Below are 55,466 nucleotides of genomic sequence, written 5' to 3'. Positions count from 1 at the left end.
ACATCAAGGTTGTCGACGGTACCAACACCAAGCTCGAACTGGAGGCGTATCTGCAGGCAATTTTCGCGGCATTCGGCCGGCTGCTGGGTAAGGTGCATGAGGAAAGCTACGCCCTCGTGCATGAAGTGCCTGCGGCCGCCTATGGCTTTGGCGGCAAGACGCAGGAATTCCGCTTCATCAGCGGAAGGATGAAAGCGGCGTAGCTGCGATAAGCAGCCGAGCCGAATCAAGAAGGAAAAATGGAGCCGCATTGACGTTGATCCAACTTCGGCTAGGTTCTCACCCGAAGCGGCCACTGAAGAGCCGTGACGTGAGATCGTTGGGAGATGCGGCGATGATCCTGACACTGGCGCTGCTTGCGGGTCTTGTCGCGGCCTGGCTGCTGATCGGCGTGGTGGAGAAGTTCCGCCTCGGCCTGCGTTTGAGCCAGGCGCTGCTCTACGTGCTGTTCAAGCTCGCCTACCGGATCAGCGACGAGCGCATCAAGATTGCGCGCAGGTCGGTGGCCCCGGTTATCTATGTCATCTGGCATCAGTCACGCATCGAGCCGGCGCTGATGCTGTCGCTGCTGCCGGAGGACACGCTGCACATCCTCGACCAGGCTTCGGCCAGATCGCCGTGGCTGGAGCCGTGGCGCGAGCTCGGCCGCACCATCGCCTTCAACGCCGAGCATGTCTTCGTCAGCCGCAGATTGGTGCGGGTGCTGAAGGGCAAGGGCCGGCTCGCCGTTTACCTGCCGGATGCGGTCGAGCCAGACGTCAAGTCGTTTCGGTTGTTTCGCGCCATCACTCGTATCGCCATGCAGGCCGACGCCCGTATCGTGCCGGTCTTCGTTGCCGGCGCACGCAGCCTGCCGGCCTCGCTGACGCCGGCGGACAAGGCGCCGCGCCATTGGTTTCCGCAGCTGTCGATCAGCGCGCTGGAGCCGATGACTATCGCCGAGCTGGTGGCGCGGAACCCAGATCAGGCCTCCAACACCAATGCGCTGTTTGATCGCTTCGCCGAGGCCAGGCTTTTCGGCAGTGATCTCGACCGAGGGCTGTTCCTCGCCATGCGCGATGCGGCCGACCGTGTTGGCGCTTCGCACCCAATAATCGAGGACGTCATTGGCGGTGCCCTGAGCTACCGGAAAGTGTTCATCGGCGCCAGGGTTTTGGGCCGACGGTTCGAGGCAATAACAGCGCCGGGCGAAGCGGTTGGGCTGCTCCTGCCCAACGCCAATGGCGTCGTGCTGTCGTTCGTCGGACTTTTGTCGGCTGCGCGGGTGGCAGCAATGATCAACTATACCGCCGGCCCGGCCAGCGTCACCGCCGCCGTCCGCACGGCGATGATCCGAACCGTGGTCTCCTCACGCGCCTTTGTCGAAAGGGCCAACCTCGCCGACATCGTCGAGGCGGTGGAAAAGGGCGGGGCGAAACTGCTGTGGCTGGAGGATGTCCGCGCAAGCGTGACCGTGCTGGACAAGGCCGCAGCCGGCTTGCTGTGGCGCTGGCCGTTGCAGCGCCAGGATGCAGCCAAGCCGGCGGTGATCCTGTTCACCTCCGGCTCGGAAGGCACGCCCAAGGCCGTGGTGCTGTCGCACCGGAACCTTCTTGCCAATGCGATGCAGGCGGAAGCTCGCATCACCATCTCGCCGGCCGATATCCTGCTCAACGTGCTGCCGGTGTTCCACTCGTTCGGGCTGACCGGCGGCACCATCCTGCCGCTGGTCACCGGAGTAAAGCTGTTCCTCTACCCGTCACCGCTCCACTACAAACTTATTCCGGAGGTCGCGCGCAAGGTCCGGCCGACGGTGATGTTCGGCACGGACACGTTCCTCGCCAACTATGCCCGCACCGCCAAGGACGGCGATTTTTCCAGCCTGCGCTTCGTCGTGGCTGGTGCCGAGGCGGTGAAGCCGGAGACGCGCCGGGTTTACCGCGAGCGCTTCCAGGCCGAGATCATCGAAGGTTTTGGCTTGACCGAGGCCGCACCAGTGGTTGCCGTCAACACCGCCATCCACGGCCGCGACGGAACGGTCGGGCGGCTGCTGCCGGCCATGCGCATGAAACTCGAACCGGTCGAAGGCATCAGCGACGCCGGCCGGCTGTGGCTCGACGGGCCGAACCTGATGATGGGCTACATGACCGGCGACCGGCCGGGCGAGTTGCAGCCGCTCGAAGGCTGGCACGACACCGGCGATATCGTTTCGGTCGATCGCGAAGGCTTCATCACCATTCGCGGCCGCGCCAAGCGCTTCGCCAAGATAGCCGGCGAGATGGTATCGCTTGGCGCGGTCGAGATGCTGGTGCAGTCGCTGTGGCCGGAAGAGCATCACGCCGTGGTGGCAGTGCCGGACAAGCGGCGCGGCGAGCGCCTCGTTCTGGTCACCACGGCCGACAATGCCGATCCCGACGAATTGCGAGAATTCGGCAAAAAAGCCGGGGCGGCCGAACTGATGGTGCCGAACGACATCGTCAAGGTCGAGGAGATCCCGGTACTGGGCTCCGGTAAGACCGACTATGTCTCGACTAGAAAGCTGGCGCTCGAGAGGCTGGGACTGAGCGCAGCCGCCTGAGGCTTGCTGTCGAAAACTCTAAAGCGCGTCGCGTTCGACCGGCCTTGTGCGACGCGCTTTAGATTCTTGTTTTTATGCATGTCGTCATCGCAAAACCGCTGCACACTTTTGCGCGAATGCACTAGAGGACTACCACCGACAACAGCAGAATGACGCCGACGGCCATCATCAGCAGGCCCGGCCAGTTCTGCGACAGGCCGAGAAAACGGAGCCCGCGTCGTCGCGGCTCCAGAGTCGGACCTGGTGTTGCGAGATTGGGCGTCGGACTGTCCGGCGCGGTGGAGACAGCGGCCGGCTCACTAAGCCGCCCGCGCATGATGGCCGCAATCGCCATATACACGAGGCCGGCGACAGTCAGTAACGCGCCGATGAGGATGACAGCCATTTCTCCTCGTTTTCCGATGGTTCTGCGCCCGATGCGGCAGCTTGCGCTACGTTGACGACGTATCACGAGCAGCCGCTCAGGCGGACCTACCAACACAAACGGTCTAGCCGCCCAGCAAGTTCCGAAAACGGGTTTTTGAGGTGCGTTCCACAGCGCCGCGTGCTCTGCGAGCCTTTTTGGAATCATGCACTGCCAGGCGCAACGCGAACTGGCACCAAATCCGTCAGCCAATATCCGAGGACGGCACCTTCTCGCCTTCGCGCTTGGCGCGTCTCGAATAGGCCCGCACGCTGAACGGCAAGAAGACCAGATAGCCGGCAACCGAGGCCGTCAGCGTATACCAGGGATAGGTCATCAAAAGCAGGACGTAGAGGACGACTGCGAGGATGATCGGCAGCACCCTGTCGCCCGGTATCCTGACGCTCTTGCCGGAATAGACGGGCAGTCTGCTGACCAGCAGGAACGCCACCAATATTGTAAAGCCGGTGGCAATGAAGGCTGCCAGGCGGCTGGGTTCAAGCCCAAGCCTGAGGAAGAACAGATAGAGCGGCAGCATTACAAGCACCGCACCCGCCGGCGCCGGCACGCCGACGAAATATTCGGTTTGCCACTGCGGACGGTCGAGCTCTTCGTCGAGCACGTTGAAACGGGCAAGCCTCATCCCACAGGCGATGGTGAACAGCAGCGCGGCGATCCAGCCCGGCGAACCTGCCCTGTCGAGCAGAAAGGCATAGAGCACCAGCGCCGGTGCCACGCCGAAATTGACGATATCGGCCAGCGAATCCATCTGGGCGCCGAATTTGGAAGTCGCCTTCAGCATTCGCGCTAGACGGCCGTCGATACCATCGAGGAAGGCGGCGAGCAGCACCATCACCACCGCTGGCTCGAAGCGGCCCTCGAAGCCGAAGCGAATACCGGACAGGCCGGCGCAGATGGCAAGCACCGTGACCAGATTGGGCAGCACCATGCGCATCGGGATTTCGCGAATGCGCGGGCCACCGCCGCCATGCGCCTCGAATTTCTTGAACGGCGGCGCCACCGGTCAGGAGACCCGCACGAGCGGCGTTGCGGCAACGCCGCCGAATTCCGCCAGCACCGTCTCACCGCCAACCGCGGTCTGGCCGACGGCGACACGCGGCGTCGCGGTCGAGGGCAGGAATACATCGACGCGCGAGCCAAAGCGGATCAGCCCGAAGCGCTGGCCGGTCCCGATGGCGCCGCCGGGCTCGGCCCAGCAGACGATGCGCCGCGCCACCAGGCCGGCAATCTGCACCGCGGCGACCGTTCCATTGGGGCTTTCGATGACCAGCCCGTTGCGCTCGTTCTCGGTGCTTGCCTTGTCGAGCTCGGCGTTGAGGAATTTTCCTGGTCGATGCTCGATCCTGGAAATGCGGCCACGCACCGGCGAGCGGTTAACGTGGCAGGAAAAGACGTTCATGAATACCGAGATGCGGGTCATTTCGCCGCCGCCGAGGCCAAGCTCGCGCGGCGGCACGGCCGGGCCAACCGCCGAGACGATGCCGTCGGCCGGGCTGACAACCAGCCGGTCGTCGATCGGCGTGACGCGCTCGGGATCGCGGAAGAAATAGGCGCACCAGGCCGTCAGGATGAGACCGATCCAGAACAGGGTCGAGGAGAAATAGCCAAGAAAGAGCGTCGCCGTGCCGAACGCAGCGATAAAGGGATAACCCTCGCGGTGGATCGGAACGAACGCATTCTTGATCGTGTCAACGAGGCTCATGGGATGAGGGCAACCTTGGTTCCAAGTCCGGCCTCAATAGCGGAAACACCCCGCGGTCGCAACGCGACAATGAGAGCGCTCGGGGGTGGCGGTCACCGCCGTTTCAGGATGCCGTTAGCAGCATCCGGACTGCCGAAGTGATCAACCGGAAATGTTCATTGCGATTGTCGGAACGCAGCACTCTCGCCCGTCCTTGGCAAGACGGCGCCTCTCATCGGCCTTTCGGCCATGACGATTTGCGCAAACCCGGAGGTTCTCGGCCCATGCAGAAATCAGCAGCTAGGCAAGTGCAAGTGGTGATGAACGGCTTGGCCTTCGGCGAGTCACCGCGCTGGCACGACGGCCGGCTGTGGCTCTGCAACTGGGGCACGGGCCAGATCATCGCCGTTGACGCCCTAGGCAACAGCGAGATCGTGCTCACCGTGCCGGCCACCCTGCCCTATTCCATTGACTGGCTGCCGGACGGGCGCCTGCTTGTCGTGTCCGGCCGCGAAGGGCTGATCCTCAGGCAGGAGGCAGACGGGACATTGGTCACCCATGCCGATCTGAGACAACTATCAAAGAGCCCCTGGAACGAGATGGTGGTCGATGGGCGCGGCAACATATACGTCAATGGCGGTGGGCCTGCTCCGGCCCTCGGCCAGCATTTCGGTCCCGGCACCATCGTGCAAGTTGCACCGGATGGCTCGGTTCAGCAGGTGGCTGAGAACCTCGCGTTCGCCAATGGCATGGCGGTGACGCCCGACAACAAGACGCTGGTCGTTGCCGAGTCCCACGCCAACCGGCTGACCGCCTTCGACATCGCTGCCGATGGTGGCCTTTCCAACCGCAGGATCTGGGCCAATCTCGGCAACGGTTTTCCCGACGGCATCTGCCTCGATGCCGAAGGTGCGGCCTGGTATGCCGACGTTCCGAACCGGCATTGCGTGCGGGTGCGCGAGGGCGGCGCGATGCTCGAAAGCGTCGATGTCGACCGCGGCTGCTTTGCCTGCATGCTCGGCGGCAGCGAGGGAAAAACGCTGTTCATCGTCGCCGCCGAATGGCGCGGGTTCGAACATATGATCAGCGATGCCCGTACCGGCCAAGTGCTCAGCGTCGACGCTACTGCGCCGGGCGCCGGCTGGCCGTAGAGAGCTTACATCCCGGGAATCCGCTGATAGTTGGCAATATCGGCCTTGACGCCAAGTCGCGAAATGGTCTCCTGAGGATTGAAGCCGCTGCGCTCATGCGCAGCCTTGATGATCGGCACGACCTTGTCGACGGCGGCCTGCCCTTCCCATTCGACAATGGTCACGAGGTTGAACTCGCCCGGCCCCGAGAATTGCTCGAGCAGGAAATCCTGGACGAACCCTTGCTGCTGGCGCAGCAATTCATGCGTCATCCGGACCTTGGCAAGAATCTCCTCGCGGGCGTTGGCCGGAACGACAAACTTGTCCACCCGGAATACGCTGCCGCCAGTACCTGCCTGATTTATCCCATTCATATCGATTGTCTCCGTTTTTGAACGACGCATTTTGCTGCGATCCAAAACGGCCTACGATCTCAACTTAAGTTGAGGTCAAGCACGAATTTTCAGCTCACCTCCGAGGTGCGGCGGCGGACGACGACGCCGAACTCGTCGCTTTCGCGGGCAATGCGCAGCCGCTCCTCGGCCTCGCTTGCCTCGCGCTGGCGGTCCCACATCGATGCATAAAGGCCGCGCTTGGCTATCAAGGCGACATGGGTGCCGCGCTCGGCGATCTGGCCATCCTGCAGGACGATGATCTCGTCGGCCGAAATCACTGTGGACAGCCGATGGGCGATGACGAGGGTGGTGCGGCCCTGGCTGACCAGGTCGAGTGCCGCCTGGATCTCCTGCTCGGTGTGGCTGTCCAGTGCCGAGGTCGCCTCGTCGAGCATCAGGATCGGCGGTGCCTTCAAAATGGTGCGGGCAATCGCCACCCGCTGCTTCTCGCCGCCGGACAGTTTTAATCCGCGCTCGCCGACCATTGAGCGATAGCCGTCGGGCAGCCGCTCGATGAACGGTCCGATCTGGGCCAATTCTGCCGCCTTGCGCACATCCTCCTCGCTCGCGCCGACGCGGCCGTAGCGGATGTTGTAGGCGATGGTGTCGTTAAACAGCACCGTGTCCTGCGGCACCATGCCGATGGCAGCGCGCAAGCTCTCCTGCGTCACGTCGCGAATGTCCTGGCCGTCGATCAGAATCTTGCCGCGCTGGATGTCGTAGAAGCGAAACAAGAGCCGCGAAATGGTCGACTTGCCGGCTCCGGAGGGGCCGACGATGGCCACCGTCTTGCCAGCTGGCACCTCGAAGCTGATGCCCTTCAGGATCTTGCGGTTGGGGTCGTAGGAAAAATGTACGTCGCGGAACTCGACCCTGCCGGCATCGACGACCAGCGGCTTGGCGCCCGGCCGATCGACGATCTCACGCTTGACGTCGAGCAGATCGAACATGTTTTCGATGTCGGTCAGGCCCTGGCGAATTTCGCGGTAGATCATGCCGATGAAATTCAGCGGCACCGAAAGCTGCATGAGCATGGCGTTGACGAAGACGAAATCGCCGACGCTCTGTGTGCCCGCCTTCACCTCGAGCGCCGACATCACCATGACGACGGTCATGCCGATGCCGAAGATCACACCTTGGCCGAAGTTCAGCCAGCCAAGCGAGGTCCAGGTCCTGGTCGCCGCCAACTCGTAGCGCGCCGTGGACCGGTCGAACCGCTCGGCCTCCATGGCTTCGTTATTGAAATATTTGACTGTTTCGTAGTTGAGCAGCGAGTCGATCGCCTTCGTGCTGGCTTCATTGTCGCTTTCGTTCATCTCACGGCGGATCGAAATACGCCAATCGCTCGCCCTGACGGTGAACCAGACATAGAGCCAGACCGTGACCGCGATCACCAAGACGTATAGCCAGCCATAGGTGACGGCGAAGATGCCGGCGGTGAGCGCGAATTCGACGATTGTCGGCGCCGTCGCCAGCATGGTGAAGCGGACGATCGTCTCGATGCCCTTGGTGCCGCGCTCGATTACGCGCGACAGTCCGCCGGTGCGCCGTTCGAGGTGGAAGCGCAGCGACAGTTCGTGCATGTGCACGAAGGTGCGGAAGGCGAGCCGGCGCACCGCGTGCTGGCCGACCCGTGCAAACAGGGCATCGCGTAACTGGTTGAAGCCGAGCTGCACCAGCCGTACGGCATTGTAGGCGACGACCAGCATGACCGGCGCCAGCAGCAGGGCCGGCAGCGGCGGCGGCGATTTGCTATCGCCGGCCAGTGCGTCGGTCGCCCATTTGAAGAAATAGGGTCCGGCCACCAGGGTCAGCTTGGCGACAACCAGCAGTACGGTGGCCCATACCACCCGGGCCCTCAGGTCCGCGCGGTCGGCCGGCCACATATAGGGCCAGAGATTGCGCAACGTTCTGAAGGTCGAGCCGGAATCTGCGGAAACGGTTTTCTCGGCCATTCTTGTTTACCTTATGATTTTAGCGGCCGGAGCAGCAGGAATCGACCAGCGCGGCCAGCGATGCCGAAACATCGGCGAGCGCGGCGCGGTCGAGCTCATAGCGGGAGCGCTGGCGGTCAGGCTCGAAGCGGATCAGCCCGGCCTCGACCAGGATCTTCAAATGCTGGGAAACGGTGGACTGCGCCAGGTCGAGATGTTCGACGACCTCGCGACAGCAGCAGGAACGGGTTGCGGAAAGGTGTTTGAGAATTTCGATCCGCGCTGGATGCGAAAGGGCCGCGAGCCGGACAGCGACGGCGCGGCTATCCGGCATGCAGTTGGCCGGCCAGTTGGCCGGCGGGCGTTCATCTGCCGCGCGGCTTCGGTCCGTTACGAGGGGGGATTCGGTCATCGTCCATCGGCGATAAACGATGACTGGCCCTGCCGCAAGCTATCCTGATGGGCAGAACGGCTATTCGGCCTTGACTGGCGCCGTCGTCATCTGGTCGCCCATTGCCTTGAGATCGGCGGGCTCGCCTTCCTTCGATTTCTCCGGCACCTTGAACACCTGCCCCGGCCAGATTCGGTTCGGATTGCTGATCTGGTCCTGGTTGGCGAGATAGATGGTCGAGTAGCGCATGCCCTGGCCATAGACCCGCCGCGAAATCCGCCACAGCGTGTCATGGCGGCGGATGATGACTGCGCCATCGGCATGTTCGAGCTTTGGCGCCACGGTCTCGGGCGTTTCGCCCGGAGGCGTTGCGACAGCCGTTTCGGCCGGGGCCTCGGTTGCAGGAGTGGGGGCAGTTGCGGGCGTTTCGGTGACCGTTGCCGGTGCGCCTTCGGTCGCCGGAGCATTCGGCTCGGCTGGTTTGATCCCGGCGGGCTTCTGCTCGGCCGGCGCCACGGCCGCAACCGCCTCACCAGGCTCGCGCTCGAACGGCACAGCCGCACGGGCAACCACCGTCACGCCGTCGGCATCGAGCGCATCGACGTGGATGGTGTAGGTGCCGACCGGGATGTCGCGTGTCGCTTCGACCAGGAAGTGGCGGTCGGGCGAGGTCTTCGCGTCACCGAGCAGGATATCGTTGGCATACGCACGCACCTTGCGGCCGGGATCGGCGACGCCGGCAACGAAAATCTTGTTGCCGTCGATTTCGACAGCTTCGACGACGATCTTCCGCTCCGCCGCGGAAGTAGCGGGCGCTGCCGGTGTGGCGGGCGCTGCCGGAGCCGGCGCGGCTTCAACAGCGGCCGGCGCGGCAGGAGCAGACGCTGCTGGAACATCAGCCGCCGGGGCGGCTGGCGCCGGCGCTGCGGCAACCGGCAATTCGGTGCCCGTGGCGGGTGGCTGAACGGCCGCCTGTTCGCCGACAGGCGGCGAGGCGTCAGATTTCGCCTGAGGGGCCGGAACAGTGAGCAGTTCGGACGGCTTGCCCGGCTCCTCGACCATTGCCAGCACCTGGCCGGTGGAATTCTGGGGGATCGAAACGACCGCGGTCTGCGCCGAGGCGGTCACGACATTGCCAGCCGTCGAGCGCAGCGTGATCGTGTAGTCGCCGGGCTTCAGCGGATCGTCGAGAATAATGGCAAAGGCGCCGTCGGGACCGGCGACCGTCGAGCCGAGCACAGCCGAACCGTTGAGAATCTCGACCTTGGCGTTGGGCGCCGCATTGCCGGCGACGACGATCGAGCCGTTGCTTTCGACGCGCACGATGTCGAAGGTCGGCACGATTGCACCTGCTGTGGCCGGCGCGGCGGGCGCTGCCGCATCGGTGGACGCGGCAGACGCAGGCGGCAGCCGGTCCTCGGTCGCCGGAGCGGCCGGTTTCGAAGCCGGCGGCGTCAGCGCCGCGACCTCCGCAGGCCGGGTAGAATTGAGATACGGGTCGAGTGCGCCCGATACATAGGCGGTTCCCGCTGCTGCGACAGAGCCGCCAGCCGCGAACAAAAACGCCTTCAATGGATTAATTGCCATGTTTCCCTGCCCCTTAGCCACCTAATTTCGGTCTAGCCTGTTTTGCCAAAGCCGACAAGAAAAAGCCCGCCCCGGGGCTTGACCATGCCTATAGTCCCTATCACCAATCATAACATGAACACGATTCGATCTGTCTGCGTCTATTGCGGCTCGTCCCCGGGCCGAGATGAGACCTATATCAAGGCCGGACACCTGCTTGGCCGCTCGATCGGCAAGTCCGGCCTGCGTCTGATTTATGGCGGCGGCACTAAAGGGATCATGGGTGCCGTCGCTGAAGGGGCATTAAAGGCCGGTGGCAAGGTAACCGGCATAATTCCACGCTTTCTGATCAACCGGGAGGCGACCGAAACCGCGCTTAACCGGCTCGACGAGCTCGTCATCACCGACAACATGCACGAGCGCAAGCACAGGATGTTTGAGAAATCCGACGCCTTTGTGGCGTTGCCCGGCGGCATCGGCACGGTCGAGGAGATCGTCGAGATCATGACTTGGGCGCAGCTCGGCCATCACCGCAAGCCGATCGTCTTCGGCAACGTCGGAGGGTTCTGGGATCCGATGCTGGCGTTGCTCGACCACATGGCAACGGAGGGCTTCATCCACACGGCGCAACGGGTCAAGCCGCTGGTGGTCGAGGATCCGGAAGCAATCGTCGCCGCTATCATGGTGGCGGGATCCTCCGTCGATGCACCGACGGAGGGTGTGCAGTCGGTGATTGATAAGATGTAGAGTGAATGGTGAATGGTGAATGGTGAATGGTGAATGGTGAATGGTGAAGTAGAAGACTTTCCAAACCGGCGCCTGTCCATTCACTATTCACTATTCACTCCTTGCCTACTGCCTTCCTCAAGTCTCCGATGACCGCACGCTTGTCCTGACGCCGCCAGGCGAGATGGATCGAGACGGTGCGTTCAAACCACGGCAGATCGCGAAACACCGTCTGAGGCGGCGCGGCACTCCGCAGGCTGGCCTGCACCGTCGCCAGCCCAAGCCCGGCGCTGACCAGGCCCAACGACGTCAACGGATCGGTCGTCTCATAGGCAATGTCGGGCAGGAAGCCCGCCTTCGCGCAGGCGGCGAGAAATTGGCTGCGGTTGGTGTCGTCAGGCTGGCGCACCACCGTGATCCAGGTGCGTCCGTCCAGTTGCTGCGGCAGTATCTCCGCGATTTCTGCCAATGGATCGCCTTCCGGCATCGCCAGAACCAGCGGCTCGCGCATAATGAGCATGGCGGCGATGTCGGGATCGTCGGCAGGAGGAGGCGTGTAGACGAGGCCCAGATCGAGCGATCGTTCGCGCAGCGCTTCGATCTGGGCGGCGGAACGCTGACCCTTCAGTTGAAGATGAAATTCGGGCCGGTCGCGGCGAAACTGGCGCAGCATCCGAGCGACAAGCCCGGCATGGACCGCACCTTCCACATAACCGATGGCGAGACGGCCGACCGTACCGCTGGCGAGATTGCGGCCGAGCTCCTCCAGCCGTCTTGCATGAGCCAGCAGCGCACGCGCCTCGGCAAGAAAAGCGCGGCCCTCGGCATTGAGATGAACACGCCGCCTCGCCCTCTCGAAAAGTGCGACGCCCAGCTGCTCCTCCAGCTGAATGATCTGACGGCTGAGCGGCGACTGCGAGATGTGCAGCAATTCGGCGGCACGCCCGACGTTGCCGGTTTCGGCCACCGTGATGAAATAGCGAAGCTGGCGCAGGTCGAACATTGTTGCTTCGATGCTCAAGTCCCGTGAGGTCTCAAATTTAGCCTAATCAGTCTTGGACTGTCTGGCCAGCAGAAGCGAATATTTCCGCCATTCCAACGGCCAACATCAGGAGATTCCGATGCAGTTCTTTGCCCTTCTAGCGCGCAACACCGAAAAGTTCACCGACGCCGATTTCGCGCCGCTGCTGCCTGGCGAGGCCGAGCAGCGCCGCACGCTCTATGCCGAAGGCGCCGTGCGTCAGGTGTGGAATCGGGGCGACATTCCCGGCAGCGGCATGATGTTCGAAGCCGGCAGCGATGCCGACGTGCGCCACCATCTTGCAACTTTGCCGCTGGTCAAGGCCGGCATGATGGATATTGCCGCCGTCGTGCCGCTGCAGCCATATCCCGGCTTCGGGCCGAAGCGCTGAGCGCTCGTGAAAGACGCGGCTGCCGGCATTAAGACCGGCCAGCCGCCTTTCTTCGTTACGCGGCGCGAGCTGATGCGGAAACGGTCTTGCGCGCCGAAGAAAACATCGACCAGGAGTACATCGCCAGTGCCGCCCAGATCAGCCCGAAGGCTATGGCCTGAACACTGCCGAAGGGTTCGCCGAAAATCAGCACCGCGATCAAAAAGACGATCGTCGGCGCGATATATTGCATGATGCCGATGGTGGAGAGGCGCAGCAGCCTGGCGCCGAACGCAAACAACAGCAGAGGCACGGCGGTGACCGGACCGCAGCCGATCAGCAAGGCGGTGTCGTTCAGCGAGCTGGAGACGAAATGATCCTGTCCTGTGGCGATCAGGAAGATGATGTAGCCGAGTGCCGGCACCGACAGCAGCAGCACTTCAAGCAGGAAGCCCTGGCTCGGGCCGATTGGCAGCGTCTTGCGGAAGAAGCCATAGGCGGCAAAGGAAAAGGCCAGCACCAGCGACACCCAGGGCAGTTTGCCGGCGTCGATGGTCAGCACCGCGACCGCGATTGCCGCCAGCACCACCGCCGCGATCTGCAGGCGGTCGAGCCGCTCGCCGAGGAGCAGCGCGCCGACAACGACGCTGACCAGCGGGTTGATGTAGTAGCCGAGCGCGGTCTCGATGGTGCGGTCGACCGCGATCGCCCAGACATAGATGCCCCAGTTGACCGAGATCAGCGCCGCCGTCAGCACCGCCATCGAAATGATGCGCGGCGAACGAACTGCCGCTTTGAAATCGGCAGTGCGACCGGCCCAGACCAGGACAGCGGCCGCGATCGGCACCGACCAGACGATGCGGTGGGCGATAACTTCGGCCAGCGGCAGATGCGCGACAGCCTTCATGTAGAAGGGCAGCAGCCCCCAAAGCAGGTAGGCGCCGAGCGCCAGCAGGAAGCCGCGACGAGCTTTGGTATCGGCATCGATTTGAAGTGCTTGGGTAGCCATGGCCCAAGGCTATGCGCCAGCGGCTTGCCCAAAACCATCGCAAATTGCTGATGGATCAATGGAGTCTTGCTGATGGTTCAACACGACCGCTAAACGTCGAACAATTGCCGCTGTCTGCGAGAGTGATTGCAGGCCCGGCACGACACGGTCTCAAGGCGGAGCAGGCTTCTCCTTGAGTTCGAAAAAGACGTTGTCGGGCGAACCTTCATCGTGCCTAAAGCCCGTCAGTTCCGCCGCAAGATCGAGGGGAAGGTCAAAAACAAGATCGACCTCTGTACCTTTGCTATCTTCTTCATCCTGCTTTGAAAAACACTGTTGCTTCAGCGCTTCGAAAGACGCGGGGAGATCACCCGTGACATGCAAGTCCCGCACGGTCTTGTCGCCGCTGTGCCAGACTTTCCAGATGTTCCTTCCGTCGCGCCAGAGCTCGGCGCGCGCGAACATTACATGCTCTTCTATGTGCGCGATCACGATTTCCCGCTCTTGCGAAATCGCGGCCAGATATTGCTGAGGCGGGTTCGGAAAGCTGCAGGGATCGAGGATGATGATCGCCCAGTTCTTTTCGCTGGCATAGGCGTTCACAGGCGCTTCGAAAATCTCCGATGGATCGCCAATCTCGCGCCCGAACAACGCCGCAGCTTCCTTTATCCCGTAACCGCGAAAGCCCAGCCAGCTTATCGAAAAGCCCATTTCTTACTCCGCCGCCGCCAAGCCCGCCATGTCGCGGTTCTTCATCAGCTTATAGACGATCGAATCCATCAGCGCCTGGAAGGAAGCATCGATGATGTTTTCGGAGACGCCGACCGTCCACCAGCGCGCACCGGTGCCGTCATGCGATTCAATCAGCACGCGGGTGATCGCCTCGGTGCCGCCGTTGAGGATGCGCACCTTGAAGTCGGCCAGTTCGAGATCGGCGATCTCGCTCTGGAATTTGCCGAGATCCTTGCGCAGCGCAATGTCGAGCGCGTTGACCGGGCCGTGGCCTTCGGCCACCGACATCTTCTCCTCGCCCTCGACCAGCACTTTCACGATCGCCTCCGAGACCGTCTTCAGCTGGCCGTTGGCGTCGAACCGGCGCTCGACCATGCAGCGGAAAGAAGTGACGCGGAAGAATTCCGGCAGGCCGTGCAGCATCTTGCGCGCCAAAAGCTCAAAGCTGGCGTCGGCACCTTCGTAGGCATAGCCCTCGGCCTCGCGCTCCTTGACCACGGCGATCAGCGCGTCGAGGCGATGGTCGTCCCGGGGCATGTCGATGCCACGCCGTTTCAGCTCAGCCAGGAAATTGGCCTTGCCGCCCTGGTCCGAAACCATGACGCGGCGGCGGTTGCCGACGGTCTCTGGCGGCACATGCTCGTAGGTCGCCGGCTCCTTTGCCAGCGCCGAGGCATGGATGCCGGCCTTGGTAGCAAAAGCGGAGGCGCCGACATAGGGCGCCTGCGCTTCGGGCGCGCGGTTCAGCAACTCGTCGAAGGCGCGGGACAGGCGCGATATACCGGTCAACGCTTCTGCCGAAATGCCTGTAGCAAAGCGGCCCGAAAAGGCCGCCTTTAACGCCAATGTCGGCACGATCGAGATCAGGTTGGCGTTGCCGCAGCGCTCGCCGATGCCATTCAGCGTGCCCTGGATCTGGCGGACGCCGGCCTCCACGGCGGCAAGCGAATTCGCCACCGCCTGGCCGGTGTCATCATGGGCGTGGATGCCGAGATGGTCGCCCGGTATGCCAGCGGCGATCACCTTTTCGACGATGGCGCGCACCTCGGAGGGCTGCGTGCCGCCATTGGTGTCGCACAGCACCACCCAGCGCGCGCCGGCATCGTAGGCCGTCCTGGCGCAGGCCAGCGCATAATCGGGGTTGGCCTTGAAGCCGTCGAAGAAATGCTCGCAGTCGACCATCGCCTCCTTGCCAGCAGTGAGCGCCGCCTCGACCGAGGCCTTGATCGCCTCGAGGTTCTCCTCATTGGTGCAGCCGAGCGCGACGCGGACATGGTAGTCCCAACTCTTGGCGACGAAACAGATGGCCTCCGACTTCGACTGGACCAGCGCGGCAAGCCCAGGATCGTTCGAGATCGACACTCCTGCCCGTTTGGTCATGCCAAAGGCAACGAACTTGGCATCGGCCGTGCGACGCTCGGCAAAGAAGGCGGTGTCGGTTGGATTGGCGCCGGGGTAGCCACCCTCGACGTAGTCGATGCCGAACTCGTCGAGCAGCTTGGCGATGGCGATCTTGTCCTCGACGGAGAAGTCGATACCCGGCGTCTGCTGACCATCGCGCAGCGTGGTGTCGAACAGATAAAGGCGCTCGCGAGCCATGGTCATTTCCCGGCAAACATGTCCGTTGCGCGGATCAGCCTGTCGAGGATGCCCGGCTCCGAATAGGCGTGGCCGGCGCCTTCGATCAGATGGAAATCCGCTTTCGGCCACGCCTTGTGCAGCGCCCAGGCGTAGCACGCCGGGCACGGCATGTCGTAGCGGCCGTGAACGATCGTACCCGGGATATCCTTAAGCTTCCATGCATCGCGCAGCAGCTGTCCCTCTTCCAGCCAGCCGGCATGGACGAAATAGTGGTTCTCGATGCGGGCGAAAGCCAGGGCATAATCATCCTGGCCGAAGGGACCGCTGGTTTCCGGTTCCGGCAGCAGCGTGATCGTCTCGCCCTCCCACAGGCTCCAGGCGCGGGCGGCCTCGACCTGCGCCACAGGATCGCTGCCGACCAGCCGTTTGCGGTAGGCGGCCATCATGTCGCCGCGCTCGGCCTCCGGGATCGGCGCCAGAAACCGCTCCCACTTGTCGGGGAACATCTCCGACACGCCGAACTGGTAGTACCATTCGAGTTCGGCGCGGGTCAGCGTGTAGATGCCGCGCACGACCAGTTCGCTGACCCGCTCGGAGTGGGTCTCGGCATAGGCCAGCGCCAGCGTCGAACCCCACGAACCGCCGAACACCAGCCATTTGTCGAAGCCGCACATTTTTCGCAGGCGCTCGATGTCGGCGACCAGGTGCCAGGTGGTGTTGGCTTCAAGCGAGGCATTAGGCGTCGATTTTCCGCAGCCGCGCTGGTCGAACAGGATGACATCGTACAGCTTCGGATCGAACAGCCGCCGGTGCTTTGGCGAAATGGTGCCGCCCGGCCCGCCATGCAGGAAGACAGCCGGCTTGGCCCCTCTGGTGCCGGAGCGCTCCCAATAGACCTGATGGCCATCGCCAACGTCGAGCATGCCGGACTCGAAAGCCTCGATCTCGGGATAGAGGGTACGGAATTCGCTGCTCATAATTTCAGGCCCTGCTGCGGCCAGTTGGCCGTCTCGTGATCGGGATGCTGGAAGGAGATGATGGATTCCTGTCGCGCGTAGAAATCCGGGTCGTCATGGATCGGCGCGTCGAAGATCGTCTCGACCCAAGGCAGCCTGGCGGCGTAGTTAACCTGGATCTGCGGCGCCAGATCGGAACGGTCGTCGAAGGCGCCGATAGCGATCTCCAGCGCGCCGGGCTGGCGGTAGGTCAGCGGTGTGCCGCAGCGGGCGCAGAAGCCGCGATCGATGTTGACCGACGACTGAAAGTAACTCGGCTCCTCGCGCACCCATTCGACGCCGTCGCTCGGCACTGTCACCAGCGCGCCGAAAAACGACCCGAACTGTTTCTGGCACATGCGGCAATGACAAATGGACGGGCGGCCGAGCGCCCCGTGGATGCGGAAGCGCACGGCGCCGCACTGGCAGCCGCCGGTACGAACGGTTTCGGTCATGATTTTTCCTCCGGCGGCCATTGTTCGGTGTCGTGGTCGGGATGTTGGTAGGAGACGAGATCGGCGAGATAGGAGGCCGGCGAGACGTCGGCCATCGTTTCCTCACCTGGCAATTCGTGGACGTGATCCACGTACGGGAGCTTGGCTTCGACACCCCATTGGATGGTCGGCGCAATCTCCTCGGGGTGGTCGAATGTGGCGATGGCGAGGGCCACCCCGTCGGGCGCTTCGAAGGTCAGCGGCGTGCCGCATTCGGCGCAGAAACCGCGCAAAGCCGCGTTGGACGAGCGGAAGCGTTTGGGCTCACCGCGCGTCCAGTCCAGCCTTGCGCCGCGCACCGAGACCAGCGGCAGGTAGAAATTGCCGCTCGCCTTCTGGCACATGCGGCAATGGCAGACGGAAGCATCGCCGAGCGCTCCTTCGACGCGGAAGCGCACCGCGCCGCACTGGCAGCCGCCTGTATAGACCGGTCTGTTGTCGAGGCTCATCGCGCACTACTCCGGGGCATGGCAAACCGCCTCGACGTTGTTGCCGTCGGGATCGAAAACAAAGGCGCCATAATAGTTCGGATGGTAGTGCGGGCGCAGGCCCGGCCGGCCATTGTCCTTGCCGCCGGCGGCAATCGCCGCGGCGTGAAAGGCATCGACCTCGGCGCGGCTGCGAGCGGTGAAGGCGACATGCTGATGATCCTTCGGCTTGTCCTTGCCGGCATGCAGCCAAAACACCGGCCGGTCGCGGCCGTAGCCGCCGACCTTGGCGCCGCCGGTATATTCCTGCGGCACCATGTAGAGCAGCGCGGCGCCGAGCGGCGCCATTGCCTTGTCGTAAAAAGCCTTCGACGCGTCGAAATCCGAAACGGTGATGCCGAGATGATCGATCATCTTTTTACCTCCCAGGTGGTGATGCGTTCGCCGGTGACGGGGTCCTTGCCGTCCTTCAACTGGATGCCTTGCGTCAGCAACTCGTCGCGGATGCGGTCGGCCTCGGCCCAGTTCTTTGCGGCGATCAGCGCGAGGCGTTTGGCGATCGCCTTGGCAATGGCGTCTTCATCCACCTTGGCTGTTGCGATGTCGAAGCCGAGGAACAGAAGCGATGCCTTCAGTGAAGCGGCAGCATCGTTGTCTTCGGCGGCTGCGTTGCCGCTACCTGCGTTGAAATCAACAGCATCACCAGCCAACTGCGTCAGCAACTGGAATGCGGCGTAGGTGGCAAGGTCATCCGACAGCGCTTCGATCACATCCGCCGGCACCGGCTTTGCCGTCGGCGGCGCCAGATCGGCCGCCCGCTTCCATTTGCGCAGCGTATTCTCCGCCTCTTCCAGCTTGCGCACGGAAAAGTCGATCGGCTCGCGATAGTGCGTCATCAGCATCGCCAGCCTGAGCACCTCGCCCGGCCATTTGCGGCCGCCAAAGGTATCCGTCTCCAGCAATTCGGTGATCGAATAGAAATTGCCCAGGCTCTTGGACATCTTCTGGCCCTCGACCTGCAGGAAACCGTTGTGCATCCAAATCTTGGCCATCGTTTCGGTGCCGTGGGCGCAACGCGATTGCGCGATCTCGTTTTCGTGGTGCGGAAAGATCAGGTCGAGACCACCGCCATGGATATCGAACACCTCGCCGAGATAGGCGGCCGACATCGCCGAGCACTCGATGTGCCAGCCCGGCCGACCCCTGCCCCACGGGCTGTCCCAGCCCGGCTCCTCGGGCGAAGACAATTTCCACAGCACGAAATCCTGCGGGTTCTTCTTGTGCTCATCGACGGCGACGCGGGCGCCGGCCTGCTGCTCATCGAGATTGCGCTTCGACAACTGCCCATAATCCGGCATGGAAGCGGTGTCGAACAAGACTTCTCCAGCCGCGACATAGGCATGGCCGCGTTCGATCAAGCGTTGAATCAAGAAGATCATGTCGACCTTGCCGTCGGGCCTGGGCTCGACGAACTCGGTGGCGCGCGGCTCGACCGTCGGTTCCAGGCAACCGAGCGCCGCAACGTCCTTGTGGAACTGACCGGCGGTCTTTTCGGTGACCCGCCTGATCGCTTCGTTCAGCGACAGCTTGCCCGATGCAATTTCGCCGCCGAAATCGTGCAGCGCGCGAGCGTTGATCTTGTCGTCGACGTCCGTAATGTTGCGGACGTAAGTGACGTGCGCTTGCCCGTAGAGATGGCGCAGCAAGCGGAACAGCACGTCGAAGACGATCACCGGCCGCGCATTGCCGATATGGGCGAAGTCATAGACCGTCGGGCCGCAGACATACATGCGCACGTTGCGCGGATCGATCGGGAAGAAATCCTCCTTGCTCCGCGTTAGCGTGTTGTAGAGGCGCAGGCTCTTCGATGCGTCAGACATACGTGCGTTCCCGGTGTGTTACTTTGGCATGACCTTTTGGGATCGTGCCTGGATGGAGTCGGTTACGCCGAGGCGCGAATCGGCTCCAGCCTGCTGGCCGGGGCGTTTGTCCAATCTGGGAGGAGATGAGGCGAAAACGTCCAGGACCAGCGCGAGGCTAGCCAATAATGCAAATGCCACAAATGGCGAAAGACGTTCTCATGGCCGGCTTTATCGCCTTGCCCGGTGTTGCCGTCAAGTCGCTACCTTCGCCAAAAATATCGTTGGCTCACAGGAATTGAGCCACTGAAACATTTTATTAAACAGGTCGGCACTGTGATGAAACATTCGCCGGCTAGATCAGCAAGCGTCACGATTTGGTCGGATTCGGCCAGCAAACGCAGACACGAAGACGTTACCAGGGAAGAGAACAATGCCTAAGCAAGAATCCAACCGCGCCAAGCAACCGGCGCTCGCCAGCCATTACCGGGCGATCGGCCCGGCAGCAATTGTCGCAGCTCTTCTGCACACCGCGAAGAAGAAGAAGCCGGCGCAAAAAATCGTTTCGCCGCGCGCTGCCTGAGAATGCCGTCGGGAAAGATTGAGGCGCTCACGGCGAACCAGTAATAGTAGCTTTTGCTAAAATAAACTCATCTGACTGTCGTTCGCGCCGGACTTCCGGCGCTTGACCTTGTCGGGCTCAAGCTCGACGACGCCCTTCTCCTGAATCTCCGGCCCGGTATTGGCGACCTTGTTGACGAGGTCGGAAATCGGGATCGCTTCGAAGAAATCGAGCTGGGCGGGTCTCAGCAGATCGGCCACGTCGCGCGGCTCGAGCGTGCGGCAATCCAGCCAGCGCGCGAAATCTTCGGGATGGATCACCACCGGCATGCGGTCGTGGATATGGGCAGTGTCGGCATTGGCGTGGGCGGTCAGAATGGCGCCGGTGTCCATTTCCGAGCCGCCCGGCTCGGCATAGGTCTCAATCAGCCCGGCGAAGGCGACAAGCCCGCCACCCCTTGGCCGCACCCAATAGGGCTGCCCTCTTCTGCCACCGGTTTGGTGCCATTCGTAGAATCCCGAAGCCGGTACCAGGGCGCGCCGATGGCGCATGGCAGCGCGAAACGACGCCTTTTCCGAAGCCCCCTCAGAACGCGCGTTGAACAGCAGCGGGAAGTTACGCGTATCCTTGACCCAGGCCGGGATCAGGCCCCAGCGCACCAGCATCGAGCGGCGGTCGGGCAGGTTCGAGCCCGGCGCCTGTGGCAATCCGGCGAACGCCATCAGCACCGGCTGCGTCGGCGCGATGTTGTAGCGGGCCGGAAACTCCTCAAGTTCCGCTAGGCTGAGAAAGGCGGCGGTCTGGTCCGGAGTGGCCGTCAAAGCGTCCGCACATGAATTCAGCTCTCGAATTGGTGGCATGTGAAAGTGGCCATGGAATCCGCCTTTCGCAACCGCTAAAGCTGTTCGCCGGCGGCCGGTCCACAACGGGCTATGCCAATCGAGCGATCCGAAGCCCATGGAAGCACGCAAGATCATTCCGGCAGTCTCGGTCTGCGTCGTGCGCGAGAACACGGTGCTGCTGGTCAAGCGGGCCAGGCCACCCTCGCAAGGTCTCCATGCCTTTCCCGGCGGCAAGGTCGAAGCCGGCGAGACGCTGGAACAGGCAGCACGGCGCGAATTGCTGGAAGAGACCGGATTGCAGGCGCGCATCTACCGGCCGCTGCGGGAAATCCACATCGACGGCAGCGGCGACGGGCATCCTGTCGACTACTGGCTGACGGTGTTTGGGGCCGAGTATGCTGGCGGCGAGGCGGTGGCCAGCGACGATGCCGAGACCGCGGGTTTCTATACGCTGGCCGAAATGACAGGGATGCCGCTCGCCGATGCAGTGTTTGAAATTGCCGACGATCTACTCGGTCCCGACAAAGACGGCGAGATCTGAGCCAGAGAATCGCCTTGCAGGCGACAAATTGTTTCAGCACAAGGACCCATGAGCCGCACGTCTTCGTTTCTCGCCGCATGCCTCGCCGTCAGTGTGGTTGTCGGTGCGCGCCCGGCGATTGCCGCCGAAGCACCGTTCGAGCCCGGGCTGATGCGGCTGGCGGAAGTGCTCGGCTCGCTGCATTTCCTGCGTAATCTGTGTGGCGAGAAGGGCGATCGGTGGCGAGCCGAGATGGAAAAACTGATCGCATCGGAAAATCCGAACCCGGAGCGGCGCGCCCGCTTCATCGCCAGCTTCAACCGCGGCTACCGGTCGTTCGGCGGTACTTATACGCAATGCACGGCCTCGGCGACGGAAGCCATCAGCCGCTACATGAAGGAAGGCGAGACGCTGTCTCGCGACATCGCCTCGCGCTACGGAAACTGACGGCGGCAGCCGCTTTGCGGAAAAGCCGCATCAAGGGTCGGCGCCGTTGCGGCGGACGCGTTCGACGCTTCTCCGCTTGCCTCGAGTGAGGTCTTGGTGCAAACCTGATGTTGCACTTTTGCAACTATGTTAACGAAACGTTAGCGCGCAGATGTGAAATTAACTCAAACTGAAGGTTTCCGTCCCCTTGGCCTGCCTAATCGGCTAAGTTTGAAACGGATCGGACGCAGGTTTGCTGGACGCGACGGAATTTGTAGACGACGACCAAAAAAATGTCGCATTTACAAATACTTGCTGGGCCTGCGTGTAAAAGGGACAACTCAAGCTTGATCCCTGTCCAACGGATCACCGCTTGAAAGGGTGGACATCGCAATGGAACATGGCGTCAACGACATCGACGCGCTGGTCAGGGAAGAAAAGCGCCTGACCGCCGTGGAAAGCCACAGCGAAGCCTGGGCAGAAGGATTGTCGGCCGGGATCGAGCCGGAAATCATCGCCGAGGCGGCCCTCGAAACGGCATTCGGCGAAATGCTGCGCACCAATGGCGAGACCTCGGCGCTTGCCCTGCTCGATCGCATGCGTGAAAAGGTGATTGCCGGGGCCTTCGAGCCCGAAAGACTGCGTCACTGACCCCCGTTCTTTGACGACGGCGCGCCGCCGGACATCGTGTCCGGGCACATGGATGGGCTGGAACCAGGGAGTAGCAGGCGGTGAATTTTTCGATATCAGGCAAGCCGCGCGGCCTGGTCCTCAGCATTTGGTTCACCGCTTCCTGCGCCATGATTCCTTCTGCACTGTTTCTTGCGAGCAGTCCCTCTCAAGCCCTCAGCGAGATCAAGCGCGAAGACCTTCCCTCACCGGTCACGCCGCCGCCCGACGCTGACATGTCGCCGCCCGGAAGTACCGTGCCGATGCCCGGCCCGCTCGGCACGACGCCACCACCGGCCAGCCAGCCGACGCCATCCGACGAGCCGGAACAAACCGAACCGAAAGGGCCGGCCAACGATGGCGGCATGGCCAATCCGCATGTCGATCCGGACGCGCCCGTGCCCGAAGTCGTCTACGACCTGGCCAAGTTGCCGGAACCGGTCAGGCGCATGCACGATCTGATAGTCGAGGCCTGCAAAAGCGGCGACATCGAAAAACTTCGACCGCTGATCGGCAAGGGCGACATGATGACCCAGTTGTCGCTGGGTGACATCGAGGGCGACCCGATCGCCTTCCTGAAGGGCCTTTCGGGCGATACGGAAGGCCAGGAGATTCTCGCCATCCTGGAAGAAGTGCTCAGTGCCGGTTTTGTCCATGTCGATGCCGGCACGCCGCAGGACCTCTATGTCTGGCCCTATTTCTTCGCCCTGCCGCTGGACAAGCTCGATGCCAGGCAGCGGGTCGAGCTGTTCAAGATCGTCACCGCCAGCGACTATGACGACATGAAGCAGTTTGGTGCCTACATTTTCTACCGCGTCGGCATCACGCCGACCGGACAATGGACGTTCTTCGTCGCCGGCGACTAGCGCGCCAGCGCCTCGGAAAATTCCACCGCCCTGCCCTGGCTTGGCGTGACGATCTCGCCTTCCCACATCACGCGCCGGCCGCGCACGATGGTGCCGACGGGCCAGCCGGTCACCTGCCTGCCGTCATAAGGCGTCCAGCCGGCCTTGGAGCCTTGCTGGGCGTTGGCGATGGTGTCGCGGCGCTTCAGATCGACGATGGTCAGATCGGCATCGTAGCCGGCGGCAATACGGCCTTTCCTGGCGATGCCGAAAATACGCTGCGGGCCGTGGCTGGTCAGGTCGACAAAGCGCTGCAACGTCAGCCGGCCGGCGTTGACATGATCCAACATGATCGGCACCAACGTCTGCACCCCGGTCATGCCGGACGGCGACGCCGGATAAGGCTTTGCCTTCTCGGCCAGCGTGTGCGGCGCATGGTCGGAGCCGAGCACATCAACGATGCCTTGCGCAACGCCGTACCAGACCCCGTCGCGATGGCGCGTGGCGCGCACCGGCGGGTTCATCTGAATCAGGGTGCCCAACTGCGCATAATCATCGGCGCTCAGCGTCAGATGATGCGGCGTCGCCTCGCAGGTCGCGACATCCTTGTGCTGCTCGAGGAAGCCTACCTCCTCGGCGGTCGAGATGTGCAGCACATGGATCCGGGCGCGGACCTGGCGCGCGATGCGCACAAGGCGCTCCGTGCAGCGCAACGCAGCGATCTCGTCGCGCCACACCGGATGTGAGGACGGATCGCCCGCGATGCGCTCGCCAAGCCGCTCGCGCAGCCGGAACTCGTCCTCGGAGTGAAAGGCGGCGCGGCGGCGTGTGTTCCTCAGGATCGAGGCAACGCCTTCGTCGTCCTCGACCAGCAGGTCGCCGGTGGACGAGCCCATGAAAACTTTTATGCCGGCCGCACCAGGCAGCCGCTCGAGATCGCCAGCGTCTTTTGCATTGTCGCGGGTCCCGCCAACCCAGAAGGCAAAGTCGCAATGCATGCGGCCGGTGGCACGCCGCACCTTGTCGGCAAGGGTTGCCTCACTGGTGGTCAGCGGATTGGTGTTCGGCATCTCGAAGACGGCGGTGACGCCGCCGAGCACCGCTGCCCGCGAGCCCGTCTCCAGATCTTCCTTGTGCTCCAGGCCCGGCTCGCGGAAATGCACCTGGCTGTCGACGACGCCCGGCAGGATGTGCAGCCCACGGCAGTCGATCGTCTCACCGGCCGACGCCTGGCGGAGGTCGCCGATGGCAGCGATGCGCCCACCATTGATGCCGACGTCGCGAAAACCCTGGCCGTCGTGATTGACCACGGTGCCGCCTGTCAGGATGAGATCGTAGATGGGGGCCATACGGATCCGGTCTCTTGCGGGGGAAGTGCCAGCGGCTTACGTAATGGCCGATAGTTTTGCAAGATCAGGCTCGTTTTCCCACCATGCCCTTTGCCCCGCTCAGAGATCGCGCACTCGTTTCCGTGTCCGGGCCGGATGCCGAGCACTTTTTACAGAACATCCTGACCACCGACCTCGACGTGCTCGGCAGCAGCGAAGCAAAGCCCGGCGCGCTGCTAACGCCGCAAGGCAAGATCCTTTTCGACTTCCTGATCTCGCGCGCCGGCGAAAATGCTTTCCGACTTGAATGCCGTACCGAGACCGCCGATGATTTCATGCGCCGGCTGACGCTCTATAAATTGCGCGCTAAAGTCGAAATTGCCAAGCTGGATCAGCCGGTTGTGGCCGTCGCATGGGGAAGCGATTCAACCACTTCGCAATTTGAATCAGCACCGTTTGCTGATGCGCGGTTTGTCGATACTGCCGTCAAGCGCTTCTACGATGACACCGCAGATGGCGGCGACCTTGCCGCATGGCAAGCCTTTCGCATCGCCCATGGCATTGCCGAAAGCGGTGCGGACTACCAGCTCGGCGACGCTTTTCCGCATGACGTGTTGCTCGACGAGATCGGCGGTGTCGGCTTCAAGAAAGGCTGCTACGTCGGCCAGGAGGTCGTCTCGCGCATGCAGCATCGAGGCACTGCCAGGCGTCGGGTGTTGATTGTCTCGGCCGAACGCACCCTGCCCACTTCGCGCGCAGAGTTGACCGTGGAGGGGCGACCGGTCGGCACGCTTGGCTCGACCGCGGCCAGGACAGGCCTTGCCATTGCCCGCATCGACCGGGTCAAGGCAGCGCTCGACGCCGGCCTGCCGATCCTGGCGGAGGATGTCGCCGTGTCGCTCGCTATCCCGTCCTGGGCGAAATTCAGCTTTCCGCGGGAAGCCATCGGCGCGGAGGATGCCTGATGGCTGCCGATCGCGCCGGGGCGCCGCCGCGCGCCTGGCAGCGCATGCTGTCCGGCCGACGGCTCGATCTGCTCGATCCCTCGCCGCTCGACATCGAGATCTCCGATATTGCCCATGGCCTTGCCCGCGTCGCACGCTGGAACGGCCAGACCAGAGGCGAGCACGCCTTTTCTGTCGCCCAGCATTCGCTGCTGGTCGAAACGCTTGTCGGCGAGCTGATGCCGGATGCCGACGCCGACGCGCGGTTGGCGGCGCTGCTGCACGACGCGCCGGAATATGTCATCGGCGACATGATCTCGCCGTTCAAATCCGTGATGGGCGGCAGCTACAGGGATTGCGAGATCAGGCTGCAGCGCGCCATCCATCTGCGCTTTTCACTGCCGGCCGAACTCGACGCGGGACTGCGCAAGGAGATCAAGCGAGCGGATCAGATCGCCGCTTATTTCGAAGCAACGCTGCTTGCGGGTTTTTCGACGGCAGAGGCGACGGAGTTCTTCGGCAGGCCGCGCGGCTTCAACGCCGAGCGCTTCGACGTCACGCCGCGCTCGGTGACTTGGGCGCAGAATGCCTTTCTCAAACGCTTTGCGGCGATCGAAAAGTCGCGACGCCAGACTGCCGTTCCAGCCGGCTGAAAACGGTAAATTAACCGGCAGGGACAACAGTGCCATGGTTAACCATGGTCCATAGGCTTGCCTCATGCCCGTTGCCGGTATCAAGGCTGGTTCGTCCGTCCGCCGACGGAGGGCCAAAGGCGTTGGTCAGCCGCAACCTATTGAAGACGAGCTGCGCGAACAGAACGAGCGTTTTTCGGCAGCGGTCGAGAACATGTCGCATGGCCTGTGCATGTTCGATGCCGATGAACGGATGATCATCTGCAACGGGAACTACATCAGCATCTTTCGCCTCGACGCCGAAGTGGTGCGCCCCGGCATCCGGTTTTTCGACATCCTCCAGCACAGCGTGGATATCGGCATCGCCTCGCAAAGCGCTGAGCAACTCTATGCCATCCGCAAGCCCTATATCGACCAGGCAAAGCCTTCCACCTATGAGGAAACGCTTGCAGACGGGCGTATCGTCAACATTTCGCACCGGCCGCTGGCGTCAGGCGGTTGGGTATCGATCTACGAGGACATCACCGAGCAACGGCGCGCCGAGCAGGAGTTGAAGGAGCAGCACCGCCGTTTCGACGCGGCACTTGCCAACATGTCGCAAGGCCTTTTGATGTACGATGCGGATGGCAAGCTGATCGTGCGCAACGAACGTTTCCTGGAACTTTATCATGTCAGGCCGGCCGACTTCCCGCTTGGTATGAGCCACCGTGATGCGTTCAAGCGGCTGCTGGAACTGGGCATTTATACAAAGCTCGACCCCGACAGCGAAATCTCGCAAATCGAAGCCTGCCTGCGGGCGGGGAAAACACACGTAACGCATCGCCATCTCGCTGACGGCAGGACGCTGCTGGTTGCGCGCCGGCCGATGAGCGGCGGCGGCTGGGTCGCGACGTTCGACGACGTCACCGAGCGCAGGCGCGTGGAAGAGCGCATGACCCATCTTGCGCACCACGACACACTGACCAACCTGCCCAATCGCTCGATGCTTCGCGAACGGCTCGACCAAGCCCTGAGTGAGACCAGAGACGGATCGCTGGCGATATTCTCGCTCGACCTCGATCACTTCAAGGCGGTCAACGATAGCTGGGGCCACCCCGCCGGCGACTGGCTGCTGAAATGCGTGGCCGAACGGCTGCAACGGTGCCTGCGCAATGAAACGGACGTTGTCGCCCGCTTCGGCGGCGACGAATTCGTCATCATCCAGTTCAATCTCAAAAGCCCAGGCGACGCGGAAAAGCTGGCCAAACGCATCGTCGAGATCATCGGAAAGCCGTTTCGCGACAAAAGACACGACATGCGTGTCGGCATCAGTCTCGGCATTGCGCTGTTTCCGAATGACGGCAAGGACGCCGACACTTTGCTGAAAAATGCCGATATGGCGCTCTATCGGGCAAAGAGCGAAGGGCGCAACCTGTACCGCTTCTTCGAACCAGCCATGGACGCGATGGTGCGGGCACGCCGGGCGCTCGAAATCGATCTCAGGGCAGCGCTCTCGCGACGGGAATTCGAGCTGGATTTCCAGCCGATCATGAACATCGCCTCCGGCGAAATCGTCGGTGCCGAAGCCTTGATGCGCTGGCGTTCGCCGGTGCGCGGCCTGGTACGGCCGGACGACTTCATTCCGGCCGCCGAGGAGACCGGGCTGATCGTGCCGCTTGGAGAATGGGCGCTGCGAAAAGCCTGCACGACCGCGGCAGGCTGGGCGGCTTGGCGCATCGCAGTCAATGTCTCCGCCGTGCAGATCAAAAGCGGTACCTTTGCCCGCAGCGTTATCTCGGCACTGGCGTTCTCGGGCGTGCCGGCCAACCGGCTTGAACTGGAAATCACCGAAACGGTGCTGATGGACGAGAGCGATCTGGTGCTCAAGACACTCAGGCAGCTACGCGATCTGGGCGTCCGCATCGCGCTGGACGATTTCGGCACCGGCTATTCGTCGCTGGGCTACCTCAGGCGCTTTCCCGTCGACAAGATCAAGATCGATCGCTCTTTCACCCGTGACATCGACAGTCGCGATACCGCGGCGATCGTGCGCACCATCATCGGGCTTGGCGCACAGCTGGGCATCACCGTCACCGCCGAAGGTGTCGAGACCGAAGCGCAGCTTGAATTCCTGCAAAAGGAGGGTTGTGTCGAGGCCCAGGGCTATTTGATCGGGGTGCCGTCAAAGGCGTCGGACATTAATCGGCTGCTGAAGTCGAGCGCGACGATCCGGCAGTCCGGCTAAGTGCGACAGTCTCGCGGAAGCGCGGGCAACCGGCTTAGATCTCCTTGGGATGACGCCCGATCCGCGTGTTAATTCCTTGATAGAAGAAGGCGGCATTCAGCTGTGGCGAACCAGGAGGTTCCCAACGGGTCAGAGATGTCCGCTCAATGCCTCCACCATATCCTTGTTCGTCGCCACGGGAACGATCTCGAATTCGACCAGATCCGCCCATTCGATGACCCACCGCTGCAGGAGCGTGACGTCATCGGCCTCCACCAGCAGGAAGCAGCGGCTCATATCCGCTGCGATCCAGCTGTGGTGCACGAGAAGCGCGTCCGGCTTCAGGCGGCCCTGGTCGCGGAAACGGCGGTAGATCTCCTTGCGGTCGCAGCCGCGAAAATCCTCGGTTACGAAGAACAGCATCTTTTTCCCCTCAGTTCGGATATTATCGCCCCGGCCGGTCGAGCCGCTCCAGGAACCACTGCGTCAGCCGCACCCAGACCTCGTCTTTTTCGCCGGAGTCTTCCCAGCCGTGGTCGAGGTTGGGGTTGTCGTTGACCTCGATGACGAAGACGCCGTCCCTGGTTTCCTTGAGGTCGACGCCGTAGAGGCCGTCGCCAATGCAGCGCGCCGCGCTCACCGCCGTCTCGACGACGTGGGCCGGTGCTTCCTTCAGGGTGAAGGTCTTGATGCCGCCCTGGTCGGGCTTGCCGTTGGCCTTATGATTGACGATCTGCCAATGTTTCTTGGCCATCAGATAATGGACGGCGAACAAGGGCTGGCCGCCGAGGACACCGACGCGCCAGTCATATTCCGTCGGAATGAATTTTTGCGCGATCAGGAGGTCGGAATCCTCCAGCCATTCGGTTGCGAGCGTCTTCAACTCTTCGAAGGTGCCGCATTTCTTGACGCCGCGCGAAAACGAGGAGTCCGGGATCTTCAGCACCAGCGGGAAGCCCAGCGTCTGTGCCGCAACTTCCAGGTCCGAGGTGCCGGCAATCATCACCGTCGGCGGCACCGGTACCTTGTTGTAGGTCATCAGCTCGTTGAGATAGACCTTGTTGGTGCAGCGGATCATCGACAGCGGATCGTCGATGACCGGCATGCCTTCCTGCTGGGCGCGGCGGGCAAAGCGGTAGGTGTGGTTGGAGATCGAAGTGGTCTCGCGGATGAACAGCGCGTCGTAGTTGGCGAGCTTGGCCAGATCCCGCTTGGTGATCGGCTCGATTTCGACGCCCATCTTTTCAGCGATCTTGGCCCAGTGGCGCAGCGACGAAATCTCCGACGGCGGCAGTTCCTCATGCGGATCGACCAGCGTTGCGAAAGTGTAGCGCGCCGGCGTGCGGCCCTTGGTGTCGCGCCACTCGCGGTTGGTGTAGGTCTCCAGGCACTGGAGAAAGTGCGTTTCCTCGTCCTCGGTCATCCTGGCCAGGGGATGGAACCCGATCTTGCGGATCGAGGCCCATTCGGCGCTGTCCCTGATGTGGACCTCGAGTGCCGGGGCACGGAACCAGTCGAACAGAAGTTTTGCGAAGCGGTCCCAGATCCTGGACGGTCCGATGCCGAAGAAGATGCAGGCCTTCTGCGGGAAAGCGCCGCCCAGATCCTTGCGGCACTTGTTGAGTGCGAGTTCGAGTTCCGGCAACGCGTGCTCATAGAGCTTGCGCTCCGACAGGTCGATCATCGTTTCGACCGTCGGGATGACCTTATGGCCGCGCGAACCGGCAAGCAGCGACGCGTAATAGCCGCGGCTCTGGTAGCCGTAATTGTTCGACAGGTTGATGACCTTCGGCCGCTGACCGCGAAACAGTGCCGGATGGGCAAGGTAGTCGCGATTGGTGATGATCTTGTGCGGCGTCGCCACTTGGTCGAGATCGTTCTGCCGGCCGGTAAGGATGACCCAGGTCATTGGCTGTCGCGCTTTCCGAGAGTGATGGCGGCGCGCAATCCGTCGCGGCCGAATTGCGCCATGTTCATGAAGATGCCGTAAGGCACGGGAATGTTGGCAGCATCGAGGATCGTCTCCTGCCGCTCGTCCTCGACCCAAGGGTCGTGGATCAGGATATGATCGCCGTCGTCACCGATGGCCAATACCCAGTGCGGAACCTTCTTGCCGAACATCAGGAAGCCGCTGATCAGGACCAGTACCAGTTTTCCCTCTGCGATCGCGGTGCGAATGTCGTCAAGCCCGAATGAACGGTAATTCACCGGGATGCCGTAAAGTTCCGCGCGGCGGCGAAAGTCGACCTGCGCCAGCTCCATCACCCGGCGCTTGTCCTCGCTGCGCACCGACTGCAGGAACAGCGCGCCGTAGAAGGAGACATAGATCTCAGCAGCAAGCCCGCTCTCATAGCCAGCGACGGCCAGCCCGAACGGTTCGCAGCCGCCCGGCCCCGACATCATGAAAACGGTCGTCGCCTCACGCCACAGCCTGATTTCCATAACCGGATCCGGCACGAATCCGGGGTCGAAGTTAGCCATCGCCATCATCAGGCAGCATGGTCCGCAGGTGAATTCGCAAGTCTGCTGATAAAACGGCACTTCGGTGGCGACCGGAATGTCGCCGCGCAAGGTCTTTTCATAGCGCAGCGCAGTGGCGCCATCCTCGTAGTAGTCCGGTTCACGACCGATCTTACGGTAGCCGCTCTGCTCGTAGATCTGGATGGCGCGCGGGTTGTCCTCGCGGACTTCCAAACGAAGCATCATGCGGCCATGCTCGAAAGCGGCGGCTTCAGCCTGTTCCAGCAGCAGGCGGCCAACGCCACGGCCGCCGAAAAATGGACCGACGGCGATCGAATAAAGCCGGGCGACGCCGCTGCCCTTGCGAAACAGCACGACCGCATAGCCGGCGACGTGGCCATCGTTCTCGCCAACCAGCAGTTCGGCGGTGTCGCGTTCGATCAGTTGGCGAAAAGAGCGGCGAGAAATGCGGTCGCTCGAGAAAACAGCTTTTTCGATGGCGGCGAGGTCATCGACGTCGGACGCGCGGGCCTTGCGAATCTCGGCAGGCATGCGGGCTCAGAAAACCTCGATTGGGTTGTGGAAACTGCCCTAGTCTAAACATCGGTCACACCAGCCGAAGTGCCAGCATTCAGCAAGCGCTATCGCACCTCGATTAGGGCCGAATTGTGACAGTTTTCAAGGCAGGCAGGTCGCGCAAAGGCTTTGAAACGACCTTCGTGTTTCGGCATCGGCGCGGCTCCGGAAAAACGAGATCCTGCTCAGCTTTTCAAGCCCGCCAGAAGCTGGCCATAGGCGCTCTTGGCCACTGCGGCCAGCTGCTCGCGCGGCAGCGATCCGACGACGGCGCAGCCATAACCCTTGTCCAGCCAGTAGACGGCCTCAGGACCATCTTCTTCCCCATAAGTGCCCTTGGCCTTGGCTGCCGATTCGGCGATGACGAAGAGCGAAATGCGCTCGCCCTTGTCGTCCTCGTAAAGCAGCATCGCGGCCTTGCCCTGGCCGGCAGGCAGCAGCCGGCCACCGACCAGTTGGAAACCTTGCGCCGCCAGATCCGGTGCGACGAGCTTCAAACCCACCTGGTTCGATAACCAGCTCTGCAAATGATCCTTATCGCTTGCCGGCACTTCCACCGCATGCCGCTTTTCGGCGGCATAGATGACATGGGCGGCGATCGCCTCTTCGGCAAGCTGGTCTTCGGCCGTGTTTTCCAGGCCGAGGCGGCCGATGCCGGCAAGGTAGCCGCCAGCGCCGCCAATCACCAGGATGGCGGCAGCGGCGGCCGCAAGCCACCAACGCGAGCGCGATGGCGACATTCTGACCACCGGCGCCTCACCAAGCACCACCTTGGTCAGCCGCACCGGGACGGGCTCGTCCAGCACGCTGTTAAAGGCTGCGCGCAACGCTGCCCGGTCGGCGGCGTAGCGTGCGCTCCTGGCCTTCATCTCGGCATTGGCCTCGAGCCATGCCTCATAGGCCGTCCGCTCATCGCCCGGCAACTCGCCATCGAGAGCCATGTGGATGTCGCGTTCGGAGAAATCGCGTCGGCTCATTTCTCGACGATCCTTATCGACCGGCGGCGCGCGGTATCATCAAGCAGCGCGCGCAGTTCCTCGCGCCCGCGCGCGATGCGCGACATCAAGGTGCCGGCGGGAACCCCAAGGATGTTGGCGGCTTCGGCGTAGGAAAACCCTTCGATGGCGACCATCACAAGTGCCGCGCGCCGGTCAGGGCTGATCGCCTGCAGCGCGTCGACGATCTCGCGCGAGGCGATGCTCTCGACCTGCTCGGCGGGTGCTGCCTGCGCCTCGCTCGCCTCGAGCGGCAGCATCGCTGCCTCGCCGCGCCGGTTCACCTTGCGCATCTGGTCGATGAACAAATGATGCATGATCGTAAACAGCCACCTCCTGGGGCTTTCTCCTGTCTGCCAATTGTCGAGCCGCACAAGTGCCCGCTCGAGACAATCCTGGACGAGATCGTCAGCGGAATCGCGGTCGCGCAACAGCGAGCGTGCATAGCGGCGCAGACGCGGTATTTCACCAAGGATTGCTGCCTTCTTTTCGTCCATGACCGCTGGTTCTGGAGGGCCCCTGTCCGTGATGATTGAACGCGCCTTTGCAGCGCGGCGCAAGCGGCCAGCGCGAAGCGGTCCGCCGCCCCGGTCACCCAAGCAAATGAATAACGCTGCCAGTGGCAGGTTTATTCCCGGCCAAATTGAAATCGTCAGCTATTGCTCGTCTCGAGCTTTGCTTTCGCCGCCCTTGTCAGCAGCCGCTGATAGAACAGGCCGATGCCGATGAGCACCGCGCCGAGGCCGATGAAGGACAGCGCCCGCAACACGCCTTCCAGTTCCGACATGTCGAAGATGAAGACTTTGAGCACGGCGATCGAGATCAGCGCCGCCGACGCTATGCGCAGCACCTGCGACTTCAGCCATACACCTGCGGTGAGCAGCACCACGCCGATGACCAGCCACAGTGCCGAATAAGTATAGGTCTCGAGCTGGCCGAGACCGCTCCACAGCCCGATGAACTCGCCCTTGAACAGGCGCCTGACCGACAGCGTGGCATAGGCGAAGCCGAGCACCGCCGCCACCATCGCCAGCATCTGCGCATACCATTTCGGTCGTTTGTCGCGGGCATAGAGCGCCAGTGCGCCGGCCGCAACCGCCGGCAAGAGGTAGGCGAGGAACAGAAGATTGAACACCGGAATGCTGCCGGTCGATTCATCCGTCAGCAGCGGGTTCAGCGCCAGAAAATGCTGGAGGACGATGAACGCGACCGAGACCACGCCCGCTGCAATCGAGCCGTAGCGCAGCACCGAACTTGGCGAGCGCATGTCGATGGCGACCAGGATGGCACCGGCACCGATGGCGATCAGCGTGTAGATCGCCTGTTCGGCAAGCGTCGCAGCAGCCGTATCGATGACGCCGCCATGCATGGCATGGCGCACCAGCATGGCGACGGTGAGCAGGGCAAACAGCGCGGCGCCGGCCTCCATTGCGAGGCGCGGTCGGCCGTTGGTGGTTCGGGCAAGCTGCCAGGCGGCAAAACCGAAAGCGAGCGCCGGCACGCCATATCCAAGCAGCAGCCAGTTGAACACCGGCGTCTTCGACAGGAACTCGGCACCGACGATGGTCGGGTCGAAGGCAGCGCGACCAAGCACTGCAATCACCGCACCAACGGAAATCCAGCCAAGCACCGGATAGCTACGCCAGCGCGTCGCCAGCGCCGGCACGGCGGCGGCTGCTCCGAGCAGGATGGTTGTCCAGCCGGAACCAAAGGCCATGTGCAGCATCAGCAGGCCGGCAATCGCCGCCCCGCCGAGCGCAAAGGAGACAGCAGCGCCGCCGGTTAGCGGCGGCGCTTCGCCGCGCGCTATCCACTCGCCGCCGGCGACGAAGACTCCGACCAAAACGGCTGCGACCGCCGCATAAGCAAGGTCTCGGTCGAGATTGCCGAAGGTAGACCAGAGCGCCAGCAGGATGACCAGTGGCGCGACAGCGCTCCAGGCCGCCCATGCGGCGGCGCGCAGCCAGCCAGAGGCCGCAAAACGGCGCGCCGCCCAAAAGCCGGCGCCGATGAAGACCAGGCCGAGAGCGATGCCGACCCTGAACATCAAGGCATCGGACGCCACGACCGGCATGCCGTCGACGCCGAGAGCGCCACCCGAAAAATCTGAAGCGATCGTGGTCGGCGGAATGATGCCGAGATAGACCAGTACCGTCGCCAGCCCGGCGGCGTGCAGCAGTGCAAGCGCCCGCGGCCGGTAGAGCGCCACCGCCACCAGGGCTGCGACAAGGGCGGCCCCCGGCAATGCACCGCGGATGGCGACGAAGGCCGGATCGACAAACAGGGCCAGCGCCGAAAGGCCGACGAAGAAGCCCGGCGCGATCGACGGCCAGTCGAAGCCGCTGCCGGCGCCCGCATCGTCGCGGCGGCCAAGCCAGACGAAGGCGAGCACGGCCAGTGTCACTCCGTCGATAAAGAGGATGACGGCAAGGTTCGCCCCCGGCGCGTCGGTCATATAGAAGATGGTCCAGACGCCCGTGGCGACGAAGGCTGCGGCCATCAAAAGCCTCCAGTCGCGGATGCGAGCAATGACGCAGGTGGCGGCGAGCACGATCGCCAGATAGCCGAACAGCGCCCACGGATTGGGCGCCTGCGAGGCGACCAGCAGCGGCGTCACCATGGCACCGAGTAGGCCGACGCCGGCCAGCGCCTGACCGTGGACCAGGCTTGCCGCGATCGTCGCCACCCCGATGGCGCCGAGCAGCGTGAAAGCGAGCGTCGGGCCGATGAAGCCGTAAATGCTGTACGCGGCGTAGACGGTACCGAACAGGATGAAAGCGCCGGCCGCCGTCAGGATCGCCGGGATATAGGCACCGGCAGCACCTTGCACCGGCACCCTGAAGCCGGTGCGCCGGATGAACTCGCCGCCGGCGACCAGCACCAGCCCGAGTGCCGCCGCCATGACAAGCCGCACGCGTGGCCCGAAAATGCCGGCCTCGATGGTGTAGCGGATCAGAAACAAGCCACCCAGCGCCAGCGCGATGCCGCCGACCCAGACCGCCCAGCGGGTACCGAGCGCCGTTTCGACGTCGGACTGGCGAGCTGCCTTCGCCGCTGCCGCCGGTTGCGCCGACTCCGGCGCGGACGGCGCCGTTGTATCGGCATCGGCCTCTGTAGCTGACACGACCGCTGCGGGCCGTGGCGATACGGCCATGTCGGCTGTGACCGCAAGCGGGATTGCGGCATCCGCCGGTTTGCTGTCGTTTGCAGCCGGTCCCTTGGCTTGCGGCGGCAGCGCGGGCGTGCCCGAAAGCACAAGGCTGCGCAAGGCGCCAAGCTCGCGCTCGATCAGGCCGATGCGGCTCTGCTGGCGTGAAATGATGACGAACAGCGCGATGATGGCGACGAGGCCAATCAGGCTTTCAAACATGGCGGTTCCCCCAAACCAAGCCAGTTGTCACTGACATTCAATGTTCAGTGACATTCAAATGCGGCGGCCAAACGGCCGGTCCATTCAACGTGCCGCCAGATTGGCCGGAAAGATCGAGCATGTTTCGGTGCCGAAAGCCAGCAGCTTGCCGCTGGCGTCGTTCAGCGCCGCTTCCGAAACCGTCAGCGTGCGGCCCTTGTGCACCACTTTGCCCTCGCATACCACCTCGCCCGTCCTTGGCGTGATCGGCCGCGTCAAATTCACTTTGAACTCGGCCGTCGCATGGGCCTCGCTCACCTGCGAAATGGTGCCAAGGCCGAGCGGCGAAACGTTTTCGGGATCAGGTTCAACTTCGCTCATCTGGTGGTTTCCCCGGTGGCGGTTTCCCCGGCGCTTGCCTTGCCGGATTCATGGCCGGGTGAATGATGCCTGCGCAGGGCGGCAAGAAACCCGGCGCGGGCGCCAGGAGGCTCGATGCCGCGCGGTTCGTAGACATGGCGGGTCAAAAAGAAGCCGGTCAGCCGGAAGGCGTCCTCGATCGCCGCCGGATCGGCGCGCAGCCCGGAGCCGCGCTGCAGGAAGGCAGGCAGCGCCAGCATCTTGTCGCGCCACGGCGCGCCCGCCGCCCGCGACACGGCCCGGCCGGATTTCGGCGAGACATAGGCAAGGTCCTGCCTGGTGCCGGTCGCCGCACACTGGCTGAGATCGAGGCCGAAACCGAGTTCGTCGAGTACCAGCAGCTCGAAGCGGGCCACCAGCTCGCCGGCGGCATCGGCATCGTCGAGATGAGCGATCATCACCGCAAGCGTCTCGTAAAGGCCGCCATGGGCGTCACGCTCAGGCAGAAGACGCAAATGCGCGGCCATCGTCTGCAGGCCGTAAACGGCAACGGCGCTGTCCATCAGCCGGGCGGCGTTCATCTCGATAGCCTCGACCTGGAAGGTGCCGAGATGCTCGTCGAGCCGCGCCCGCCACAACAGGTCGACGCGATTGCCCGGCTGCAAGACCGGCTGCTGCTTGCGCGAACGGCCGCCGCGCACGAGACCGAGATGGCGGCCATGCGCGCGCGTCATCACCTCGAGAATGGCGCTGGTTTCGCCATGCTTGCGGGTGCCGAGAATGATTCCCTCGTCGTGCCATTCCATGACGAGAGCTTGTCACCGGTTGGATGGCGAAATCAAGATGAGCGACTATCCGCCGCCAAACCAAAACGGCCCGTAGCGATACGCTACGGGCCGTTTTTTGCGAGATCGTCGTTTGATCAGAACGAGCGCTGGAAGCGGAAGATGCCGCCGATTGCGTCGGCATCGTCGGCATCGAAATTGTCGTAATAATCGACTTCGGCGGTGATCGTGTAACCAGGAACGAGGGTGTAGGCGACGTTGGCCGCAACGGCGAAGTCTTGGTCGTCGGTATAGGAGACCTGGGCGTTCAAAGAGGTCTTCTTGTTGACGGCATAGCTGCCGCCGCCCCAGACGGCAAAGTTGCCAGTCCACGGCTTGTAGAAGTTCTTCGCGACGTTGTCGTCGCTGCCGTAGCCCGCCATCACGAACAGGGTCAGGTCACTAATCGGCTTGACGTCGAGGCGAACTTTGCCGGCCCATTCTTCCGACGTGCTGTTATAGGCGCCGACCGCGGCGATCGCACCCCAGTCGCCCTTGTATTTCACGCCGCCGACGACAAACGGAACGTAGCTGTCGATCGACTGGTCAGCGCCGGAGCCCGTTTCGACCGAGGCGACTGCCGTAAAGCCATTACCGCCGTCGAAATAGTAACTGATCAGGTTGGTGTCCTTGGTGCCGTAAGGAATGATAGTGTCCTGGACGACGCTGCCGGCGTAACCGATGAACGAATCATAGACAGTCTCATCCTTACCGACGCGGAAACCTCCAAGCTGGATCCAGGCGAAGTTCAGGGTAACCGCCTTGTTGTCCTGCACGCTGAAATCAACACCGCTCACGGTGTGTTTGGTGTTGCCGAAGTTGAAACGGGTCTCGGTATAGGTCTTCAACGTGCCTAGCTCGGTTTCCTGGCCGGTCCACGTCTTCAAATTGAAGCGGGCATTCTTGTTCCAGGTCTGCTGCTCGTCACCGTCCATAAGGTCATGTGTCGTCGCGCCATCGAAAACGCGGCCGGCGTCGCCGAAGCTGGCGTCATAGCGGACATAGCCGCCGATGCGCAGGCAGGTCTCGCTGCCGGGAATGTAGAAGTAGCCGGCGCCGTAGACGTCGCAGATCTTGACGTATTCGGCGGGTTCCGGCTCGGCGACCACAACAGCGTCGGCGGCGCGCGCACCGGAGACCGCGACGAATGCCGCGGCTGAGCCGAGAAGAAGGCTCTTGATATTCATTTTCTGACCTCTCCAGTCAAAGTTAAAAATGGCTTTGGTTTCATGGGTTGAACGGCTGAACGCCTCACCCACGTCGAAAAAGGCGCGCACCGCACCCCCTCCTCAGGCGGCGAACATACTCGTCAGCATTCCAGTCTCAATGACGATTCCAGAAATAATCAATGTTTGTACAACAGAATAAATTCATGTTGCACAAATATCACTTCATATTTTCTTCACATTTGCCCCGTCACAAACGAGACCATGTCACAATTGTACAAAAATATACTTATGGCATTAGCCGGCAAGCCGATACGAATCCGACATACATTCCTTTTACGTGTTCTTTTTTGGATAGACTTCTAACGTTGGCAGCGAGATCAAGGCGACTTCGCCATCGCTGCGTTCTGTGCGGCAAGAACGACTTCCGCCACCAGATCCCGTTTGAGCATTTCAATGGGAGTACGTCCGGCGAGGCCGGGCGCGGGGCCGATCAGCCACGACCAGGCATGCCGTGGATCGGGCATCGCGGATAACACTTCCTTGATACCCGGCGCTGGCCTGCCGTCGATGAACTGGGCTAGGGGAAATACATGTTTGCGGCCACCGGTGCGCAACGCAACGACCGTGCCGCTCCGCTGCCAGCGATGCAGGGTCGAGCGCGATATGCCGAGATTTTGCTGCAGGAACGTCGACCCGGCGACCCGACCGGCCCAGTCCTCGACCCGCATCGAGTCGAGGTCGCCCGTTCCGGCCAGGCGTTGGATGTCTGCCCCTTGGCCTTCGTGCGCCGTCGACAGATGCGCCGGGCACGGCGTTCCGCAGCTTCGGCTGCCAATATCCGCACGAAACGCGACGCCATGCCGGGTAATCTTTCCTGCATGGTGTCGATCGCACTGATGTCGGTCGGCGCAAGCAAAGCGACGGCGGCGGCAACGGCGCCGGCGACCCTGCCCGCTGCAACGACCGCATCGCTGTTCGTCACCTTGCCTTGCCGCGCCAGCACGCGCTCGATCTCAACAGCGACGGCGTTTGCAAACTCGATCTGACGGATGGGGTCGATGCGATTCCAAGTCCCGGTCATGTCCTGATCTGGCTGTTTGCCTGCCGGTTCCGGTTTGCTCGGAAGCGGGTCTTTCGCACAGCCTATAGGCAGGGTGTATGACGGAGAGACGACAAACGGTAACCATGCTCGATCGCAGTATCGGCAGGAGTTCCAGCCGGTCAGCTGGCCTGTTTTGCATGAAGTATCGGAAATTTCTCAGAAACCGCTCAGAATTTCCCGTCGCGCCGGTACCAATGAGGAACGGGTCGACGACGTGGTCGACGCATGGCCTCCCGGAATGACTCGGCCGTTGTTCAAAATGCAAAGTCGACCAAGCGGGCAGCCCGGCGACCGCTCAGAATCCTGAGGCGGCCAACAGGCCGCTCTGCGGATCGCCCAAACAGGCTCAGTGCGGAAATTCGAGCCCCATTTCACGGTAGCGCTCGGGATCGTCGCCCCAGTTCTCGCGCACCTTGACGAACAGGAAGAGGTGCACCTTCTGCTCGAGTATGCCTGCGATTTCCATGCGCGCGGCCTGGCCGATGGCGCGGATCGTCTCGCCCTTATGGCCGAGCACGATCTTCTTCTGGCTGTCACGCTCGACATAGATTGTCTGGTCGATGCGCACCGAGCCGTCCTTCTTCTCTTCCCATTTCTCGGTCTCGATGTGGGAGGAATAAGGCAGTTCCTGATGCAGCCTGAGATAGAGCTTTTCGCGGGTGATCTCGGCCGCGAGCTGGCGCATCGGCAGGTCGGAGATCTGGTCCTCCGGATAGTACCAGGGGCCGGCCGGCAAGGTCTCGGCGAGATAGTCGAGCAGGTCCTTGCAGCCGGACCCGGTCAGCGCCGAAACCATGAAGGTGCGCTTGAACGGCACCCTTTCGTTGGCTGCCGCCGACAATGCCAGCAACGTCTCGTGCTTGACCCGATCGACCTTGTTGAGGATCAACACCATCGGCTGCCGGACATCCTTCAGCCGCTCGAGGATGGCGTCGGCATCGCCCCGGATGCCGCGCTCGGCATCGATCAAGAGAAGCACGATATCGGCGTCCTTGGCACCGCCCCACGCTGTGGTCACCATCGCGGTGTCCAGCCGGCGCTTCGGCTTGAATATGCCCGGCGTGTCGACGAAGACGATCTGCGCGTTGTTGTGGGTGGCAATGCCGCGCACGATAGCGCGCGTGGTCTGCACCTTGTGCGTCACGATCGACACCTTGGCGCCGACCAATTGGTTGACCAGCGTCGATTTCCCCGCATTGGGCGCGCCGATCAGCGCGACGAAGCCGGAGCGGGTAGCGGGAGCTTCTGTTGCCGGAGCTTCGGTGGCGGTCATGCGGCACTCCCTTGATTGAGCCAGACGCCTTCCCGCTGCAGAAGTGCCGCGGCTGCAGCCTGCTCCGCCTCGCGCTTGGAGCGCCCGTTGCCGGTCGCCGGCGGATAGGCGCCAACCTTGACACTGACGGTGAACAGCGGATCGTGGTCCGGTCCCTCGCGGCTGTCGATTATGTAAACCGGCACTGCGCCTGCCGCCTGATGCGCCCATTCCTGGAGTTCGGTTTTCGCATCGCGACGGGCGGCGTCAATGGCTTGCGAGCGCGGCTGCCAGTATTTGTGGATGAAGGCACGAGCCGCTTCCAACCCTCCGTCGAGATAGAGCACGGCGATCAGCGATTCCAATGCATCGGCGCGCAGATTGACGCGCTTGCGCCCGTCGAGGCCGCGTACGTCCGAACCGGCGCGAATAAGTTCCGGCAGGCCGATCTCCTCGGCAATTTCCGCCAGGGCTTCAGCGTTGACCAGAGCGTTCAATCTCAGCGACAGCTCACCCTCGGCGGCGTCGGGAAATGCCGCCAGCAGCATATCGGCAACGACAAGGCCGAGAACGCGGTCGCCCAGGAATTCGAAACGTTCGTAGTCGATGCCGGCGTGACTGCCGCGAGCGCTGGCATGGGTCAGCGCCCGCTGCAGGCGCTGATGGTCGCCAAAACTGTGGCCGGTGCGCTCCCTGAGCGCCTCGGCGAGCGCATCGGCGGTCAGCCGTTTCGTCGCCGCCATGGCCCTAATTGACGAAATGGAACAGGCGCGAGGCGCGCATCAGCGACGGCCATTTCCAGATTTCGAGCGGGCTGGCGCTGCCGCCGATCGAGAAGAAAATGAGGTTGGCGCGGCCGACCAAATTCTCGTCCGGCACGAAGCCGACGGTGAAGCGGCTGTCCGACGAGTTGTCGCGATTGTCGCCCATCATGAAATAGTGACCGGGCGGCACCTTGAACTCTTTGGTATTGTCGCCGATCGAAGCCTGCGTCAGGTCGAGCGTGTCGTAGCTGACGCCGTTCGGCAGCGTCTCGCGATAGACATCGACCGGCCCGTTCTCCTCGGTGATGTCGCGGTTGTCGATCTGCCCGACCTTGACGCGCGGCACGCCCACGTCATTGATGAAGAGCTGGCCATCCTTGACCTGGATCTTGTCGCCCGGCAGGCCGACGACGCGCTTGATATAATCGACAGAAGGATCCGGCGGAAACTTGAACACCACCACGTCGCCGCGCTTCGGCTCTGAGCCCCAGATGCGGCCCGAAAAGATGTTCGGCCCGAACGGCAGTGAATAGCGGGAGAAGCCGTAGGACCACTTGGTGACGAAGAGATAGTCGCCTTCGAGCAAAGTCGGCCGCATCGACCCGGACGGGATCGAGAACGGTTGGAACAGGAGCGTGCGGATGACCAGCGCAAGCAGCAGGGCCTGGACGATGACGCTGACGGTTTCGCCAAGTCCGCCGGATTTCTTCTGGGTTTTTTCAGCCACGCTCATGTCGTCCTCGATTGTGCGTTGGATGGTATAGAGTCTCGGCGCGCGCTGGGCAACGTCATGCCGGTGGTCAGATGCAATCAATGTGGCGCTTCTTCGACCGGCAACGCTTCAATGATCACAAAGGCTTGAGCGAGCGGAAAATCATCGGTGATGGTGAGGTGGATCACCGCGCGGTGCCCTTCAGGTAGAATTTCGTCCAGCCGCGCTGCCGCCCCATTGGTCAGCGCCATGGTCGGCTTGCCGCTGGCCAGGTTGACGACCCCCATGTCGCGCCAGAACACACCCTGCGCCAGACCGGTACCCAGTGCCTTGGCGCAGGCTTCCTTGGCAGCGAAACGCTTGGCGTAGGAGGCCGCACGCGCCGCGCGGTTTTCGGACCGCGCCTGTTCGATCTCGGTGTAGATGCGCTGGATGAAGCGTTGGCCATGGCGTTCCAGCGACTTCTCGATGCGTCTGATGTCGATGAGGTCGCTGCCAATACCGATAATCATTCGGCAGGAACTTCCGGCCCGGTTTTTCCAGCCTTTGCCGCTCTTTCGGCCAGCCGCTTGCGGCGCTGCTCGTGGAAAGTGACCATGCCCCAGCGGGTGATGCCGTAAAACAGCAGGCCGAAAACCAGGCCGAGCGGTATTGCGCCGATCGTCATCGGCTTCAGCACCGGTCCCCACAATTGCGCAAAGGAAAGATTATGCAGCATGTCGCCGAGATGCGCGGGCGGGCCATGCGCCGGCAGGTGTTCATGCAGGATCAGCTTGCCGACCTCCCAGGAGGCGGCCCATAGCAGCGGAAAGGTCAGGGGGTTGCCGAAGACCGTGCCGAGTGCTGCCGCGACCAGATTGCCGGCGATCAGCCAGCACAGGATGGCAGCAATGATGAAGTGAAAGCCAAGCGGGAAAAACGACGCGAATACGCCCGCCGCAACACCGGCGGCCACGGCATGCGGCGTGGCCCGAAGCCGCAGGATGCGTTTGGAGAAATACCGCAGCGAGCGCGAGAACGAGCGGCGCGGCCACAAATAAGTACGCACCCGCTCGAAAAAACCATCAGGCTTGCGCCGTCGAAAAAGCACTCTGTTCCTGTTCCTAGTTCCGTCGATGGCTTCACGCCGGCCTTTCCAGCCAGGCGCGACAGCCTATGCTGCGCTCTGCGGTCGCCGAAAAGCAACTACGACTTTGATATAGCGATGCGCTGGCCGAAGAACAACGAGGCCGAGGGCATCCGCTCGGTGGCCGGTCGCGCCAGCCTTGGGTATCGCCGTTCTGAACAGGGCATGATCGCGGCGAATTTAAGGAGCGTCACTTAGGATCGATATTCGCTGACCTCGACGAGGTTGCCGTCCGGATCGCGGAAATAGACCGACATCATCGCGCCCCGAGCGCCGACACGCTCGACCGGGCCGACCTCTATCACCACACCATTGGCGGCGAGGTTGGCACATATCTCGGCGAGCGGCCGGGCAGCAATCAAGCAGAAATCTCCGGAGCCCGGCGTCGGCGCCTTGGCCTTCGGCTCGAAGGTACGCCCGACCTGATGCACATTGATCTTCTGCGTTCCAAACAGCAGCGCCGTTGGTCGGTCCGGCTCGTCGAGGCGCTTGAAGCCAAGCACGCGCTGATAGAAGGCGCAGGTATCGTCCACCGAACGAACTGTCAGCACGAAATGATCGATGCCGGCAATCACGGCAGCGCCTCTTGACTTGTTTTTATGCATGTCGTTGTCCCAAAACCGCCGCACACTTTTGGGCGACATGCATTAGATATTGCGGCTGCCCGGCTTGATCGCCGGTATGGCGGCGAGCTCGGGCGGCAGCCTGTCGGCCGGATAGGCCGGAACTTCATATTCGGCGAGCGCGATCAGCGGCACGCCGACATCGGTCTTGCCGGCCGAGCGGTCGATGATGCACGCAGCGGCAACGACATCGGCGCCAAGTGCGCGCAGACAGTCGATGGTCTCGCGGATCGACAGGCCGGTGGTGACGATGTCCTCGACAATGACAACGCGCGATCCCTTGGCGATCTCGAAGCGGCGCAGCCTGAACTCGCCCCCTTCCCGCTCGACCCAGATCGCCGGCGCACCAAGATGGCGCGAGGTCTCATAGGCCGGGATCAGCCCGCCGATCGCCGGGCCGACGACGTAGTCGATCCTGCCGGGCACGCCAGTGCGGATCTTTTCGGCGAGCGCCTTGCACAAGCGCTCAGTCTTGTCGGCATGCATGAAAACGCGCGCCTTCTGCAGGAAGACCGGGCTGCGCAGGCCCGATGTCAGGATGAAATGCCCTTCGAGAACGGCGCCGGCCTCGCGGAAAATGCCCAGCACTTCATCGGTGTTCATCGTTCACTCCATGTCCATGGTGAATGGTGAATGGTGAATGGTGAATGGTAGTGAGAGCACCCTCTTCACTATTCACTATTCACTATTCACTATTCACTATTCACTATTCACTATTCACTATTCACTATTCACCCATTCACGCGCCTTGCGTCACTGACGCTCGAATTGTCCTTTAGCTGCGACAGCAGCCGGTTCAAGTGCTTGAGGTCCCACACTTCGAGATCGATCAGCATTTCGGTGAAATCGGGCGCGGTGCGCACCATCGACAAAGTGTGGATGTTGGCGTCGTTGGATGCGACGACCTGTGCAATATCAGCCAGCGAACCCGGCGCGTTGATGGCGGTGACCGAGACGCGCGCCGGGAACCGCTCCTTGGTGCGCTCGTCAATGTCCCAGCGCACGTCGATCCAGCGCTCGGGCTGGTCGTCAAAGGCCTGCAGCGCCGGCGACTGGATCGGATAGATGGTGATACCGGTTCCTGGCTGCACGATGCCGACGATGCGATCGCCAGGCACCGCCCCTTCCGGCGCGAAGCGCACCGGCAGATCGCCGCGCACACCGCGGATCGGCACCGCGTCGTCGCGCGGCTGGTTCTTGTCCTTGCGTGCGGCGCGGCCCGGAATCTGGAACAGCATGCCGGCGGCGTTGCGGATCTTCGACCAGCCTTCCTCGCGCTGCTTGGGCGCGACCAGCGTGACACGCTCGTCCTTGTAGTCGGGAAACACCGCCTTCATGACATCGGTGGAGGCAACTTCGCCTCGGCCGACCGCGGCCAGCACATCCTCGATGTCCTTGCGCGCCAGCCGGTGCAGCACCGGCTTCAGGCTTTCCTTGGTGAAGGTCTTGCCGGACCGTTCGAAGGCGCGCTCCAGAATGCGGATACCGAGACCCGAATATTGCTTGCGAATGGCGTTCTTGGTGGCGCGGCGGATGGCCGAGCGTGCCTTGCCGGTGACGACGACCGATTCCCACGCCGCCGGCGGGACCTGCGCCTTCGAGCGGATGATCTCGACCTCGTCGCCGTTCTTCAGCTCCGTCATCAGCGGCATGATGCGGCCATTGACCTTGGCGCCGACGCAAGTGTCGCCGACGTCGGTGTGGACGGCATAGGCAAAGTCGATCGGCGTGGCGCCGCGCGGCAGCGCGATCAGCATGCCCTTCGGCGTGAAGCAGAATACCTGGTCCTGAAACAGTTCCAGCTTGGTGTTTTCGAGGAAGTCCTCGGGATTGTCGCCTTCGGCAAGCTGCTCGATGGTGCGCCGCAGCCAGGCATAGGCATTGGTTTCCTTCGAGATCGCATGGGCGGCACCATTCATCTTGCCACCGGTATCCTTATAGATCGAATGAGCGGCGACGCCGTATTCGGCGATCTTGTTCATTTGATAGGTGCGGATCTGCAATTCGACGCGCTGGCGCGACGGGCCGACGATGGTGGTGTGGATCGAGCGGTAGTCGTTCTGCTTCGGCGTGGAGATGTAGTCCTTGAAGCGGCCGGGCACCATCGACCAGGTGGTGTGGATGGCGCCGAGCGCCCGGTAGCAGTCCTCGACGGTATCGACGACGACGCGAAAGCCGAAGATGTCGGACAGCTGCTCGAAGGACAACGCCTTGGCTTCCATCTTGCGGAACACCGACCACGGCTTCTTCTGCCGGCTCTTGACCTCGGCCTTGATCGAATATTTGTCGAACAGCGCGGAGAGCGCCTTCTCGATCTCCGACAGCACGCCCTTGTTGCGCTCGAAGATTTCGGCCAGCCGTGCGGTGACGGCGCGGTAGGCTTCCGGATTGATGAAGCGGAAGGCAATCTCCTCCAGCTCCTCGCGCATGCCTTGCATGCCCATGCGGCCGGCCAGCGGCGCGTAGATGTCCATCGTCTCTTCGGCGATGCGCAGGCGCTTGGCTTCCGGCACGTGGTCGAGCGTGCGCATATTGTGCAGGCGGTCGGCGAGCTTGACCAGAAGCACGCGCACGTCTTCCGAGATCGCCAGCAACAGCTTGCGCAGGTTCTCCGCCTGCTCGGCCTTCTTCGAGACGAGGTCGAGCTTCTTCAGCTTGGTCAGGCCCTCGACCAGCTTGCCCATTTCCGGGCCGAACAATTCGTCGATCTCGGCCCTGGTCGCCGTGGTGTCCTCGATCGTGTCGTGCAGCAAGGCAACGGCGATCGTCGCCTCGTCCATGTGCATTTCGGTGAGGATGGCGGCGACTTCGAGCGGATGCGAGAAATACGGGTCGCCGGAGGCGCGTTTCTGGTGGCCATGCTTCTGCATGGCGTAGACATAGGCCTTGTTGAGCAGCGCCTCGTTGACGTCAGGCTTGTAGCGCTGGACGCGCTCGACAAGCTCATACTGACGCATCATGGGCGGGATCTCGCAATGCTGAAATGAATCATGCGCCGCACTGGCGTACGGCGCATGTCATAGATAGCCACGAAACTGCCGACGCGAAAGTGTCGGCAGTTGTCGCTAAGATCAATAATCGTCGCTTTTTTCCGGCGGCACCAGGCCTTCGATGCCGGCCAACAGGTCTTCTTCGGTCATGCGATCGAAGGTGACGTTGTCCTCGGCGTCGTCGGCATCGGTGGCTGCAACGGCGCTGCCGGTCTGGTCGGCAATCGCCTCGCCATCGGCTTCCGGCTCATCGACCTCGACATGCTTCTGCAGCGAATGGATGAGATCTTCCTTGAGGTCGTCCGGCGACAGCGTCTCTTCGGCGATTTCGCGGAGCGCAACGACCGGGTTCTTGTCGTTGTCGCGCGGTACGGTGATCTGCGCGCCCTGGCTGATCTGACGGGCGCGGTGGCCGGCCAAGAGCACCAGCTCGAAGCGGTTGTCGACCTTGTCGATGCAATCTTCAACGGTTACGCGGGCCATGAGTTGCCCCTTTCATGCCTGGATTTGATGGAAAACAGGCGCGGTCCATAACCCGAACGCCGCCAAAATACAAGCTTTTATGGCGGTGCGCAGCTCTGACGCGGGCCGCCTGCGACGACACAGCGCCGATCACAATTGCTTGCGGTGCGGCATGGTGCCTTGGATTGCCGTAAAACTGGCGTTATCTCGAACGATGAAGGCCAACAGGTCTATTATCAGACCGGCCGATAGTCGCCACGCATTTAGACGACCGCTTATTTCGAAAAAGGACATTTTCCATGTTCGATCCTCGTGAAAAAATCGCTCTCTTTATCGACGGTGCCAATCTCTACGCCACCTCGCGCGCGCTGGGCTTTGACATCGATTACCGCAAACTTCTGGCGAGCTTCCAGAAACGCGGCTATCTGCTGCGCGCTTATTACTACACCGCGCTGGTCGAGGATCAGGAATACTCCTCGATACGACCGCTGATCGACTGGCTCGACTATAACGGCTTCAAGGTGGTGACCAAACCGGCCAAGGAATTCACCGACTCGACCGGCCGGCGCAAGATCAAGGGCAATATGGATATCGAGCTGACCGTCGATGCGCTCGAGCTTGCCGATGTCGTCGACCATTATGTCATCTTTTCGGGCGACGGCGATTTCCGCACGCTGGTCGAGGCGCTGCAGCGGCGCGGGCGCAAGGTGTCGATCGTCTCGACCATGGCTTCGCAGCCGCCGATGATCTCCGACGATCTGCGCCGCCAGGCCGACCATTTCATCGACTTGATGACGCTTAAGAATGAAGTCGGCCGCGATCCGTCGGAGCGGCCGGTGCGCCGGCCCGAACCGGCCGAAGTCGACGAGGAAGACTATTGACGGTCGTTGCCTTGACCGCGCCCCTGGTCGTCTCTCCCGAACCCGATCGCGATTGCCCGCTCTGCCCGCGGTTGCACGACTTCATCGCCGAGTGGCGGCGGCGCGAGCCGTCCTGGTTCAACGCGCCGGTGCCGACCTTTTTGCCGCCGGAAGGCGAGGATGCGGTGCGGTTGCTGATCGTCGGGCTGGCGCCGGGCCTGCGCGGCGCGAACCGGACGGGACGCCCCTTCACCGGCGATTTTGCCGGCGACCTGCTCTACAACACGCTGATCGCGCACGGCTTTGCGCGCGGCGAATTCAAAGCGCGACCAGATGACGGGCTGGAGCTTGTCGGTACGGCGATCACCAATGCGGTGCGCTGCGTGCCGCCGGAGAACAAGCCGGTTGGCGCCGAGATAGCGACTTGCCGGACGTTCCTGGTGCCGACGATCGCACGGTTTTCAAATCTGCGCGCGGTGCTGGCGCTTGGCTCGATCGCGCACCAGTCGACCGTGCGGGCGCTCGGCCAACGCGTTGCCGCCTATCCGTTCCGGCATGGTGGGCAGCAGCAGGCCAATGGCATCACGCTGTTTTCCAGCTATCATTGCTCGCGCTACAACACCAATACCGGCGTGTTGACGGAAGCGATGTTCGTCAACGTCTTCAGTCAGATAGAAGCTTTTCTGAAGACATAGAGTCGGACGACGCCCGCCAGGGCACGAGCCCTAGATTCGGGCGATCGCGAACAACCAGGCCAGGAGATCCAGCAACCACAGAAACAGTGCAAGCTGCAGCGCGACGCGCAGGCGTTGGATGATCCGCCAATTGCTGGCCATGTCGGATTTTGATGCGCAGCGCAAGCGCTCGGTGCATCCCGTCCAGGGTTGCGGGACGGTGCTGATCGACGAAGTCCTGGAGCAGCTTCTCTGGATCGAAACGGAACGTATAGTTATAATACGGCCAAACCATAATCGCGACCAGCAGCCCGATAAGAAAAAGCAATATCAGCGCCAGCCAGTCCCAGGGCCCCACGCCATCCAGGAGCGCCCTGCCTCCGAGGAGAGAACTCGCGAACGCGGTTGCGAAGATCAGATTGCCGGCGCGCGTATTGAGACTTTCAACCACGCCCTGCTGGTGCTGGAGGCCACGCACCGCCTCCGCATAGACAAATGCCAGGCGGGGGTCGCCGCCGTCCATCGCAGCAGGCGGGGCGTTGCTGTCATTGGTTGATGAAGGTCGCTCCGGCATCAAATGTACTTAGCACGGCGCCGCCTGCGATATGAATAGCCACAAGGGGAACGCATCGTCGCTCTGTCTTCGTGCCATCGAGGGTGTTTTGGTGGACAGGAATAGCATCAATCCGACGCTGTCGCTTCAGGCGCTGCGGCAAACAATGCGGCCAGCGTCGCAGGTCCGCCCTGGAGAACATTCAAGTCGACGTCCCCGCTGATGCCGTCGACGCGGCCCCGGTTGTGGTACTGCCAGTAGATCCAGTCGTCATGGCCCGGCCGCAGCGCCAGCGAACGCAGCCAGCGCGGGCGGCCGGCTAGCTGCCCGGCATAGGCTTGTGCCGCCTCGTCGGTCACATAGAGGATCGCCGTCTTGCCGAACGCCGCCTCGACCGGGCCGAGGAAGGCGGAAAGCTCGGAGTTCAGCTGTTCGGGGGTTGGCCGCTGCGGGCAATTGCCGCCGAACTCGATGTCTACCACCGGCGGCAGCAAAGGCTGATCGTGCGGCACCACCGAGATGAAGTTGCGTGCCTGATCCGCACCCGGTCTGCAGAAGGTGAAGAAATGATAGGCACCGACGGCAAGACCGGCGGCGCGGGCCGCGCGCAAATTGGCGGCGAAGGCATCGTCGACATGATCGCCGCCTTCCGTCGCCTTGATCACGGCGAACGCGACATCGTCGGCGGCAACACGCCGCCAGTCGATCTGCCGCTGATGATGGGAGACGTCGATGCCCCTGACCGGATATTTGTCGCGGTCCGGAGAAAACGTCTGGAAGTAGGTATAGCCGCCGGCCAGAACGAGGCCCGCCACGAGCAGACCGGCCGCGCCCCATAAGACGATCCGGTTTTTCAAACGAGACCTACCCCTTTTTGTCCGCCCTGCCCGCCGCTATGGCTCCGGGCGTTCGTCGCTCGAAAAGCCAAATCGCTGGCTTTTCGTCCGCTTCGCGGACCGCGCCTCACCCTCGCTCCTTCAGCAGCCGGCCCTTCTCGCGCGACCAGTCGCGCTGCTTTTCGGTCTCGCGCTTGTCGTGCAGCTTCTTGCCGCGGCCAACGGCGAGCAACAGCTTGGCACGGCCTTGGTCGTTGAAGTAGATCTTCAGCGGCACCAGCGTCATGCCTTCGCGGTCGACGCTTTGCGCCAGCTTGGCCATCTCACGCTTGTTGAGCAGCAGTTTGCGGCGGCGGCGCGGCTCATGGTTGAAGCGGTTGGCCTGCAGATACTCCGGCAAATAGGAGTTGATCAGCCAGATCTCGCCGCCCTCGACCGAGGCGTAGCTGTCCTGGATATTGGCCTGGCCCTGGCGCAGCGATTTCACTTCCGTACCGGTCAGCACCAGGCCGGCCTCGATCGTGTCGAGCACCTCATAGGAAAACCGCGCCTTGCGGTTTTCCGCAACGGTCTTGTTGTTTGGATCGGCTTTTCTGACTTGATTCATGATGCGGAGAGGTGGCGCCTCATCCTTAGTTTATCAAGCCGGCGTGCTTCATCGCCGCGTCGATCTTCTCGGCGGTCGACGGCTCGACCGTCATTAGCGGCGAGCGCAGCACGTTCTCGACCTTGCCCAGCTTCGACAGCGCATATTTCGCGCCGGAAACGCCGGGCTCCATGAAAATCGCCTTGTGCAGCGGCAACAGACGGTCCTGCAGGTCGAGCGCCTTGGCGCTGTCGCCGGAAAGCGTTGCCTCCTGGAATTCAGCGCAAAGCCTGGGTGCGACATTTGCCGTCACCGAAATACAGCCGACGCCGCCATGCGCGTTGAAGCCGAGCGCCGAGGCGTCTTCGCCGGAGAGCTGGATGAAATCCTTGCCACAGGTGGCGCGCTGCTCCGAAACCCGCTCGACCTTTCCGGTGGCATCCTTGACGCCGACGATGTTCTTGAAGTCATGCACCAACTGGCCCATCGTCTCGGGGCTCATGTCGACCACCGAGCGCGGCGGAATGTTGTAGATGATGATCGGCAGGCTGGTTGCCTTGGCGACGGCGGCGAAATGCGCATAGAGGCCGCGCTGTGTCGGTCTGTTGTAATAGGGCGTGACAACAAGGGCCGCGTCGGCGCCCGCCTTCTCGGCATACTGGACCAGGCCGACCGCCTCTTCGGTGTTGTTGGAGCCGGCGCCGGCGACGACCGGAACCCGGCCCTTGGCGACCTCGATGCAAACCTTGACGACTTGGCGGTGCTCGTCATGCGACAGCGTCGGCGACTCGCCGGTGGTGCCGACCGGGACCACGCCCGTCGTGCCTTCGGCGATCTGCCAGGTGATGAACGCGCGAAAGGCTTTCTCGTCGAAACGGCCGCTCTTTTCGAACGGTGTGACGAGCGCGGTCAGCGAGCCTCTTAGCATGTCGTCCAACTCCTTGGGACTAGCGCATGACCCCGAAAATCGCAGTCGATTTCGGAAAGGGTTATGCGCCAAATTTAAATTGCTACAACGTCCTTTGCGCGTCTGAGAAGACCCGCGGCGCTGTAGGTGTTTGTCGTGCGCGCCTTCTAGCCGAAAGCGAAGCGGCGCACCATAGTCTCGACATTGTTGCGCGGCAAGCATTGCGCCAGCAATTGCAATTCGAACGACCTCGATAAGGTTTTCTTTACGGGCCCTTCATCACAGACGAATAGGCTGCAGTTCATCTGTGCCAGTGGTAGCTCGAAGAATAGGAAATGACCAAATCCATGCCGACCAGGCGGCCTCGTCTTTTCGCGCTTCTCGGCGCGATCGTTGTGCTGGTCCCCGGCGCGGCGATCGGCGGCAGCGTCGATGGGCAGGTCACGTCGGCGATCCCGATGACGGAGCCGCAGAACGATGCACTGCAGCAGTCCCCTTCGCCATCCGCCAGCGTCGCGGCGCTGAAGAGCGGTCTCGATGCGCTGGCGGCAAACGACATTCAGCGCGCGCGCCAGGTGCGTGAAGCGCTGCCGGCCAAATCGCTCGATCGGCACATCCTTGCCTGGGCGATTGCGCTCTATGGCGGCGACCAGGTGCCGAGCGGCGACATCGCCGACGCCGCGAAGATGCTGCCGAACTGGCCGGGCACGATCGCCTTGCGCAAGAACAGCGAGCGCGCGCTCTATCGCGAGAACCCCGCGCCACAGGTCGTGGTGCGGGCGTTCGACGGCAGCCAGCCGCTGACCTTCGAGGGCGTGGTGATCCTTGCCCGCTCCTATGTAGCGCTAGGCAATACCAAGGCGGCGCGCTCGGTGCTGTCGCCATTCTGGCGCACCGAAAAGCTCGAAGCCGGGGACGAGGCGGCGGTCATCCGCGAGTTCGGCGCGCTGATCCCGGCCGCCGACCATCGCTTCCGCATGGAGCGCATGTTTTATGCCGACCGGGTCGCTTCGGCGCTACGCGTCGCCGGTCTCGCCGGCGCCCAGCAATTGGCCGACGCCTGGGCGGCGGTCAGCAAGGGCGACAAGAACGCGGCCAAGCTGCTGAAGGCGGTGCCGGCAGCGCAGCGGGCGGTCGGCTATCTCTTTGTCGAAGCCGAATATCTGCGCAAGCAACAGAAATTTTCCGACGCGGCCGCGCTGGTGATGAAGGCGCCGGGCGATCGTGACGCTCTGGTCGATGCGGACGCCTGGTGGGTCGAACGCCGGGTGCTGTCGCGCGAGCTGGTCGACCAGGGCGACATGAAGACCGCCTACAGAATAGTCGCCGCGCATGCCGCCGAAAGTCCCGCCAATGCCGCCGAGGCGGAATTCCATGCAGGCTGGTACGCGTTGCGCGGCCTCAACGACCCGAGCACCGCCGCCAAGCATTTTGCGCAAATCGCGGAGCTCGCCCAAGGGCCGATGTCGCTGTCGCGCGCCTATTACTGGCTCGGCCGTGCCGCCGAAGTCGGCGGGCCCGGCAATGCCAAGGATTTTTTCAGCCGTGCCGCCAGCTACGGCACGACCTTTTACGGCCAGCTCGCCGGCGAGCGTGTCGGCCGGCAGACCCTCAATATCGTCTACCCCCAGCCAAGTGCCGCCGACCGCCGGAATTTTGCCACCCGCGAGGCGGTCAGCGCCATCGAGCGGCTGCAGCAGGCAGGCTATGACCGCTATGCCGAAACCCTCTACCGCGACCTTGCCGGGCAGCTGAACAGCCCCGGCGAACTGGCGCTGCTTGCGGTGTTGGCGGAAAGACAAGGCAACCATTTCATGGCGCTGAAGGTCGGCAAGATCGCCGGCGCCCGCGGCATCGACGTCGGCGCGCTGTCGCATCCGCTCGGCGTCATTCCCGACACCGCCAACATTTCCGGCTCGGGCAAGGCGCTGGCCTATGCGATTGCCCGCCAGGAAAGCGAGTTCAACATCGGCGCCGTCTCCAGCGCCGGCGCACGCGGACTGCTGCAGCTGATGCCAGGCACGGCCAAGCAATTGGCGAAGAAGGCCGGCATGACTTTCTCGCAGGCGCGGCTGACCACTGATGCCGGCTACAATGCAACGCTGGGCGCCGCCTTTCTCGGCGAGCAGCTCGGCCGCTTCGACGGCTCCTACGTGCTGACCTTCGCCGGCTATAATGCCGGCCCCGCCCGCGCCGCCCAGTGGGTGACGAAATACGGCGATCCGCGCGGCAAGGACATCGATGCAGTCGTCGACTGGATCGAGCGGATTCCCTATACGGAAACAAGAAGTTACGTTCAGCGCGTGATGGAGAATTACGAGGTCTACAAGATGCGTATCTCCGGCAAGTACGATATTGTCGGAGATCTGGTGAACGGCCGGGGTTAGCCTTTCCTTCTCTCCTTGTGGGAGAAGGTGGCCGAGCGAAGCTCGGTCGGATGAGGGGTGCTCCAGCTTGGTTCCGACAGCGCTCCGTCCAACACCCCCCAACCGTCTCGGCGCTAACGCGCCGATCCACCTTCTCCCACAAGGAGAGAAGGAAGAGCCCCCAATTTGACCGCCCCTGCCCTCGCCTGTAGCAGTCGCAACGATCTGACAGCAGCACGGAATCGAGTGTACATGCCAAACGACGAAGGCTTCTCCGATTTCTTCTACGCCGCGCCGGACGGGCTGTCCCTGCACGCCCGCATCTACGGCGAAGCGAATTCCGGCCGCTGGCCAGTCGTTTGCCTGCCCGGCTTGACCCGCAATTGCCGTGACTTTCACGATTTGGCGCTTTATCTGTGGACGCAGGCGAAGCGTAGGGTTGTCGCTTTCGACTATCGCGGGCGCGGGCAGTCCGCCTACGATGCCGATATCGGCCATTACAATGTCGGCATCGAAGCTGGCGATATTCTCGCCGGGCTGGCTGCGCTGAGCATCGAGGAGGCTGCCTTCATCGGCACGTCGCGCGGCGGACTGATCATCCATGTGCTCGGGGCGATGCGGCCGGCCGTGCTGAAGGCCATCGTCTTCAACGACATCGGCCCGGTGATCGAGGCGCAAGGTCTCGCCCATATCCGCTCCTATCTCGACCTCGCGCCCAGGCCGAAGACGTACGCAGAGGTGGTCCGCGGCGTGCGCAGCACCCATGGCGCGGATTTTGCGGCGCTGACCGATGCGGATTGGGAGCGGATGGCATCAGCCCTCTACCGCGAGACCGAGGAGGGATTTCTGCCCGATTTCGATCCGAAACTGGTCGAGACGCTGGCGGGGCTCGATCCCAGCCGGCCGCTGCCCGATCTTTGGCCACAGTTCGACGCGCTGGCGGCCATCCCGATGCTCGTCATACGCGGCGCCAATTCGAAGCTGCTGTCCGCCGAAACGCTCGAGCAGATGCGGACGCGCCATACCGATATCGAGACGATCACCGCCTACGGCCAGGGGCATGCACCGTTTTTGGAGTCCGGGATCCTGCCGGGCAGGATCGCTGGTTTTTTCGATCGGGCGGAGCGGCGGGGTGGCAGGAAGTAAAGCTCGACCGAGCGAAGTAATTCACGCGCAGGTTTTGCGTCGGTCAAAGCATTCCGACGGCCGTTGACAGTTCCGTTGGAATTAGCGGTGAAATAATTTATCGATGTCGGCGCTGCCCCTCATCCGCCTGCCGGCACCTTTGTAACTTGTTTCTTGCCGACTCTGCTATGAAGGCAGGATAGTGTGCTGAAGGTTCTGCAAAAAGTTTTGGAGAGAGAACGGGGCTTGCTCTGAGGGGCGAGCGGCCATGGCACGGTGGTGACGTTGCGATCACCGATTCCCGTGGAAGGGGAAGTGCCATGACCAATCGAGACGTTAGACTGAGCAGAGGCGAGTTGAAAGCGTTGCTGTTGTCGGATGAGGACGGCTTTCGCCAGGCATTACAGAGTGTCGTGCAGGAGGTTCTTGAAGCCGAGATGACGGAGGCGATCGGGGCCGAGAAAGGGGAGCGGACGGCGGAGCGGACGAGTTACCGGTCCGGCTATTACGAGCGCAAGCTGGTGACGCGGGTCGGGGTGCTGGAGCTTCGCG

General features: G+C 62.7%; 59 protein-coding genes and 1 pseudogene (1 of these 60 running past the window's edge). 19 read left to right on the top strand and 41 right to left on the bottom strand.

The window, feature by feature from the left end:
* Positions 1–203, top strand: partial view of a tautomerase family protein gene (locus tag NKH41_RS10785; protein ID WP_023677725.1) — the 3' end only. Its footprint begins 205 nt before the window's first position; 203 of the gene's 408 nt are visible here — the last part of the coding sequence; the start codon falls outside the window, past its left edge; its stop codon occupies positions 201–203.
* Between the two features lie 131 nt (positions 204–334).
* Positions 335–2,557, top strand: coding sequence for an AMP-binding protein (locus NKH41_RS10780; RefSeq protein ID WP_352771626.1), 2,223 nt, complete (start codon positions 335–337; stop codon positions 2,555–2,557).
* Positions 2,558–2,678: 121 nt separating this feature from the next.
* On the opposite strand, the gene NKH41_RS10775 is transcribed toward NKH41_RS10780, so the two are convergent.
* The 3 genes from NKH41_RS10775 to NKH41_RS10765 form a co-directional block, all read right to left on the bottom strand.
* Positions 2,679–2,942 (bottom strand): hypothetical protein, encoded by a 264-nt coding sequence (locus tag NKH41_RS10775; RefSeq protein ID WP_352471079.1) that lies wholly within the window; start codon positions 2,940–2,942, stop codon positions 2,679–2,681.
* Positions 2,943–3,165: 223 nt separating this feature from the next.
* Entirely contained in the window at positions 3,166–3,981 is an 816-nt protein-coding gene (locus NKH41_RS10770; protein ID WP_023677728.1) for a CDP-alcohol phosphatidyltransferase family protein, read from the bottom strand.
* A gap of 3 nt (positions 3,982–3,984) precedes the next feature.
* Positions 3,985–4,683 carry a phosphatidylserine decarboxylase gene (locus tag NKH41_RS10765; RefSeq protein ID WP_352471078.1) on the bottom strand — a complete coding sequence of 233 codons (699 nt, stop codon included), beginning with the start codon at positions 4,681–4,683 and terminating at the stop codon, positions 3,985–3,987.
* Positions 4,684–4,946: 263 nt separating this feature from the next.
* On the opposite strand from NKH41_RS10765, the gene NKH41_RS10760 reads away from it, so the two are divergent.
* Positions 4,947–5,813 carry an SMP-30/gluconolactonase/LRE family protein gene (locus NKH41_RS10760; RefSeq protein WP_352540792.1) on the top strand — a complete coding sequence of 289 codons (867 nt, stop codon included), beginning with the start codon at positions 4,947–4,949 and terminating at the stop codon, positions 5,811–5,813.
* A 5-nt stretch (positions 5,814–5,818) separates the two neighbouring features.
* Here NKH41_RS10760 and NKH41_RS10755 read toward each other — a convergent pair whose 3' ends face one another.
* From NKH41_RS10755 to NKH41_RS10740, 4 genes are all read right to left on the bottom strand, one after another.
* A complete protein-coding gene (locus NKH41_RS10755; RefSeq protein ID WP_352471114.1) occupies positions 5,819–6,166 on the bottom strand; it encodes an antibiotic biosynthesis monooxygenase in 348 nt (115 codons plus the stop codon).
* 89 nt (positions 6,167–6,255) lie between these two features.
* Positions 6,256–8,142, bottom strand: a complete 1,887-nt coding sequence (locus NKH41_RS10750) for an ABCB family ABC transporter ATP-binding protein/permease (RefSeq protein ID WP_023677732.1) — start codon at positions 8,140–8,142, stop codon at positions 6,256–6,258.
* Positions 8,143–8,161: 19 nt separating this feature from the next.
* The gene (locus NKH41_RS10745; protein ID WP_352684584.1) at positions 8,162–8,533 is read right to left on the bottom strand and encodes an ArsR/SmtB family transcription factor; all 372 of its coding nucleotides are present in this window, start codon (positions 8,531–8,533) and stop codon (positions 8,162–8,164) included.
* A 60-nt stretch (positions 8,534–8,593) separates the two neighbouring features.
* A complete protein-coding gene (locus NKH41_RS10740) occupies positions 8,594–10,099 on the bottom strand; it encodes a LysM peptidoglycan-binding domain-containing protein (protein WP_352932589.1) in 1,506 nt (501 codons plus the stop codon).
* Between the two features lie 114 nt (positions 10,100–10,213).
* Here NKH41_RS10740 and NKH41_RS10735 point away from each other — a divergent pair, with 114 nt between their 5' ends.
* Positions 10,214–10,825: an LOG family protein gene (locus NKH41_RS10735; RefSeq protein WP_352471073.1), complete on the top strand. Its 612-nt coding sequence runs from the start codon at positions 10,214–10,216 to the stop codon at positions 10,823–10,825.
* Positions 10,826–10,919: 94 nt separating this feature from the next.
* Here the strand turns inward: NKH41_RS10735 and NKH41_RS10730 are convergent, their stop codons facing one another.
* Positions 10,920–11,825, bottom strand: a complete 906-nt coding sequence (locus NKH41_RS10730; protein ID WP_352771624.1) for a LysR substrate-binding domain-containing protein — start codon at positions 11,823–11,825, stop codon at positions 10,920–10,922.
* A gap of 100 nt (positions 11,826–11,925) precedes the next feature.
* Between NKH41_RS10730 and NKH41_RS10725 the strand changes: the two genes are divergently transcribed.
* Positions 11,926–12,216: a muconolactone Delta-isomerase family protein gene (locus tag NKH41_RS10725; protein ID WP_352448978.1), complete on the top strand. Its 291-nt coding sequence runs from the start codon at positions 11,926–11,928 to the stop codon at positions 12,214–12,216.
* Between the two features lie 55 nt (positions 12,217–12,271).
* Here the strand turns inward: NKH41_RS10725 and rarD are convergent, their stop codons facing one another.
* The 8 genes from rarD to cysS form a co-directional block, all read right to left on the bottom strand.
* Positions 12,272–13,204, bottom strand: coding sequence for an EamA family transporter RarD (rarD, locus tag NKH41_RS10720; RefSeq protein WP_352471070.1), 933 nt, complete (start codon positions 13,202–13,204; stop codon positions 12,272–12,274).
* 150 nt (positions 13,205–13,354) lie between these two features.
* Positions 13,355–13,894, bottom strand: coding sequence for a hypothetical protein (locus NKH41_RS10715; RefSeq protein WP_352501831.1), 540 nt, complete (start codon positions 13,892–13,894; stop codon positions 13,355–13,357).
* A 3-nt stretch (positions 13,895–13,897) separates the two neighbouring features.
* Positions 13,898–15,520: a citramalate synthase gene (gene cimA / locus NKH41_RS10710; protein WP_352771622.1), complete on the bottom strand. Its 1,623-nt coding sequence runs from the start codon at positions 15,518–15,520 to the stop codon at positions 13,898–13,900.
* Positions 15,517–16,473 (bottom strand): prolyl aminopeptidase, encoded by a 957-nt coding sequence (gene pip, locus NKH41_RS10705; protein ID WP_352743304.1) that lies wholly within the window; start codon positions 16,471–16,473, stop codon positions 15,517–15,519. Before pip ends, cimA begins: the two co-directional genes overlap by 4 nt.
* Positions 16,470–16,946 (bottom strand): GFA family protein, encoded by a 477-nt coding sequence (locus NKH41_RS10700; protein WP_352448982.1) that lies wholly within the window; start codon positions 16,944–16,946, stop codon positions 16,470–16,472. Before NKH41_RS10700 ends, pip begins: the two co-directional genes overlap by 4 nt.
* On the bottom strand, positions 16,943–17,434 hold the full coding sequence (locus NKH41_RS10695; protein WP_352471066.1) for a GFA family protein: 492 nt from the start codon (positions 17,432–17,434) through the stop codon (positions 16,943–16,945). The genes NKH41_RS10700 and NKH41_RS10695 overlap by 4 nt, the downstream gene beginning before the upstream one ends.
* A gap of 6 nt (positions 17,435–17,440) precedes the next feature.
* On the bottom strand, positions 17,441–17,827 hold the full coding sequence (locus tag NKH41_RS10690; RefSeq protein WP_352471065.1) for a VOC family protein: 387 nt from the start codon (positions 17,825–17,827) through the stop codon (positions 17,441–17,443).
* Positions 17,824–19,293 (bottom strand): cysteine--tRNA ligase, encoded by a 1,470-nt coding sequence (cysS, locus tag NKH41_RS10685; protein ID WP_352771619.1) that lies wholly within the window; start codon positions 19,291–19,293, stop codon positions 17,824–17,826. The genes NKH41_RS10690 and cysS overlap by 4 nt, the downstream gene beginning before the upstream one ends.
* A gap of 412 nt (positions 19,294–19,705) precedes the next feature.
* Here cysS and NKH41_RS10680 point away from each other — a divergent pair, with 412 nt between their 5' ends.
* Positions 19,706–19,855 (top strand): hypothetical protein, encoded by a 150-nt coding sequence (locus NKH41_RS10680; RefSeq protein ID WP_023677745.1) that lies wholly within the window; start codon positions 19,706–19,708, stop codon positions 19,853–19,855.
* A gap of 56 nt (positions 19,856–19,911) precedes the next feature.
* Here the strand turns inward: NKH41_RS10680 and NKH41_RS10675 are convergent, their stop codons facing one another.
* Positions 19,912–20,694, bottom strand: a complete 783-nt coding sequence (locus tag NKH41_RS10675) for an SOS response-associated peptidase (protein ID WP_352771657.1) — start codon at positions 20,692–20,694, stop codon at positions 19,912–19,914.
* A gap of 97 nt (positions 20,695–20,791) precedes the next feature.
* On the opposite strand from NKH41_RS10675, the gene NKH41_RS10670 reads away from it, so the two are divergent.
* From NKH41_RS10670 to NKH41_RS10655, 4 genes are all read left to right on the top strand, one after another.
* On the top strand, positions 20,792–21,217 hold the full coding sequence (locus tag NKH41_RS10670; RefSeq protein ID WP_352771617.1) for an NUDIX hydrolase: 426 nt from the start codon (positions 20,792–20,794) through the stop codon (positions 21,215–21,217).
* A gap of 48 nt (positions 21,218–21,265) precedes the next feature.
* Entirely contained in the window at positions 21,266–21,643 is a 378-nt protein-coding gene (locus tag NKH41_RS10665; protein WP_023677748.1) for a TIGR02301 family protein, read from the top strand.
* A 372-nt stretch (positions 21,644–22,015) separates the two neighbouring features.
* The gene (locus NKH41_RS10660; RefSeq protein WP_023677749.1) at positions 22,016–22,273 is read left to right on the top strand and encodes a hypothetical protein; all 258 of its coding nucleotides are present in this window, start codon (positions 22,016–22,018) and stop codon (positions 22,271–22,273) included.
* An 80-nt stretch (positions 22,274–22,353) separates the two neighbouring features.
* Positions 22,354–23,157: a hypothetical protein gene (locus tag NKH41_RS10655; protein WP_352771616.1), complete on the top strand. Its 804-nt coding sequence runs from the start codon at positions 22,354–22,356 to the stop codon at positions 23,155–23,157.
* Here NKH41_RS10655 and NKH41_RS10650 read toward each other — a convergent pair.
* Entirely contained in the window at positions 23,154–24,485 is a 1,332-nt protein-coding gene (locus tag NKH41_RS10650) for a dihydroorotase (RefSeq protein WP_352540781.1), read from the bottom strand. The genes NKH41_RS10655 and NKH41_RS10650 overlap by 4 nt on opposite strands.
* Before the next feature lie 83 nt (positions 24,486–24,568).
* Here NKH41_RS10650 and ygfZ point away from each other — a divergent pair, with 83 nt between their 5' ends.
* The 3 genes from ygfZ to NKH41_RS10635 all read left to right on the top strand — a co-directional run bounded on the left by ygfZ (position 24,569) and on the right by NKH41_RS10635 (position 28,264).
* Positions 24,569–25,429, top strand: coding sequence for a CAF17-like 4Fe-4S cluster assembly/insertion protein YgfZ (gene ygfZ, locus NKH41_RS10645; RefSeq protein ID WP_352471059.1), 861 nt, complete (start codon positions 24,569–24,571; stop codon positions 25,427–25,429).
* Complete coding sequence (locus NKH41_RS10640; RefSeq protein ID WP_023719870.1) at positions 25,429–26,061, top strand: YfbR-like 5'-deoxynucleotidase; 633 nt, start codon at positions 25,429–25,431, stop codon at positions 26,059–26,061. The genes ygfZ and NKH41_RS10640 overlap by 1 nt, the downstream gene beginning before the upstream one ends.
* A 64-nt stretch (positions 26,062–26,125) precedes the next feature.
* Positions 26,126–28,264, top strand: coding sequence for a putative bifunctional diguanylate cyclase/phosphodiesterase (locus tag NKH41_RS10635; protein WP_352771615.1), 2,139 nt, complete (start codon positions 26,126–26,128; stop codon positions 28,262–28,264).
* A 129-nt stretch (positions 28,265–28,393) separates the two neighbouring features.
* On the opposite strand, the gene NKH41_RS10630 is transcribed toward NKH41_RS10635, so the two are convergent.
* From NKH41_RS10630 to rpoZ, 20 genes and pseudogenes are all read right to left on the bottom strand, one after another.
* Positions 28,394–28,666 carry a DUF3303 domain-containing protein gene (locus NKH41_RS10630; RefSeq protein ID WP_023719871.1) on the bottom strand — a complete coding sequence of 91 codons (273 nt, stop codon included), beginning with the start codon at positions 28,664–28,666 and terminating at the stop codon, positions 28,394–28,396.
* Positions 28,667–28,688: 22 nt separating this feature from the next.
* The gene (locus tag NKH41_RS10625) at positions 28,689–30,152 is read right to left on the bottom strand and encodes a RimK family ATP-grasp domain-containing protein (protein ID WP_352490911.1); all 1,464 of its coding nucleotides are present in this window, start codon (positions 30,150–30,152) and stop codon (positions 28,689–28,691) included.
* On the bottom strand, positions 30,149–31,255 hold the full coding sequence (locus NKH41_RS10620) for a peptidase C39 family protein (RefSeq protein ID WP_352471055.1): 1,107 nt from the start codon (positions 31,253–31,255) through the stop codon (positions 30,149–30,151). Before NKH41_RS10620 ends, NKH41_RS10625 begins: the two co-directional genes overlap by 4 nt.
* Before the next feature lie 209 nt (positions 31,256–31,464).
* Positions 31,465–32,256, bottom strand: coding sequence for an anti-sigma factor family protein (locus NKH41_RS10615; RefSeq protein WP_352771614.1), 792 nt, complete (start codon positions 32,254–32,256; stop codon positions 31,465–31,467).
* The gene (locus tag NKH41_RS10610) at positions 32,253–32,771 is read right to left on the bottom strand and encodes a sigma-70 family RNA polymerase sigma factor (protein WP_023719875.1); all 519 of its coding nucleotides are present in this window, start codon (positions 32,769–32,771) and stop codon (positions 32,253–32,255) included. Before NKH41_RS10610 ends, NKH41_RS10615 begins: the two co-directional genes overlap by 4 nt.
* 155 nt (positions 32,772–32,926) lie before the next feature.
* Positions 32,927–35,644 (bottom strand): DUF2339 domain-containing protein, encoded by a 2,718-nt coding sequence (locus tag NKH41_RS10605; protein ID WP_352771612.1) that lies wholly within the window; start codon positions 35,642–35,644, stop codon positions 32,927–32,929.
* An 84-nt stretch (positions 35,645–35,728) separates the two neighbouring features.
* The gene (locus NKH41_RS10600; RefSeq protein WP_352771610.1) at positions 35,729–36,004 is read right to left on the bottom strand and encodes a PaaI family thioesterase; all 276 of its coding nucleotides are present in this window, start codon (positions 36,002–36,004) and stop codon (positions 35,729–35,731) included.
* The gene (gene recO / locus NKH41_RS10595; protein WP_352771609.1) at positions 36,001–36,789 is read right to left on the bottom strand and encodes a DNA repair protein RecO; all 789 of its coding nucleotides are present in this window, start codon (positions 36,787–36,789) and stop codon (positions 36,001–36,003) included. The genes NKH41_RS10600 and recO overlap by 4 nt, the downstream gene beginning before the upstream one ends.
* 116 nt (positions 36,790–36,905) lie before the next feature.
* Complete coding sequence (locus NKH41_RS10590) at positions 36,906–37,994, bottom strand: porin (RefSeq protein WP_352771607.1); 1,089 nt, start codon at positions 37,992–37,994, stop codon at positions 36,906–36,908.
* Between the two features lie 359 nt (positions 37,995–38,353).
* A complete protein-coding gene (locus NKH41_RS10585; protein ID WP_352771605.1) occupies positions 38,354–38,704 on the bottom strand; it encodes an antitoxin Xre/MbcA/ParS-like domain-containing protein in 351 nt (116 codons plus the stop codon).
* Positions 38,705–38,838: 134 nt separating this feature from the next.
* Positions 38,839–39,057 (bottom strand): annotated as a pseudogene (locus NKH41_RS34140) (antitoxin Xre/MbcA/ParS-like domain-containing protein); the annotation flags it as partial.
* Positions 39,058–39,424: 367 nt separating this feature from the next.
* Positions 39,425–40,351 (bottom strand): GTPase Era, encoded by a 927-nt coding sequence (era, locus tag NKH41_RS10575; RefSeq protein WP_023677765.1) that lies wholly within the window; start codon positions 40,349–40,351, stop codon positions 39,425–39,427.
* Positions 40,348–41,073, bottom strand: a complete 726-nt coding sequence (rnc, locus tag NKH41_RS10570; RefSeq protein WP_352449001.1) for a ribonuclease III — start codon at positions 41,071–41,073, stop codon at positions 40,348–40,350. Before rnc ends, era begins: the two co-directional genes overlap by 4 nt.
* 4 nt (positions 41,074–41,077) lie before the next feature.
* Complete coding sequence (gene lepB / locus NKH41_RS10565) at positions 41,078–41,827, bottom strand: signal peptidase I (RefSeq protein WP_352471047.1); 750 nt, start codon at positions 41,825–41,827, stop codon at positions 41,078–41,080.
* Positions 41,828–41,904: 77 nt separating this feature from the next.
* A complete protein-coding gene (gene acpS / locus NKH41_RS10560; protein WP_023719885.1) occupies positions 41,905–42,318 on the bottom strand; it encodes a holo-ACP synthase in 414 nt (137 codons plus the stop codon).
* Positions 42,315–42,896 (bottom strand): DUF2062 domain-containing protein, encoded by a 582-nt coding sequence (locus tag NKH41_RS10555; RefSeq protein WP_023677769.1) that lies wholly within the window; start codon positions 42,894–42,896, stop codon positions 42,315–42,317. The genes acpS and NKH41_RS10555 overlap by 4 nt, the downstream gene beginning before the upstream one ends.
* A 230-nt stretch (positions 42,897–43,126) precedes the next feature.
* Positions 43,127–43,537: a VOC family protein gene (locus tag NKH41_RS10550; RefSeq protein ID WP_352471046.1), complete on the bottom strand. Its 411-nt coding sequence runs from the start codon at positions 43,535–43,537 to the stop codon at positions 43,127–43,129.
* 42 nt (positions 43,538–43,579) lie between these two features.
* On the bottom strand, positions 43,580–44,158 hold the full coding sequence (gene pyrE, locus NKH41_RS10545) for an orotate phosphoribosyltransferase (protein ID WP_352771599.1): 579 nt from the start codon (positions 44,156–44,158) through the stop codon (positions 43,580–43,582).
* Between the two features lie 128 nt (positions 44,159–44,286).
* Complete coding sequence (locus tag NKH41_RS10540) at positions 44,287–46,515, bottom strand: RelA/SpoT family protein (protein WP_352501814.1); 2,229 nt, start codon at positions 46,513–46,515, stop codon at positions 44,287–44,289.
* A gap of 111 nt (positions 46,516–46,626) precedes the next feature.
* Positions 46,627–47,028: a DNA-directed RNA polymerase subunit omega gene (gene rpoZ / locus NKH41_RS10535; protein WP_023677773.1), complete on the bottom strand. Its 402-nt coding sequence runs from the start codon at positions 47,026–47,028 to the stop codon at positions 46,627–46,629.
* A gap of 278 nt (positions 47,029–47,306) precedes the next feature.
* Between rpoZ and NKH41_RS10530 the strand changes: the two genes are divergently transcribed.
* The 3 genes from NKH41_RS10530 (at position 47,307) to NKH41_RS10520 (ending at position 49,097) form a co-directional block, all read left to right on the top strand.
* Entirely contained in the window at positions 47,307–47,888 is a 582-nt protein-coding gene (locus NKH41_RS10530) for a LabA-like NYN domain-containing protein (protein ID WP_023677774.1), read from the top strand.
* A complete protein-coding gene (locus NKH41_RS10525; protein ID WP_352771598.1) occupies positions 47,885–48,562 on the top strand; it encodes a uracil-DNA glycosylase in 678 nt (225 codons plus the stop codon). Before NKH41_RS10530 ends, NKH41_RS10525 begins: the two co-directional genes overlap by 4 nt.
* Positions 48,563–48,680: 118 nt before the next feature.
* On the top strand, positions 48,681–49,097 hold the full coding sequence (locus NKH41_RS10520; protein WP_352771596.1) for a hypothetical protein: 417 nt from the start codon (positions 48,681–48,683) through the stop codon (positions 49,095–49,097).
* A gap of 125 nt (positions 49,098–49,222) precedes the next feature.
* On the opposite strand, the gene NKH41_RS10515 is transcribed toward NKH41_RS10520, so the two are convergent.
* The 3 genes from NKH41_RS10515 to dapA form a co-directional block, all read right to left on the bottom strand.
* Entirely contained in the window at positions 49,223–49,951 is a 729-nt protein-coding gene (locus NKH41_RS10515; protein WP_352540768.1) for a GH25 family lysozyme, read from the bottom strand.
* 106 nt (positions 49,952–50,057) lie between these two features.
* The gene (gene smpB, locus NKH41_RS10510; RefSeq protein WP_023768487.1) at positions 50,058–50,537 is read right to left on the bottom strand and encodes an SsrA-binding protein SmpB; all 480 of its coding nucleotides are present in this window, start codon (positions 50,535–50,537) and stop codon (positions 50,058–50,060) included.
* A gap of 25 nt (positions 50,538–50,562) precedes the next feature.
* Positions 50,563–51,444: a 4-hydroxy-tetrahydrodipicolinate synthase gene (gene dapA, locus NKH41_RS10505; protein WP_352540767.1), complete on the bottom strand. Its 882-nt coding sequence runs from the start codon at positions 51,442–51,444 to the stop codon at positions 50,563–50,565.
* Positions 51,445–51,770: 326 nt separating this feature from the next.
* Between dapA and NKH41_RS10500 the strand changes: the two genes are divergently transcribed.
* The 3 genes from NKH41_RS10500 to NKH41_RS10490 form a co-directional block, all read left to right on the top strand.
* Positions 51,771–53,810 carry a lytic transglycosylase domain-containing protein gene (locus NKH41_RS10500; RefSeq protein ID WP_352771656.1) on the top strand — a complete coding sequence of 680 codons (2,040 nt, stop codon included), beginning with the start codon at positions 51,771–51,773 and terminating at the stop codon, positions 53,808–53,810.
* Positions 53,811–54,041: 231 nt separating this feature from the next.
* On the top strand, positions 54,042–54,935 hold the full coding sequence (locus NKH41_RS10495) for an alpha/beta fold hydrolase (RefSeq protein WP_352771594.1): 894 nt from the start codon (positions 54,042–54,044) through the stop codon (positions 54,933–54,935).
* Between the two features lie 299 nt (positions 54,936–55,234).
* Positions 55,235–55,466, top strand: a 232-nt coding sequence (locus tag NKH41_RS10490) for a transposase (protein WP_352818864.1), incomplete at its 3' end; no start/stop codon positions are given.

The sequence above is a fragment of the Mesorhizobium sp. M1169 genome (genome assembly GCF_040318345.1).
Classification (GTDB): Bacteria; Pseudomonadota; Alphaproteobacteria; order Rhizobiales; family Rhizobiaceae; genus Mesorhizobium.
Note: the sequence above shows the minus strand (reverse complement) of the source record. Positions and strands in the feature narration are given on the sequence as shown.

Bases quoted from the DNA above. Each gene is read 5' to 3' on its own strand.
- NKH41_RS10680 (WP_023677745.1), top strand. From the start codon at position 19,706: ATGCCTAAGCAAGAATCCAACCGCGCCAAGCAACCGGCGCTCGCCAGC.
- NKH41_RS10600 (WP_352771610.1), bottom strand. From the start codon at position 36,004: ATGAGCGAAGTTGAACCTGATCCCGAAAACGTTTCGCCGCTCGGCCTT.
- dapA (WP_352540767.1), bottom strand. From the start codon at position 51,444: ATGCTAAGAGGCTCGCTGACCGCGCTCGTCACACCGTTCGAAAAGAGC.
- NKH41_RS10540 (WP_352501814.1), bottom strand. From the start codon at position 46,515: ATGATGCGTCAGTATGAGCTTGTCGAGCGCGTCCAGCGCTACAAGCCT.
- NKH41_RS10775 (WP_352471079.1), bottom strand. From the start codon at position 2,942: ATGGCTGTCATCCTCATCGGCGCGTTACTGACTGTCGCCGGCCTCGTG.
- NKH41_RS10635 (WP_352771615.1), top strand. From the start codon at position 26,126: ATGCCCGTTGCCGGTATCAAGGCTGGTTCGTCCGTCCGCCGACGGAGG.
- NKH41_RS10725 (WP_352448978.1), top strand. From the start codon at position 11,926: ATGCAGTTCTTTGCCCTTCTAGCGCGCAACACCGAAAAGTTCACCGAC.
- rarD (WP_352471070.1), bottom strand. From the start codon at position 13,204: ATGGCTACCCAAGCACTTCAAATCGATGCCGATACCAAAGCTCGTCGC.
- NKH41_RS10495 (WP_352771594.1), top strand. From the start codon at position 54,042: ATGCCAAACGACGAAGGCTTCTCCGATTTCTTCTACGCCGCGCCGGAC.
- pip (WP_352743304.1), bottom strand. From the start codon at position 16,473: ATGAGCAGCGAATTCCGTACCCTCTATCCCGAGATCGAGGCTTTCGAG.
- NKH41_RS10780 (WP_352771626.1), top strand. From the start codon at position 335: ATGATCCTGACACTGGCGCTGCTTGCGGGTCTTGTCGCGGCCTGGCTG.
- NKH41_RS10650 (WP_352540781.1), bottom strand. From the start codon at position 24,485: ATGGCCCCCATCTACGATCTCATCCTGACAGGCGGCACCGTGGTCAAT.
- acpS (WP_023719885.1), bottom strand. From the start codon at position 42,318: ATGATTATCGGTATTGGCAGCGACCTCATCGACATCAGACGCATCGAG.
- NKH41_RS10500 (WP_352771656.1), top strand. From the start codon at position 51,771: ATGCCGACCAGGCGGCCTCGTCTTTTCGCGCTTCTCGGCGCGATCGTT.
- NKH41_RS10740 (WP_352932589.1), bottom strand. From the start codon at position 10,099: ATGGCAATTAATCCATTGAAGGCGTTTTTGTTCGCGGCTGGCGGCTCT.
- smpB (WP_023768487.1), bottom strand. From the start codon at position 50,537: ATGAATCAAGTCAGAAAAGCCGATCCAAACAACAAGACCGTTGCGGAA.
- rnc (WP_352449001.1), bottom strand. From the start codon at position 41,073: ATGGCGGCGACGAAACGGCTGACCGCCGATGCGCTCGCCGAGGCGCTC.
- NKH41_RS10640 (WP_023719870.1), top strand. From the start codon at position 25,429: ATGGCTGCCGATCGCGCCGGGGCGCCGCCGCGCGCCTGGCAGCGCATG.
- NKH41_RS10675 (WP_352771657.1), bottom strand. From the start codon at position 20,694: ATGCCACCAATTCGAGAGCTGAATTCATGTGCGGACGCTTTGACGGCC.
- NKH41_RS10660 (WP_023677749.1), top strand. From the start codon at position 22,016: ATGGAACATGGCGTCAACGACATCGACGCGCTGGTCAGGGAAGAAAAG.
- NKH41_RS10610 (WP_023719875.1), bottom strand. From the start codon at position 32,771: ATGGACGAAAAGAAGGCAGCAATCCTTGGTGAAATACCGCGTCTGCGC.
- NKH41_RS10715 (WP_352501831.1), bottom strand. From the start codon at position 13,894: ATGGGCTTTTCGATAAGCTGGCTGGGCTTTCGCGGTTACGGGATAAAG.
- NKH41_RS10670 (WP_352771617.1), top strand. From the start codon at position 20,792: ATGGAAGCACGCAAGATCATTCCGGCAGTCTCGGTCTGCGTCGTGCGC.
- era (WP_023677765.1), bottom strand. From the start codon at position 40,351: ATGACCGCCACCGAAGCTCCGGCAACAGAAGCTCCCGCTACCCGCTCC.
- NKH41_RS10605 (WP_352771612.1), bottom strand. From the start codon at position 35,644: ATGTTTGAAAGCCTGATTGGCCTCGTCGCCATCATCGCGCTGTTCGTC.
- NKH41_RS10520 (WP_352771596.1), top strand. From the start codon at position 48,681: ATGATCCGCCAATTGCTGGCCATGTCGGATTTTGATGCGCAGCGCAAG.
- NKH41_RS10760 (WP_352540792.1), top strand. From the start codon at position 4,947: ATGCAGAAATCAGCAGCTAGGCAAGTGCAAGTGGTGATGAACGGCTTG.
- NKH41_RS10735 (WP_352471073.1), top strand. From the start codon at position 10,214: ATGAACACGATTCGATCTGTCTGCGTCTATTGCGGCTCGTCCCCGGGC.
- rpoZ (WP_023677773.1), bottom strand. From the start codon at position 47,028: ATGGCCCGCGTAACCGTTGAAGATTGCATCGACAAGGTCGACAACCGC.
- NKH41_RS10530 (WP_023677774.1), top strand. From the start codon at position 47,307: ATGTTCGATCCTCGTGAAAAAATCGCTCTCTTTATCGACGGTGCCAAT.
- NKH41_RS10755 (WP_352471114.1), bottom strand. From the start codon at position 6,166: ATGAATGGGATAAATCAGGCAGGTACTGGCGGCAGCGTATTCCGGGTG.
- NKH41_RS10630 (WP_023719871.1), bottom strand. From the start codon at position 28,666: ATGCTGTTCTTCGTAACCGAGGATTTTCGCGGCTGCGACCGCAAGGAG.
- NKH41_RS10620 (WP_352471055.1), bottom strand. From the start codon at position 31,255: ATGCCTGCCGAGATTCGCAAGGCCCGCGCGTCCGACGTCGATGACCTC.
- NKH41_RS10585 (WP_352771605.1), bottom strand. From the start codon at position 38,704: ATGCGGGTCGAGGACTGGGCCGGTCGGGTCGCCGGGTCGACGTTCCTG.
- NKH41_RS10665 (WP_023677748.1), top strand. From the start codon at position 21,266: ATGAGCCGCACGTCTTCGTTTCTCGCCGCATGCCTCGCCGTCAGTGTG.
- NKH41_RS10765 (WP_352471078.1), bottom strand. From the start codon at position 4,683: ATGAGCCTCGTTGACACGATCAAGAATGCGTTCGTTCCGATCCACCGC.
- NKH41_RS10745 (WP_352684584.1), bottom strand. From the start codon at position 8,533: ATGACCGAATCCCCCCTCGTAACGGACCGAAGCCGCGCGGCAGATGAA.
- lepB (WP_352471047.1), bottom strand. From the start codon at position 41,827: ATGAGCGTGGCTGAAAAAACCCAGAAGAAATCCGGCGGACTTGGCGAA.
- NKH41_RS10615 (WP_352771614.1), bottom strand. From the start codon at position 32,256: ATGAGCCGACGCGATTTCTCCGAACGCGACATCCACATGGCTCTCGAT.
- ygfZ (WP_352471059.1), top strand. From the start codon at position 24,569: ATGCCCTTTGCCCCGCTCAGAGATCGCGCACTCGTTTCCGTGTCCGGG.
- NKH41_RS10550 (WP_352471046.1), bottom strand. From the start codon at position 43,537: ATGCATAAAAACAAGTCAAGAGGCGCTGCCGTGATTGCCGGCATCGAT.
- cysS (WP_352771619.1), bottom strand. From the start codon at position 19,293: ATGTCTGACGCATCGAAGAGCCTGCGCCTCTACAACACGCTAACGCGG.
- pyrE (WP_352771599.1), bottom strand. From the start codon at position 44,158: ATGAACACCGATGAAGTGCTGGGCATTTTCCGCGAGGCCGGCGCCGTT.
- NKH41_RS10625 (WP_352490911.1), bottom strand. From the start codon at position 30,152: ATGACCTGGGTCATCCTTACCGGCCGGCAGAACGATCTCGACCAAGTG.
- NKH41_RS10695 (WP_352471066.1), bottom strand. From the start codon at position 17,434: ATGAGCCTCGACAACAGACCGGTCTATACAGGCGGCTGCCAGTGCGGC.
- NKH41_RS10700 (WP_352448982.1), bottom strand. From the start codon at position 16,946: ATGACCGAAACCGTTCGTACCGGCGGCTGCCAGTGCGGCGCCGTGCGC.
- NKH41_RS10690 (WP_352471065.1), bottom strand. From the start codon at position 17,827: ATGATCGATCATCTCGGCATCACCGTTTCGGATTTCGACGCGTCGAAG.
- NKH41_RS10590 (WP_352771607.1), bottom strand. From the start codon at position 37,994: ATGAATATCAAGAGCCTTCTTCTCGGCTCAGCCGCGGCATTCGTCGCG.
- recO (WP_352771609.1), bottom strand. From the start codon at position 36,789: ATGGAATGGCACGACGAGGGAATCATTCTCGGCACCCGCAAGCATGGC.
- NKH41_RS10750 (WP_023677732.1), bottom strand. From the start codon at position 8,142: ATGGCCGAGAAAACCGTTTCCGCAGATTCCGGCTCGACCTTCAGAACG.
- cimA (WP_352771622.1), bottom strand. From the start codon at position 15,520: ATGACCATGGCTCGCGAGCGCCTTTATCTGTTCGACACCACGCTGCGC.